This is a genomic window from Rhodococcus maanshanensis NBRC 100610 (genome assembly GCF_001894865.1).
GTDB lineage: Bacteria > Actinomycetota > Actinomycetes > Mycobacteriales > Mycobacteriaceae > Rhodococcus_G > Rhodococcus_G maanshanensis.
The window spans coordinates 1-56,655 of the sequence record NZ_BCXA01000043.1; the positions used below are offsets into that span (position 1 = coordinate 1).

The following is a 56,655-nucleotide window of genomic DNA, read 5'->3' on the forward strand; positions in this document are numbered from 1 at the left end:
GTTTGTTTCATGAACCGGAAGATTGAATCCAAATCTGATTTGGTTTCTGACCAGGTTCCGTGTGAAAATTTCACAGAGTTACGGCGGCCATAGCGGAGGGGAAACGCCCGGCCCCATTCCGAACCCGGAAGCTAAGCCCTCCAGCGCCGATGGTACTGCACTCGACAGGGTGTGGGAGAGTAGGACACCGCCGAACATAAATTGCGAATGCCTCGCATCACAGTCTTGAAAGAGACTGCGATGCGAGGCATTTCGCATTTCCAGGGGACAAACACACCACACCACCACGCACCCGTGAGCTCCGGCCCGACCGCCGAGTGTGCACCTACCGACCTCCCCACCCGGCCGATGCCCCGACAACTGCACACTCGACACCGCCCGCGGGCCGGCCGAGTGTGCACCTACCGACCTCCGCACCCGGCGGATGCCCCGACAACTGCACACTCGACGCCAGGGCAGAGCTCAGCTGGTGGTTCGCTCGGCGAATTCGACCTGCTCATAGTGCTCGACGGTCGGGAAGGGGTCGTAGAAGTCGTGCAGTAGCGAGCGCCACTGCTCGTAGTGCGGTGACTTCCTGAACCCCTCGACGTGGTCTTCCAGGCTGTCCCACTCCACCAGCAGCAGGTACGTGCCGGGGCGTTCGATGCATCGCGACAGCGTGAGCCGCCGAAATCCGGCCATGCTCGAGATGATCGATCTGGCCAGGCCGAAGGCTGCCTCGAACTCGGTACTGCGACCGGACTTCACGTGCAGGACGGCATGTTCGAGGATCATCACAGCATCCTCGCAGGGGAGCTCTCTCAGAGCCCGCCATTGAGGAAGGCCAGGAGCGCCGGTGCCGGATCCGCGGCGGTGGTCGTGTTCGCCACCGCGACGACGAGCACGCCAAGCGACAACAACGCCGAGAGCGCACTGACCGTCCCCAGCACGCGCCTGGTGCTCTTGTCGGACGCCCCCGTTGCCCCGGTCAGTTTCCAGAACACCACACTCAGGCCGATGAGGACGGCGGCCATGACCGCGGCGATCGCGGCCATCGCCACGTGATACCGAGCAAAGTCGCTGACCATCACCTCGAGGGCAGGCGGGGCCTCGCCACCCGCACTCAGTGGGTCGGCCAGGTGCTGCCTGACCTGACCGAGCGTCACCGCGAGCTCTCCATCGGTTTCGCCGACCGGCAGCATCGACATCAGCGAGGAGAACGGCGCGACGGCACCTTGGACGTTGGCCATCACCAGCACCAACGAGAACAGCGCGAGCATCGAGACCACCACGCCTGCCGACGCGAGGGCGGCCTGCTTTCCCGCTTCCAGGCCGCCGGCCCGCAGGAATGCCCTCCAGAGAAGTACGCCGAGCGTGACGAGCACGGTCAGCAGGATCGCGGCGATCACGGCCTTCGCCACGTGATACCGGAACCAGTAGTCGACAACGGCCTCCATGCCGGGGGAGAAGTCCCCGTCGCCCGAACTCCAATACTCGACGAACGCCACGCGGACGGCCTCGACCAGGCTTCCCTGGTCGAAGAGGCCCCCGCCCGGCTTGCTCCCCGCCAGCACGCGCGGAGCGAGGACGAACGCGGCGGCGAGGGCCGCGGTGAGGGCGACGAGGACTGCGAGTGCGCGACCGGAGACACCGGTGGATCGCGATGCGGGGGTGTGTGACGAGGTTCCTTCGGCGTGTGTCGGCGCGGGTGTCATGATCCGCATTCAACCAGCCGGACCGGGCCCGTGCGGGCCGGTCGATCTGGTCTCGCTGATGCTCGCCGGAACAGCCATCGGGTCTACTCGTCGTAGAGGCTGCCGAACTCGTGTGTTTCGAGGAGTCGCTTGGGTGCGGTCAGACACCAGGCCTCGGTGACCAGTTCCAGCAGTTCGTCGGCGTCGATCTTCGCCAGCTGCACCACGACCCACCCGAACTGGCTGGTGGTGAACTGGACCTCGAACACCTCGGGACGCTCGGCCACCAGCGCGATCTGCTCGTCGAGCGTCAGTTTGAGTCCGACGGTCTCCGTCTTCTCCCACACGTAGCCGAAGCCCTTGCCGCGGACCTTGAGCGCTATCCAGCTGTCGCCGCCACCGCGACTCTGCTCGGCCTCGGGCAGCGTCTCCAACATCGTCAGGAACTCGTCGACAGTCACACCCATGTCCCACATGTACCAGAGCTCACCGACAGCTCAGCACACGACGGGGAGCCCGCTATGGCGTCGGCCGGGTTGGGGTCGCCAAGCGGGTGGCGGCATTGCGTCCGCGGAGGATCACGGAGTCGCCGAGTTCCCACAGCCGGGACTCGGCGGTCGCAGCGCGCTGTACGGCGCGATCGGAGGCGACGAGCGCGCCGTCGATCGTCTTGGCCAGCTCGGACAGCCGGGCGGCCTCGTTCACCGGATCCCCGATGACGGTGTACTCGAATCGCTTACGGGCCCCGATGTTCCCGGCGACGGCGGTGCCTGCGGCGACCCCGATCGCGGCGCTGCAGTCCGGCACCTCGACGAGGAGCCGGGCCCGGATGGCGCGGGCCGCGGCGAGCGCGCTGCCCGCGGGGTCCGGGATCTCGGCGGGCGCTCCGAAGATGGCGAGTGCGGCGTCGCCCTCGAACTTGTTGATCAGGCCGTCGTGTCGGTCCACCTCGTCGACCACGACGTCGAAGAAGCGATTGAGCAGGTCGACGACCTCCTTCGGAGGCCGGGATGCGGCGAGCTCGGTTGACCCGATCAGGTCGATGAAGAAGACCGCGATCTCGCGCTCCTCTCCGCCGAGCTCCGGATTGCGCTTGATGGCGGCCTCGGCCACCTCGTGGCCCACGTGCCTGCCGAAGAGCTCCTGGATGCGCTCGCGCTCGCGCAGGCCCTCCGCCATCCGGTTGAAACCACTCTGCAGCTCGCCGAGCTCGGTGCCGTCGTAGACGACCACCCGGGTGTCGAGCTCGCCGTGTTCGACGCGCTTCATGGCAGCCCGGACCGCGCGGATGGGCGCGACGGTGGCTCCCACACCGAGCAGGGTCAGCAGCAGCCCGAAGATCAGGGTGATGGCGCCGAGCGCGAGGATGGAGACCGCCAGTTGATTCACGTCGACGTGGTCGGGGCGGATGAAGCTGAAGACGGCGATCAGCATCAGGCCCGCCACCGGGACCCCGGTGCCCAGGGTCCAGGCCAGCATGTTGCGGCCGGTCACGCCCGCGATGCGCACCCGGCGCGGGTCGCCCGCCTCGAGGGCGCGCGCCGCCGCGGGGCGCAGCGAGAACTCGCTGAGCAGGTAGCTGAACGCGCAGACCGTGACCCCGCCCATGGCGATGGTGAAGGCGACCTTGGGGATGGTCTCGGGGTCGATCAGCCCATAGCTGACCGTGAAGAGGACGAGCCCGAGGGCCCACAGGAGGGCCTGCATCCGGGTCAGGCGCCACGGCATCGCCAGCGCCGCCGCGGCCTCCTCCCTGGTCGGTTCCCGGTTCTCGATGGCCCACCGCAGGTCCTTCGTCGCGCGGAGGGTGCCCCACAGGACCCCGACCGCGACGGCCAGCGCGATGTAGACCGGACCGATCACCGCGTTGACGATCAGGTAGTCGAGGTCGTAGATGTTCGGGCCGGGCACGACGATGGTGATCAACGCGCCGACCACCAGCGCGCCGATCAGGTTGGACAGCACCAGACTTGCGGTCAGCAGCACCTGGACGCGGATCCGGCGGTGGCGCGGGCTCTCGTCCGGCGCGCCGAGTAACCGCGAGCCCAGCGGCGCGATCGAGCGGAACGGGAGCGGCATGGTCGCTTCAGCGTAGTGGGTCGGCCGGCCCGCGACCCGGCGTGGCGTGGCGGGTCTGCGGCCCGCGCCGATGGGTGCTCTAGGGTGTTCCGAGTGCGCCTCGTGATTGCCAGCTGCCATGTCGACTACGTCGGTCGTCTCACCGCACACCTGCCGAAGGCGCGCAGGCTCCTACTGGTCAAGTCGGACGGTTCGGTGAGCATCCATGCGGACGACCGTGCGTACAAGCCGCTGAACTGGATGAGCCCGCCGTGCTGGCTCGTCGAGAACGACGGCGAGGAGGGCACCCAGCTGTGGGTGGTCACCAACAAGGCGGGCGAGGAGCTGCGGATCACGATCCACGAGGTCGAGCACGATTCCTCGCACGAACTGGGCGTCGACCCGGGCCTGATCAAGGACGGGGTCGAGTCGCACCTGCAGGAACTGCTGGCCGAGCATGTCGAAACGCTCGGTCCCGGCTACACCCTGGTTCGGCGTGAATACATGACGGCGATCGGCCCGGTTGACCTGCTCGTCCGCGACGCGGACGGTGCCTCGGTCGCCGTGGAGATCAAGCGTCGCGGTGAGATCGACGGTGTCGAACAGCTGACCCGGTACCTGGAACTGATGAACCGCGATCCGCTGCTCGCGCCCGTGACCGGGGTGTTCGCCGCCCAGCAGATCAAGCCGCAGGCGCGGACCCTCGCCGAGGATCGCGGGATCCGCTGCCTGACACTCGATTACGACGCACTGCGGGGGACCGAGAGCACCGAGTTCCGGCTGTTCTGATCGAAATCTAGGCTGTAGTCATGCCCCGACGGAACCAGCGATACCGCACTGACCGGCCGATGCCTGCCGGCGGCCACGAGTCGCGGATCGATTCGGGGCCTGCGGGATACGACGACGAGCGGTACCTGGTGCGTCCGGTGCCGGGGTCGCGCGCCACCAAGACCTATCGCTGCCCCGGCTGTGATCACGAGATCCGGCCCGGGGTCCCGCACCTGGTGGCCTGGCCTGCGGATGAACTCGGCGGGGCCGAGGACCGCAGGCACTGGCACACCGGGTGCTGGAACGGGCGCGGGTCGCGGGGGATCACCCGACGTTGGTCTTGACCGACTCCTCGGACTTCGCGGAATCCTCGGACTTCTCCGACGCCTCGGGGGCGTCGTCGCCGCTCTCGTCCTCGTCCGGGGTATTGCGTCCGGTCGAGTCGCCCGCCCCGTCGAGCAGTTCGCCCTCGCGGTTGACCGAGGCGAGCATGGCGGGCACCGAGTCGAGCTGTCCACGGATTCCCAGGAGCTGAGCCAGGACCCGGCCGCGGAGCACGCGGAGCTCCTCGGCGAGCTCCTTCGCGTGGGCGATCCGCTTCTCGGCCTGCTCGGTGGCGGTCTGCAGTCGCCTGCGGGCCTCGTTGGTGGCGTCCGTGAGCCTGCGCTCGGCCTCGGCCTTGCTGGTGGCCTCGAGCTCGTTGACCGCGCTGACGACCTTGGTGCGACGCTCGCTCATGGTGATCTCGAAGTCCTGCTGGACCGCGTTGCGCCGGGCCTCGGAGTCCGCCTGGAGCGCGGCGACCTCGGACTGTGCCTTCTCGACGAGGCGAGCGGCCTCGGTGCGGGCGGTCGCCATGGTCTGCGTGTGCTCGACCTCCATGGCATTCCTGCGGTCCTCGAGCTCGGCGAGCAGGCCCTCGTACTTGCCACGCAGCGCGGCGCCGTCCTGCTCGGCGATGGACACCATCTCGGCGGCTTCGGACTGGGCCGTGGCTCGCACCTCCGAGGCCTCGTCGGAGGCGAGGCGGAGCATCCGGGAGATGCGCTCGCTCATGCCCTCCGCGGTGGTCGGCGGAACGGACAGGCGGTCGACGTCCTTGCGCAGGTCGTCGATCTCGTCGCGGGAGTCCTCCAGCTGCTGGGCGAGGTCCCGGGCCTGCGCCGCCGCCGCATCACGATCGGTCGCGGTGACCCGGAGTTCCGCGTCGAAGCGCTCGAAGTAGTTGCGTACCTCGTCGCGGTCGTAGCCCTTCCTCACGATGTTGAAGGGCAGTTGGATCTCGTTGGGCATGGTCATAACTTACCGTCGCTCCGGTGTGATGTGGTCGACGCGCTCGGGCGAACCACTGTGCTGAAAGGGGGTTGGCGCAGTATCAGTGTGCCGGGTTTGCGGCCGGTTCGACGAGCTCGACCAGCACGCCGCCCGCGTCCTTGGGATGCAGGAAGTTGATCCGCGAGTCCGCGGTGCCGCGGCGCGGGGCGTCGTAGAGCAGCCGGACGCCGCCGGCACGCAGGCGCTCGGAGATCGCGTCGAGGTCGCTGACCCGGTAGGCGAGCTGCTGCAGGCCGGGGCCGCTGCGGGCGATGAACTTGGCGATGGTCGAGTCGTCGTTGAGCGGGGCGAGCAGCTGGATCGCGGTGGCGCCCGCCGGGCTACCGGGGACGGACAGCATGGCCTCGCGGACGCCCTGCTCCTCGTTGACCTCTTCGTGCGTGGACACCAGGCCGAGGTGCTCGCCGTACCAGGCGATGGCGGCGTCGAGATCGGGCACCGCGATGCCGACGTGGTCGATGGCCGTCACCAGGTCGGAAGCGAGTACGGCGGCGGCAGCGTTGGGAGCGGAGTTCGTCATGTCGATGACGGTAGCGCTACCGTCTTTGTAGTTCTCTTTGGGATGTGACTTTTGGTCGCTGACCACCCGTGTTGACCGTTGGAGGAAGCCGTGAGCAGTTCAGTCATCGTCGCCGGAGCCCGGACCCCGGTTGGCCGTTTGCTCGGCTCGCTCAAGGACTTCTCGGGATCCGATCTGGGCGGCATCGCGATCAAGGGTGCCCTGGAGAAGGCGGGCGTGGCGCCGGAGCAGGTGCAGTACGTGATCATGGGCCAGGTGCTGACCGCGGGCGCCGGTCAGATGCCTGCCAGGCAGGCCGCCGTGGCGGCCGGCATCCCGATGGACGTGCCCGCGTTGTCGATCAACAAGGTGTGCCTGTCGGGCGTCGACGCGATCGCGCTGGCGGATCAGCTGATCCGGGCCGGGGAGTTCGACGTCGTGGTCGCCGGCGGTCAGGAGTCCATGTCGCGGGCGCCGCACATGCTGGAGAAGAGCCGTGAGGGCTTCAAGTACGGCGACGTGACCCTGCGCGACCACATGGCCTACGACGGCCTGCACGACATCTTCACCGACCAGCCGATGGGCAACCTGACCGAGCAGCGCAACCAGGCCGACGACCAGCGGATCAGTCGTGAGGCGCAGGACGCGTTCGCGGCGGCCTCGCACCAGAACGCGGCGCGGGCCTGGAAGGACGGGCTCTTCGAGGCTGAGGTCGTCCCCGTGTCGATCCCGCAGCGCAGGGGCGAGCCGGTCGTGTTCGCCGAGGACGAGGGCATCCGCGCCGACACCACGGTCGAGTCGCTCGGCAAGCTCCGTCCCGCGTTCAGCAAGGACGGCACCGTCACCGCGGGCTCGGCCTCGCAGATCTCGGACGGCGCCGCCGCGGTGGTCGTGATGAGCAAGACCAAGGCGCAGGAGCTGGGCCTGAGCTGGATCGCCGAGATCGGCGCGCACGGCGTGGTGGCCGGCCCCGACTCGACGCTGCAGTCGCAGCCGGCGCGCGCGATCGCCAAGGCCTGCGCGAAGGAGGGCATCGATCCGAAGGACCTGGACCTGGTGGAGATCAACGAGGCGTTCGCCGCCGTCGGCATCGCTTCGACCACGGAACTGGGCCTCGACGAGTCGAAGGTCAACGTGAACGGTGGGGCGATCGCGATCGGGCATCCGCTGGGGATGTCGGGTGCGCGGATCGCGTTGCACCTGGCGCTCGAACTGGGCCGTCGCGGCGGTGGCGTCGGCGTGGCCGCGCTGTGTGGCGGTGGCGGTCAGGGCGACGCCCTGATCATCCGCGTCCCCGAGCAGTAGGTAGCCGAGGGCGGCGCCCGCGGTCGAGATCGCGGCCTCAACTACGGGGTGTCGTAGTACGTCGGGCACAATGGGGCCCATGGCGAACATCTTCGATCTCAGCACGTGGGCCAAGCGTTTCCGTTTCGTGGCGGTCCTGGAGGCGATCACCTGGCTCGGCCTGCTGATCGGCATGGCCTTCAAGTACCTGCCCGCGGACGGCAACGAGATCGGCGTGAAGATCTTCGGCCCCATCCACGGCGCCGTCTTCGTGCTGTACGTCCTGGTGGCGATCGTCACCGCGAAGAAGCTCTCCTGGTCGCTGGTGACCACCTTCTGGGCGCTGGTCGCGAGCGTCCCGCCGTTCGGCACGATCGTGTTCGAGGCATGGGCCGTGCGCACGGGCCGCCTCGCGGAGCTCTCGGCCGACAACGCCAAGGAACCGGCACCCGCGCTGAGCTGAGCCGTCGATCGTGACAAACTGAACATGTGACTCGACCCGGTTCCCGACCCTCACGTCCATCGGCCGCGGCGGCAGCCGCCATGTCCGGCGCGGTGGACCTGTCCGCCCTCAAGGAACGGGCGCAGGCCGCGCCCGCAGGCCCGCAGGCCGCGAACGGCGTGAGTGCCGCGCCCGCGGCGGTCGTCGCGGTGACCGAGGCCAACTTCGAGGCCGAGGTGCTCGCCCGCTCGACCCAGGTCCCCGTCGTCGTCGAGCTGGTCGCGGCGTCGATGCCTGCCTCCGCGGTGTTCTCCGCGACTCTGGATTCGCTGGCCGCGGCAGGCAATGGGTCGTGGGTGCTGGCCCGGGTGAACGTCGACAGCGATCCCCGGATCGCGCAGGCGTTCGGCGTGCAGGCACTGCCCGCTGTGGTCGCGGTCGCGGCGGGACGCCCGCTGGCGGATTTCGACGGCGACGAGCCGCAGCTCGGACAGTGGATCGACGCCGTGCTGCAGGCGACCGCGGGCAAGCTCTCCGGCCCGCAGCAGTCCGAGGGCGAGGCGGAAGCCGAGGAGCCCGAGGACCCGCGGTTCGTCGCGGCGGAGACCGCGCTGAGCGAGGGTGATCTGGCCGGCGCCGAGGCCGCCTACCAGGTGATCCTCGACGCGGAGCCCGCGAACCCGCAGGCGCTCGGTGCGATCCGGCAGGTCCGCTTCATCGCCCGCGTGCAGGACCTCGACCCCGACGCTGTCGCGCGGGCCGACGCCGAGCCCGCCGACGTGGCCGCCCAGCTCGACGCGGCCGACATGGATCTGTACAGCCAGCAGCCCGAGGCGGCCTTCGCCCGTCTCATCGAGACGATCCGCCGCACCGCGGGCGACGAGCGGAACGCCGCCAGGACCCGACTGCTCGAGCTGTTCGAGCTGTTCGACCCCGCCGATCCGATCGTGATCGCGGCCCGCCGCAAGCTGGCGTCCGCCCTCTACTAGAACCTATCCGTAGCGGTTCTCGCAGGCCTGCTCGCCGCCCAGCACCCCCGAGCGGAAGGCGTCCACCCGGGCGAAGCCGCTCGGCACGGTGTTCCCGTTCACGTCGCTGGCCATCAGCCCGTCGGTCAGCAGCCCGGACACCGCCTCGTCGAGGTCGCCGGGGGAGAGCGTCAGCCCACCGGCCTTGCCCACCGCGGTCGCCGCGGTCCACGCGCCGGACAGGCAGGCCGCCCGCACCGCGGTCTTGGCCTCGGTCAGCGACTTGTCCGCGTGCGCCTGCGCGGCCAGCGTGAAGCGCGAGGCCACCAGGACGTAGGCGCCGAAGTCACCGCGCACGTCGGAGGCGAACTCGTCACCGGACTCGGGGTTGGGGGTACCGCGCTCGATCAGTTCGGGCAGCGAGACGCCGATCGTGTTCGTCGCGGGGCAGTAGGAGACCGGTTCGGTGGTCTCCGCGTCGGGACACCCGGTGTCGGCTCCGGCGAAGTCGACGGACGGCTTTGCCGGCAGGTCGAACAGCGCCTGCAGCGAGTCCACCGTCAGCCGCACGGACTCCTCGGTGACCGGCATCTCGCCGGTGTCGCCCTCGGTGGTGAACTGCTGGGGCAGCTCGGCTTGCCTGGACACCACGTCGGCCTCGTCGATTTTCGTGCAGGACTTGGCGCCGTCCGTGAAGCCGATCTGGAACGCGGTGATCCGCTCGAAGGCCGAGCCGTGCACCGATTCCGGGTCGTTCGGGTCGCTGTCGCGCACCGCGACCATCGCCGCCATCACCGAGTTGAGCCCGTCGGATGTGTTGAGCGTGAAGTGCTTCGAATCGCCCTCCGCGACGTGCCGCATGTAGGCCCCGGCGAAGCAGTCCGCCTGCTGCTCGAGCACCAGTGTCAGGTCGTCATCGCCCGCGAGTCCCGACGCGTACTGGACCGCGTGCCCGTACTCGTGCGCCATGACCATCACCACGGACATCGGGCCGAAGGTCTCGATGAGCGAGGGCAGCAGCACGGTGCGGTCCCAGCCGATGGAGCCGTCGCGGGTGCAGTAGCCGGCGTTGGCGAAGCCGTGGGTGTTGTCGCCGCAGAACGTCGGAGCCTGCGCGCGATCCGCATCCGGGTCCCAGGAGAGCAGGTCGGTGACGGGCCTGAAGTCGCCGCTGAACACCCGGGGGTACTCGGACTGCCAGAAGTCCGCGATGTCGTCCACGGCGTTGGTGGCCAGCACGTCGGCCGCGGAGCCGTCGGCGCCGCGAACCGGGAGCCGGGCGTCGGGCACGCCCTCGCGGGGGCCGCTGGGGCCGGAGGTCGCGGGCAGGCCCGCCACCGTGAACGGATTGTCGTAGATCGACACGGCGCGGCCGTCGATCGCCCCGGAGCAGCCAGCGACGAGCGTCGCGAGTGCGACGAGCGAGGCGAAGGCGAGCACGGGGCGACGGCGCATCAGCCACGCTCCAGGCTCAGCCAGATCGCACCGTTCTGGGGCAGCGCGACCGACGCGGACGCCGGTCGTCCGTGCCAGGGCTGCAGTGTCGCGTCCACGGCTCCGAAATTACCCATCCCGGCGCCGCGATAGGCGTCGGCATCGGTGTTGAGGATCTCGACCCACCGGCCGGGCTCGGGCAGGCCGACCCGGTACTCCGAGTGAGCGGAGCCGGAGAAGTTGAACAGGCACGCCACGATCGACCCGTCGGACCCGTACCGCAGGAAACTGAGCACGTTGTTCTCGGTGTCGTTGGCGTCGATCCAGGAGTACCCGCCTGGGGAGTTGTCCAGCGTCCACAGCGCCGGGTGGCGCCGATAGGTGGCGTTGAGATCGCGGACCAGCGCGAGGATCCCGCGGTGCAGCTCGCCGACGTATCCCTCGTCCAGCTGATGCCAGTCGAGCCCGCGCTCCTCCGACCACTCGGTGCGCTGGCCGTACTCCTGACCCATGAACAGCAGCTGCTTGCCGGGGTGCGACCACATGTACGCCAGCAGGGTGCGCAGGCCTGCGGCCCTGGCGAAGTCGTCGCCGGGCATCCGGGTCCACAGCGTGCCCTTGCCGTGCACCACCTCGTCGTGGCTGATGGGGAGCAGGTAGCACTCGCTCCACGCGTACATCAGCGAGAACGTGATCTCGTGGTGGTGGAAGCTGCGATGCACGGGGTCTCGGCCGAGGTAGCCGAGGGTGTCGTGCATCCAGCCCATGTTCCACTTCATGCTGAATCCGAGGCCCCCGACATTGGTGGTGCGGGTGACGCCCGGCCACGCGGTGGACTCCTCCGCGATGGTGACGACGCCGCGGTGCTGTCGGTGCACGGTCGCGTTCATCTCCTGAAGGAACGCCACGGCCTCCAGGTTCTCCCGCCCACCGTGGATGTTCGGGGTCCAGCCGCCGTCGGGTCGCGAGTAGTCGAGGTAGAGCATCGAGGCGACCGCGTCCACGCGCAGCCCGTCGATGTGGAACTCCTCGATCCAGAACAGCGCGTTGGCGACGAGGAAGTTGCGCACCTCCCGCCGACCGAAGTCGAAGACGTAGGTGCCCCAGTCCAATTGCTCGCCGCGATGGGGATCGGCGTGCTCGTAGAGCGGGGCGCCGTCGAACCGGGCCAGCGCCCAGTCGTCCTTCGGGAAGTGCGCGGGCACCCAGTCGACGATGACACCGATGCCGGCGAGGTGCATCCGGTCCACGAAGGCGCGGAAGTCGTCGGGGGAGCCGAACCGGGCGGTCGGGGCGTAGTAGGACGTGACCTGGTAGCCCCAGGATCCGCCGTACGGGTGCTCGGCCACCGGGAGCAGTTCGACATGGGTGAACCCCTGCTCGACGACATAGGCGGACAGCTGCTCGGCGAGCTCGAGATAGCTCAGGCCGGGACGCCAGGACCCCAGATGCACCTCGTACACGCTCATCGGGGCCAGGTTCGGGTCGGTGCGCGCGCGGACGGCCATCCATTCGGCGTCGGCCCACCGGTGCGTGCTCACGCCGACCACCGAGGCCGTGCGCGGCGGCACCTCGGTGGCGAACGCCATCGGGTCGGCCTTCTCCCGGACGGAGCCGTCGCTGCCGTGCACCAGGAACTTGTACAGCTCGCCGGGGCCGACACCGGGGACGAACACCTCCCAGACGCCGCTGGACCCGAGCATGCGCATCGGCGCGGTGCGCCCGCCCCAGCCGTCGAAGTCGCCGATCACCGCGACGCCCCGCGCCGAGGGCGCCCACACCGCGAAGGAGGTGCCTGCCACCTCGCCGTCCGGGGTGGTGTAGCTGCGTGGGTGCGCGCCGAGGATCTCCCACAGCCGTTCGTGTCTGCCCTCGCCGAACAGGTGCATGTCGAGTTCCCCGAGGGTCGGCAGGAACCGGTAGCCGTCCGCGGTGACGATGGTGTGTCCGCCGGGATACTCGACCACCAGCCGGTAGTCGATGAGGTCCTCGACGGGCACGACCGCGCTGAACAGACCGTCGGAGACCGGCTGCAGGGGGTGGTCGACGCCCCCGATGCGGGCCGACACCTCGTGCGCGTTGGGGCGCAACGCCCGGATCACGGTACCGCCGGGACGCGAGTGTGCACCGAGGACCGAGTGCGGGTTGTGGTGGGTGCCCTCGGCGAGCCTGGCCAGGTCGGTGGGTGCGGGCGCCGCGACCTGCGCGACCCGATCCGCGCTCATGTCGTCGGCGCGCGGTGGGCGAGGGGTATCCGCGCGGGGTAGGGGACGGCGGGCAGCGCGAGGATGTGGGCCACCGCGCGCCAGGGTTCGAGTCGGATGAAATTGGCCTGGCCCCACTGGTACTGCTCGCCGGTGACCTCGTCCAGCACGGTCAGGTGATCCTGCCAGTCGCGCCCGAGAGCAGGCATGTCGAGCCAGATGGTGCCCTGCTCCGCCCCGTAGGGGTTGAGGTTCACGATCGTCAGTACGGCGTCGCCGGTGGTCGGGTCGAACTTGGAGTACGCGATCAGCGCGTCGTTGTCGGTGTGGTGGAACGTGATGTTGCGCAGCTGCTGCAGCGCGGGGTGGGCGCGGCGGATCCGGTTCAGGGTGGCCAGCCAGGGCTCAAGCGACTCACCCCTGGCGCGCGCGCCGTCGAAGTCGCGGGGGCGCAGCTCGTACTTCTCGGAGTCGAGGTACTCCTCGCTGCCCGGGTGCAGCGGAACATGTTCGTACAGTTCGTATCCGGAGTAGACGCCCCAGGTCGGCGACAGCGTCGCGGCCAGTGCGGCGCGCAGCGCGAACATGCCGGGACCGCCCTGCTGCAGGCTCTCGTGCAGGATGTCCGGGGTGTTGACGAACAGGTTCGGCCTGGCCTCGTCGGCCTTGCGCGCGATCTCGAGCCCGAACTCGGTGAGCTCGTGCTTGTTCACCCGCCAGGTGAAGTAGGTGTAGGACTGGGTGAATCCGCGTTTGGCCAGGCCGTACATCCGGGCGGGACGGGTGAAGGCCTCGGAGAGGAACAGCACGTCCGGATCTGACCGCTTCACCTCCGCGATCAGCCACTCCCAGAAGTCCGGTGGCTTGGTGTGCGGGTTGTCGACCCGAAAGATCTTGACGCCGTTCTTGATCCAGAACCGCACCACCCGCAGCACCTCGGCGTAGATGCCCTCGGGGTCGTCGTCGAAGTTGACCGGGTAGATGTCCTGGTACTTCTTCGGCGGGTTCTCGGCGTACGCGATGGTGCCGTCTGGCAGCACCGTGAACCACTCCGGATGCTGCTGTGCCCACGGGTGATCGGGCGCGCACTGCAGGGCCAGGTCGAGCGCGACCTCGAGCCGCAGGCGGCGAGCCCTTGCGACGAAGTTCTTGAAGTCCTTGACGGTGCCCAGGCGGGGGTGCACGGCGTCGTGGCCGCCCTCCTCCGCGCCGATCGCCCACGGCGAACCGACGTCGTCGGGGGCCGGGGTCAGCGAATTGTTCGGCCCCTTGCGGTTCACCCGGCCGATCGGGTGGATCGGCGGCAGGTAGACGACGTCGAAGCCCATCGCGGCGATGCGCGGCAGGTCGTCCGCCGCGGTCGCGAAGGTGCCGTGCCTCGGGGTGCCGTCGGCGTCGCGGCCGCCGGTCGAGCGGGGGAAGAACTCGTACCAGGCGCCGACGAGGGCGCGTTTGCGGTCGACCCAGACCGGGATGCTGCGGCCCTTGGTGACCAGGTCGCGCAGCGGGTACACGCGCAGCAGTTCGGCGATGTCTGCCGCGAAGGCGGGAGCGACCCGGGCAGGCAGCTGCTGATCGCTGCGCAGGGCGGCGGCGACCGCGGCGCACCGCGGTCGGTCCCCTCGCGGCACGGCCCTGGCGGCCCGCTCGAACAGGCGGGCCCCGATCTCGAGGTCGTTGGCCAGCTCGGCGGCGCCCTGGCCGACCGACAGTTTGGCCTCCACGTTGTGCCGCCAGGTGGAGATCGGATCGCTCCAGCCCTCGACCCGGAAGCTCCACGCCCCGACACCGGTGGGCGTGAACACCGCCGCGAACGTGTCAGGTAACGGGCCGGGGGACATCGGGATCCGAATGGTGGCGTTCGACTCCGGCCCGCGCACGGCGAGGGTCGCCGCGACCGCGTCGTGTCCCTCGCGCCACACCGTCGCCGAGACCGGGAAGGTCTCGCCGACGACCGCCTTCGCGGGGTGGCGTCCCCCCGAGATCTCGGGGGCGACGTCATCGATGCCTATCCGCCCGGTCATGGATTAGACCTTACGGGTAGTTGTACGGGGAGCGCTGGCCGAATCTCGCGTCCCGCGCAACACGTCGATGGCTCGGGTCGCTCCGCGGCCGGCGCCCCCAAAAACGCCTGCGATGGGTAGTCTTCGCAGGGTGAAAGCCTTGCGTCGGTTCACCGTCCGTGCCCACCTTCCCGCCAGGCTGGCCGCCCTCGAGCAGCTGTCGACGAACCTGCGCTGGTCCTGGCATCCCGAGACCCAGGATCTGTTCGGCCGGATCGACCCCGCGCTGTGGACGCAGGTCCGCCACGACCCGATCCGGATGCTCGGCGAGGTGTCGCCCGCCCGCCTGGACGAGCTCGCGATCGACGGGGGCTTCGTGGCCGAGCTCGACCGGCTCGAGCGGGACCTGGACACCTATCTCGGCCAACCGCGCTGGTACCAGAACCAGCAGGCGAAGGGCGCCGACCTGGCAGGCGGGATCGCCTACTTCTCAATGGAGTTCGGCGTCAGCGAGGTGCTCCCGAACTACTCCGGCGGGCTCGGGATCCTGGCGGGCGACCACCTCAAGGCCGCCTCGGATCTCGGTGTGCCGCTGATCGGCGTCGGCCTCCTCTACCGGTCCGGGTACTTCCGTCAGTCGCTGACCGCCGATGGCTGGCAGGCGGAGCACTATCCCTCGCTCGACCCGCAGGGCCTGCCGCTGCGGCTGCTCTCCGAGCCCGGCTCTGGGGCGCCGGTGCTGTTGCGGGTGGCGATGCCGGGCAACCGGGTGCTCCGGGCCCGGGTGTGGATCGCCCAGGTGGGGCGGGTGCCGCTGCTGCTGCTCGACTCCGACATCGCCGAGAACGACCCGGAGCTGCGCGGGGTGACCGACCGCCTGTACGGCGGCGACCAGGACCACAGGATCAAGCAGGAGATCCTCGCGGGCATCGGCGGTGTGCGCGCGGTGCGCGCGTACACCCATTCGCTCGGGCTGGCCGACCCCGAGGTCTTCCACATGAACGAGGGCCACGCGGGTTTCCTCGGGGTGGAACGGATTCGGGAGCTGATCACCGGGTCCGGCCTCGACTTCGACTCCGCGCTGGCCGCGGTGCGCGCGGCCACCGTGTTCACCACGCACACCCCGGTGCCCGCGGGCATCGACCGGTTCCCGGTGGATCTCGTGCGGCACTACTTCGGCGGGGTCGGCGGCGAGAACGAGTCCGCCCTGCTGCCGGGGCTGACGGTGGACCGGATCATCGACCTCGGCCGCGAGAACGACCCGTCGGTGTTCAACATGGCGCACATGGGCCTGCGCCTCGGCCAGCGCGCGAACGGTGTCTCGAAGCTGCACGGGATCGTCAGCAGGGAGATGTTCAGCGGCCTGTGGCCGGGATTCGACGCCGCGGAGGTCCCGATCGGCTCGGTGACCAACGGGGTGCACGCGCCGACCTGGGCCGCGCGGGAATGGATGGACCTGGCCCGCCGGGCCGTGGGGCCCGAGCTGGTCGAGGAGGCGCGCGGCTGGGAGCGGCTGCAGGAGATCGCGCCAGCCGACCTGTGGTCGACCCGAAACACGCTGCGCGAACAGCTGGTGCAGGAGGTTCGCAGGCGGGTGCGGGCGTCGTGGCTCGAGCGCGGCGCGACCGAGGCCGAACTCGGTTGGGTTTCGGGTGTTTTCGATCCCGAGGTGCTGACCGTCGGGTTCGCCCGCCGGGTCCCGACCTACAAGCGGCTGACGCTGATGCTGCGCGACCCGGACCGGCTGCGGGCGATGCTGCTCGACCCCGACCGGCCGGTGCAGCTCGTGGTGGCGGGCAAGAGTCACCCGGCCGACGAGGGCGGCAAGGCGCTGATCCAGCAGGTGGTGCGCTTCGCGGACGACCCCGACGTCCGGCACCGGATCGTGTTCCTGCCGGACTACGACATGTCGATGGCCCGGTACCTGTACTGGGGCTGCGACGTCTGGCTGAACAACCCGCTGCGCCCGTTGGAGGCCTGTGGCACGTCGGGGATGAAGTCGGCGCTCAACGGTGGGCTGAACCTGTCCATCCGCGACGGCTGGTGGGACGAGATGTACGACGGCGAGAACGGCTGGGCGATCCCCACCGCGGACGGCGTGACCGACGAGGTGCGCCGGGACGACCTCGAGGCAGGCGCGATGTACGAGCTGCTGGAGCGGTCGGTGCTGCCGAAGTTCTACGACCGCGACTCCGGCGGGGTCCCGGCCCGCTGGGTGCAGATGGTCCGGCACACCCTGCAGCACCTGGGCCCGAAGGTGTTGGCGTCGAGGATGGTTCGCGACTACGCCGTCGAGTACTACGCTCCCGCGGCCCGGTCCGCGCGGGCGGCGGTCGCGGACGGCTTCGCGGCGGCGCGGCAGGTGGCGGAGTACCGCGGCCGCGTCGAGGCGGCCTGGCCCGACGTGCAGGTGGTGCAGGTGGACAGCTCCGGGCTGCCGGACACCCCGGTGATCGGCGCGGACCTGTCGCTGCGCGCGTACCTGCGGCTGGCCGGGCTCGCGGTCGCCGAGGTCACCGTGCAGGCGGTGCTCGGCAGGGTCGGGGCGGACGAGGAACTGACCGACGTGGTCACCGTGCCGATGCGGCACGCAGGTTCGGACGAGCTCGGGGAGCTGTTCGTCGCCGACACCACGGTCCCGCATTCCGGCGCGGTCGGCTACACGGTGCGGGTGCTGCCGCACCACCCGCTGCTGGCCTCCGACGCCGAACTGGGCCTGATGGCGGTGCCGCACCTGTAGACCGGTTGCGGTGGGCCGCGCAGCAATCCGGCCACGGATGGGCGCGAACCCATGTGGAAACGGACTGCGGCGTGGACAATGAAAGCCGTGGCGCCGACAGCGGAATCGGGTGCACGCCCGAGCAGGGACGAGCGCGCGGAGCGAGGTCGCGCCGCGCGCAGGGAGACGCCGTTCGCGGCGCTCGCGGAGCACAACCCCGGAGCCGAGCGTGATCCGATCGGCCTGCTCGAGAAGCAGGCGGCGGCCCGGATCCCGCAGCTCGTCCCGGTTCGCTACGGGCGGATGGCGACCTCGGCCTTCGCCTTCTACCGCGGCGCCGCCCTCGTCATGGCGGACGACCTCTCGCGCACCCCGTCCACGGGCCTGAACACCCACCTGTGCGGGGACGCGCACCTGAGCAATTTCGGGATCTACGCGACCCCGGAACGCAGGCTGGCGTTCGACATCAACGACTTCGACGAGACCTATCCCGGTCCGTTCGAGTGGGACGTCAAGCGGTTGGTCGCGAGCCTCGAGGTCGCGTCGCGGGACACCGGATTCAGCCACAAGCAGCGCGCCAGGATCACCAGGGCGTGCGCCGCCGAGTACCGGGAGACGATGGCACTGCAGGCGGAGCGGGGCACCCTGGCGGTCTGGTACTCCCACATCGAGCCCACCGAGGAGCTGGTGGAGCTGGCCGATCAGCTGGACTCGTCGTCGAGCAAGCGAATGCGCAAGATGCTGGAGAAGTCGTGGAGCCGCGACAGCGTCCAGGCGCTGGGGAAGCTGACCACGGTGGTCGACGGCAGACGGACGATCCTCAGCAATCCGCCCCTTCTGGTCCCGCTCGAGGAGGTCTTCGCCGACGCGGATGCCGTCGAGCTGTATCGCGAACTGCGACACCGGCTGAGCGACTACAGCTCGACGCTGCAGTGGGATCGCCGGGTGCCGCTCCAGCAGTTCGAGTTGGTCCAGGTGGCTCGCAAGGTGGTCGGGGTCGGCAGCGTCGGTACGCGATCTTGGATCATCCTGTTGCGTGGCGTCGACGACGAGGACCCGCTGTTCCTGCAGGCCAAGGAGGCGGTGCCGTCGGTGCTGTCGGAGTACCTCGAGGGGCCCTCGTTCGAGAAGGAGGGCGAGCGGGTGGTCCACGGTCAGCGGCTGATGCAGGCCGCCAGCGACATCTTCCTCGGGTGGCAGCAGGGCGTCGGGGTGGACGGCGTGCGGCGCGACTACTATCTCCGGCAGTTGCGAGATGGTAAGGGATCAGCGGTGATCGAGGCGATGACGCCAACGGGAATGACACTGTACGGGCGCCTGTGCGGCCGCGCGCTGGCCTATGCGCACGCCCGCGCGGGCGACCGGATCGCGATCGCCGAGTACCTCGGGTCGAGCGACGAGTTCGACGAGGCCGTCGTGGCGTTCGCGCAGTCCTACGCCGCGCAGACCGCTCACGATCACGCGGCCTTGCTCAAGGCGATCGCCGATGGGCGGATCGTCGCGCGGTCCGGACTCTGACGTGGCCCGGTCGGTTGACCCGGGCCGGAACCGGCGCTGGTGGGCCAGAGCGGCGTTCGCCGCGGCCGTGTCCGCGGCCGTCGTCCCGATCGTGGCCGCGGGCCTGCTGAGCACGCTGGTGCTGCTGGCCACCGGCATCGGTGGGGTCGCGGTGATGATGGCCGCGCTTTACTGGTTCCTCACCCGCCGCGGGGTGCCGCGGTGGATCTGGCTGGGAGTTGCCGTGCTCGTACCGATCGCGGTGCTGTCCGCGTTCGTGAGCGCGAACCTGCTGTGGGTGGTGGTGGTCTCGTACGCGCTCGTGCTCCTCGCGGCCCTGTGCGCGCGCATCGCGCTGGAGGGCGACCGCGCGGAGTCCGTGGTGGACGAGCGCCCCGTCCCGCCGCCCCGGCACCCCTTCCTGGTGATGAACCCGCACTCGGGTGGCGGCAAGGTGGCCCGGTTCGATCTGCAGCGAAAGGCAGAGGAACTCGGCGCGGAGGTCGCCCTGCTCGAGGGGCCGGGGACCGTTGATGTCGAGGCGCTGGCCCGCGACGCGGTGCGCAGGGGAGCCGACCTGCTCGGGGTGGCGGGCGGGGACGGGACCCAGGCACTGGTCGCCGGGGTCGCGGCCGAACACGACCTGCCGTTCCTGGTGATCTGCGCGGGCACGCGCAATCACTTCGCGCTGGATCTCGGGCTCGATCGCGACGATCCGGCCGCGGGCCTCGATGCGTTGCGGGACGGCGTCGAGGTGCGCGTCGACCTCGGCGAGATCGGCGGGCGCACCTTCGTCAACAACGCCTCCTTCGGGGTGTACGCCGAGGTGGTGCAGAGTCCGGCCTACCGGGAGGACAAGACGGGGACCGTGCTCCGGATGCTGCCGGACCTGCTGGGCGGGAGCGCGGGGGCGCGACTGACCGCCCGCACGGGCGGCCTCACGGTCGAGGGCCCGCAGGCGGTGCTGGTGAGCAACGGCCCCTATCAGACGAGTGACCTCGCCGGCCTCGGCAGGCGGGCGCGCCTCGACCGCGGCGTCCTCGGGGTGGTGACGGTGGCGGTGGACGGCGCGCGCCAGGCCGTCGGCCTGCTCAATCGGGCGCACGAACGTGGCATGACCCAGCACACGGCCCTCGAGGTGACCGTCGATGCCGACGCGCAGGAGATACCGGTCGGCGTCGACGGCGAATCGCTCGTGCTGGCCACTCCGGTGCGGTGCACCGTGAGGCCGGGCGCACTGCGCGTGCGGCTGCCGAGGGACCGCCCCGGGGTGCCACCCTTCAAGGTGGCGGTCGACTGGGTTCGGCTTCGCGCTCTGGCGGGGTGGGCACACCGGCGGGTGTAGGCGACCGGCCGCGGGCTCAGCCTGCCGTCAGCCTCGCGAGCGCCTTGCGCACGACCTCGGGGTCGGAGGTCTCCCAGAAGGGCGGCAGCGAGGCGCGCAGGTAGCCGCCGTAGCGGGCAGTCGCGAGCCGCGAGTCCAGCATCGCGATCACGCCGCGGTCGTCGACGCTGCGCAGCAGCCGGCCAACGCCCTGCGCCAGCAGCAGCGCGGCGTGGTTTCCCGCCACCGAGAGGAAGCCGTTGCCGCCGCGGGACTCGACCGCGCGCTGACGTGCCACCAGCAGCGGATCGTCGGGCCGCGGGAACGGGATCCGGTCCAGGATCACCAGGCTCAGTGACGGGCCCGGCACGTCGACGCCCTGCCACAGCGACAGCGTGCCGAACAGCGAGGTGGCCTCGTCCTCGGCGAACGCGCGGACCAGCTGCCCGGTGGCGTCGTCGCCCTGGCACAGCACCGGGGTGTCGAGGCGCTTGCGCATGACCTCGGCGGCGGCCTTCGCGGCGCGCATCGAGGAGAACAGGCCGAGGGTGCGGCCGCCTGCCGCGGTCACCAGTTCGGCGATCTCGTCGAGGTAGCTCGGTGCCAGCCCGTCCCGGCCGGGGGCCGGTAGGTGCTTGGCGACGTACAGGATGCCGGCCTTGGCGTGGTCGAACGGCGAGCCGACGTCGAGGGAGTTCCACCGGAGGGCGGCCTCGTCCGATGGCGCCTCGGTGCCCGTCGCCATCGCCGGATCGACGCGGGTGCCGGACTCGGCGGGCAGGCCCCAGTTCACCGCGAGCCCGTCGAAGGATCCGCCGACCGTCAGGGTCGCGGAGGTGAGTACCACGGTCGACTCCGCGAACAGCCGCGAGCGCAGCAACCCGCCGACCGACAGGGGCGCCATCCGCACGAGCTTGCCCCTGCGCTCCTCGTCCGCGAGCCAGACCACGTCGCGGCGCTTGGCCGGGTCCGGTTCGTCGAAGGCGGTGAGCACTCGGACGGCGTTGTCGTGGACCTCGTCGACGGCGGCGAGCGCCGCGTTGCGGGCTGCGGCCGCCTCGGGGTCGGTGGCGCTCATCCCCGGCCGCGACGGACCGATCGCGGTGCGCACCGCCCAGGCCGCATCGCGGACGGCGGCCAGTGCGTGGCCCGCGCCGTCGGGCAGTGCCTCCCAGCGGCCGGCGTGCAGTTCCTCGAGCACCGCGTCCCAGCCCTCCGCGGAGGCCTCGAACCGGTCAGCATCCTGCTCCTCCACGAGCTTGACGCATCTGCGCGCTGCGGCGCTGATGGTCGACGGCGCCAGCTCGGCGGTTGCCACCCCCGTCACCCGGTCGACCAGTTCGTGCGCCTCGTCGATCACCACCACGTCGTGCTCCGGCAGCACGGCGATGCCGGTGATCGCGTCGATCGCGAGCATCGCGTGGTTGGTGACCACCACGTCGACCTTCGAGGCCTCGGTCCGCGCCCGCTCCGCGAAGCAGTCCTCGCCGACCGGGCAGCTCGACTTGCCGAGGCACTCGCGCGAGGTGACGCTCACCTGGCGCCAGGACTGATCGCTCACGCCGGGCACCAACTCGTCCCGGTCGCCGGTCTCGGTGTCGGAGGACCACTTGGTCAGCCGCTGCACCTCGCGGCCCAGCCGGGAGATCGCGAACGCGTCGAACAGCTCCGCGTTCTCCGGCTCCTCCGCAGCACCGGTGTGGATCTTGTTCAGGCACAGGTAGTTGTTGCGGCCCTTGAGGATCGCGAACTCCGGCCGCCTGCCGAGCGAGCCCGCGAGGGCATCGGACAGCCGGGGCAGGTCGCGGTCGACGAGCTGGCGCTGCAGCGCGATGGTGGCGGTGGAGATGACCACGGTGCGGCCGCTCTCGACGGCGTGCCGGAGGCTGGGCACCAGGTAGGCGAGCGACTTGCCGGTGCCGGTACCGGCCTGCACGGCGAGATGCTCCCCGGTGTCGATGGCGTGCGCCACCGCCGACGCCATGGTCAGCTGGTTGGTGCGTTCGGCGCCGCCCAACGCCTGCACCGCCACGGAGAGCAGGTCGGGCACGTTGGGGAGTTCAGGCACCGACCAAGGCTACTCGGCGCCACCGTCAGTTAGTCGCAGCGACCTGACCCACCGGCGTGACGCCCGCGCCGCGGAGCCGCTCGAGGACCGACGGCACGGAGTCGGGGGACACCGCGGCCGTGTACCGCAGCAGCACCCTCGTCGCGAAGCCCTCCCGGGCCGCGTCGAGCGCGGTCGCGCGGACGCAGTGGTCGGTGGCGATTCCGACCACGTCGACGGCCGCGATCTCGCGTGCACGCAGCCAGTCCGCGAGGGACCGCCCGGAGGCCGCCGAGCCCTCGAAGCCCGAGTAAGCGGCCGAGTGGGCGCCCTTGGAGAACACCTCCTCGACCGATCGCATGTCGAGCCCGGGATGGAACTCGGCGCCAGGCGTCCCGGCCCGGCAGTGCGGTGGCCAGCTGTCCACGTAGTCGGGTTCGTCGGAGAAGTGCGCGCCGGGATCGACGTGGAAGTCGCGGGTGGCGACGATCGCGTCGTACTCGTCGGCCGCCGCCGAGCCGAGCAGACCGGAGATGTCGGCCGCCACCGCCGCGCCGCCGGCGACGGCCAGCGAGCCGCCCTCGCAGAAGTCGTTCTGCACGTCGACGACGATCAGTGCCCGCTTCGGGGTGCCGGGGGTCGCGGTGGGGTTCATCGCCGCCCCTAGCCCACGAATCGGGTGGGGATCGCGGGATCGCCCTGGGAGAGCTTGAGTCCCTCCCACGGCAGGCTGACGAGCCGCTTGGCCAGCAGGTCACGCCCCTCGTCCAGGGTGGGCAGGCCGGCGACCACCTCGCCGCCGCGCACCATCGGGACCAGCAGGTCGTGCGCGATCAGCCCGCCGCTCTCGGGCGCGGGCGCATCGGCAGGGAACGCGACCTCCTCGACCGCGGTCCCGGTCGGCCGGGCGAAACGGACCACCCGCTTGGTCCCGCCGCGCGACTCCTTGTGGCTGCTGCGCTTCGCCACCGGGATGCCCTCCACCTCCACCAGCTTGTAGACCATTCCCGCCGTGGGCGCGCCCGAGCCGGTGACCAGCGCGGTGCCCACCCCATAAGTGTCCACCGGTTCGGCCCGCAGCGCCGCGATCGCGTACTCGTCCAGGTCGCCGGACACCACGATCTTCGTCTTCGTCGCGCCCAGTTCGTCGAGCTGTGCGCGCACCTGGCGGGCCCACTCCCCGAGATCGCCGGAGTCGATCCGCACGCCGCCGAGCTCGGGGCCTGCGACGGCGATGGCGGTCTTGACGCCCTCGGTGATGTCGTAGGTGTCAACCAGCAGGGTGGTGCCGAGTCCGAGCGCCGCGATCTGACCGCGGAACGCGGCCGCCTCGTCCGGGCCCGCGACGGTGTTGTGCAGCAGCGTGAACGCGTGCGCGCTGGTGCCAGCGCCCGGCACGCCGTAGCGGCGGACGGCCTCCAGATTCGAGGTGGCCGTGAATCCGGCCAGGTATGCCGCGCGCGAGCAGGCCACGGCCGATTCCTCGTGGGCGCGACGCGAGCCCATCTCGATCATCCTCCGGCCCGCGGCGGCGCTGACCATGCGCGCGGCGGCGGACGCGATCGCGCTGTCGTGGTTGAGGATCGACAGCGTCAGCGTCTCCAGGAGCACGCATTCGGCGAAGGTGCCGCGCACCGACAGGATCGGCGAGCCGGGGAAGTACAGCTCGCCCTCCCGGTAGCCGTCGATGTCGCCGGAGAAGCGGTAGTTCCGCAGCCAGTCCACCGTCTGCTCGTTCAGGAACTCGGACACGACGGCCAGTTCGGGCTCGCCGAACCGGAACCGGGGCAGTGCGTCGAGCAACCGGCCGATGCCTGCGACGACGCCGTACCGACGCCCGGCTGGCAGCCTGCGCGCGAAGATCTCGAAGCTGCAGCGCCGGTGGGCCGAACCGTCGCCGAGCGCCGCCGAGAGCATCGTCAGCTCGTACTGGTCGGTGAGCAGTGCGGTGCTCGTCTTCGGCTGGGACCAGTCCGAGGCGTTGTTCGTCACGCGCCCACCATACGAGTCGCGGGCCCGCCGCGGGGAGCGCGACGTCATGCGTTCGGAGGTTTTCTCTTTCCTGAGCACGTCGTACTCTGGACCTATGGCCGAGTGCCCGACAACTATCCCGATGGCGAGGATGCCCGCAGCGTCGCCGCAGGTCACGCCAGCCGAATCCGAGGTCGAGGAGATCCTGGAAGCGGAAGACAAGCCCTGGGTGACCGTCGTCTGGGACGACCCCGTGAACCTCATGCACTACGTGACCTTCATCTTCCAGAAGCTGTTCGGCTACAGCAAGGCGAGGGCCACCGACCTGATGATGCAGGTCCACAAGGAGGGCAAGGCCGTCGTGTCGTCCGGATCCCGCGACAAGATGGAGCACGATGTGAACCGTCTCCACCAGGCCGGGTTGTGGGCGACGATGCAGCGCGACAGCTAGCGGCAATCCCGGACCACCGATCCCGAAAGGACCCGCAGGTACGCAACGTGCGCACATGGAGCCGAAAGAATTCGCTGGGCGGCGTGAAGATTCGCTCCGAGATGGACGCACGAGAGGCCTCGGTCCTGCGATCGCTGGTCTCGTCCGTCCTGTCGCTGCTCGAGGACCGGGCCGCCGCCGCGCCCCAGGACGATCTCGCGGAACTGACCGGTCTGCGCACCGGGAACAGTGACGCCCCAACGGATGCCACGCTGGCCCGCCTGCTGCCGAACTTCTACCGGGCCGAGGCCGATCGCGAGGGCACCGCGGCGCAGGGCGCGAACATGAATGCGGCACTGCGCAGTCTGCACGAGCCGGAGATCATCGACGCCAAGCTGGCGGCGGGTTCGGTGATCCTGCAGACGGTGCCGCCCGAGGGCGGCAAGGTCTCGCTGACCCCGGAACAGGCCGACGCGTGGCTCGCCGGCCTCAACGACGTGCGCCTTGCCCTCGGGACCACCATCGGCATCGACGCCGACACCCCGGACGAACTCGAGCCCGACGACCCGCGGGCGCCGCACCTGGACGTCTACCACTGGCTCACCTGGATGCAGGACTCCCTGGTACAGGTCCTCGTCCCGTGACGGGCGCGGGGGTGCGGACGGGGCCGCGGAACTCGCTCGCCGACGTCAAGGGCCTGCTGGTCGGGCACCACCACGAGCTGGACGGGGACGCGACACTCGGCTCCGGTCGGGCGACGGGCTGCACCGTGGTGCTGGCGCCCGGCGGCGCCACCGCGTCCGTCGATGTGCGCGGCGGCGGACCCGGCACCCGCGAGACCGACCTGCTCGATCCGAGCCACACCGTCCAGCAGGTGGACGCGGTGCTGCTGACCGGGGGCAGCGCCTACGGGCTGGCCGCCGCGGACGGGGTGATGCGCTGGCTCGAGGAGCACGGCCGCGGGATCCCGATGGACGCCGACGGTCACGTCGTGCCGATCGTGCCGGGAGCGGTGATCTTCGATCTGCCGGTGGGGGACTGGTCGGTGCGGCCGACCTCGGACCACGGCTTCCTCGCGGCGGAGGCGGCGGCCGAGTGGTTCGCGGTCGGATCGGTCGGCGCCGGGGTCGGAGCGCGCGCTGGTGTGCTCAAGGGCGGTGTCGGCACCGCCAGCCTCGTGCTCGGTGCCGGGGCGGCCGAGGGCGTCACGGTCGCGGCGCTGATCGTCGCCAATCCCGTTGGCTCCGTGTTCGATCCGGGCACCGGTCTGCCGTGGGGGGTCGGGGTGGCCGAGGCCGCGAGCTGGGGCCTGCGGGTCCCGGATGCCGCCGACCTGGCCGCGGCGATCGAGCTCGGCCAGAAGGGCACCGTCCTGAACACCACCATCGGGGTGGTGGCGACCGACGCCGCGCTGAGCAAGGCCGGCTGCAGGCGCGTCGCGGTCGCGGGCCACGACGGCCTGGCCAGGGCGATCCGGCCCGCCCACTCGCCGCTCGACGGGGACACGTTGTTCGCCCTGGCGACCGGCTCGAGGGCGACCGCGCCCGCCCCGGTGTCGATGCCCGCCGCCTTCCCACCGGACCTGGCGCTGCTCGACGCGGTGTGCGCGGCCGCGGCCGACGCGGTGGCGCGAGCGATCGTCGGGGCGGTCCTCGCGGCAACGCCGGTCGCGGGAATACCGAGCTATCGGGAGCTGTTTCCGTCAGCATTCGACGTCTAAGCTGGGCGAACACATCGGGAGGCGCAGGTGTTGGTGATCAGATCCGACCTCGTCGAGGCCATGGTCGCGCACGCCCGTGCCGACCACCCCGATGAGGCCTGCGGCATCATCGCCGGGCCCGAGGGCAGCGACCGGCCGCTGCGGCACGTCCCGATGATCAACGCCGAGCGCTCACCGACCTTCTACCGGTTCGACTCCGGCGAGCAGTTGCGGCTCTGGCGTGCGATGGAGGCGGCCGACGAGGCGCCGGTGGTGATCTATCACTCGCACACCGCGACCGAGGCCTATCCCAGTCGCACCGACATCTCGTTCGCCTCCGAGCCCGACGCGCACTACGTGCTGATCTCCACCCGCGATCCGGACGCGCACGAGCTGCGCAGCTACCGGATCGTCGACGGCGTGGTCACCGAGGAACCGGTCGACGTGGTGCAGACCTACCCGTACGCACAGAACCCCCACTAGGAGCCCCGATGGCCGTCATCGTTTCCATTCCCACGATCCTCCGCAACCACACCGACGGTGAGAAGCGGGTGCAGGCAACGGGTTCCACCCTGGCCGCGGTGATCGACGATCTCGAGGCCAACCATGCCGGGCTCAAGGACCGGCTGATCAACGACGGCAAGCTGCACCGGTTCGTCAACGTGTACGTCAACGACGAGGACGTGCGTTTCTCGGGCGGGCTGGACACCGAGGTGGCCGACGGGGACTCGGTCACCATCCTGCCCGCCGTCGCCGGAGGCTGATCCGAGGTGGCCCGGTACGACTCGCTGATCGAGACCCTGGGCGACACACCGCTGGTCGGGCTGCCGCACCTGTCGCCGCGATGGACCGGGGAGGCGCCGGTGCGGCTGTGGGCCAAGCTCGAGGACCGCAACCCCACCGGCTCGGTGAAGGATCGGCCCGCGCTGCGGATGATCGAGCAGGCCGAGCGGGACGGGTTGCTCACGCCCGGCGCCACCATCCTGGAGCCGACCAGTGGCAACACCGGCATCTCGCTGGCGATGGCCGCCAAGCTCAAGGGCTATCGGCTGGTCTGCGTGATGCCGGAGAACACCTCGATCGAGCGCAGGCAGCTGCTGACGATGTTCGGCGCCGAGATCATCGACTCGCCCGCGCGCGGCGGATCCAACGAGGCGGTTGCGCGGGCGAAGGCGATCGCCGCGGAGCACCCCGAGTGGGTGATGCTCTACCAGTACGGGAACCCGGCGAACCCGGCCGCGCACTACGAGGGCACCGGACCGGAGCTGCTGCGCGACCTACCGGAGATCACACACTTCGTCGCCGGACTCGGCACCACCGGCACCCTGATGGGCACGGGACGCTTTCTGCGCGAACACGTCCCGGGGATCGAGATCGTCGCCGCCGAGCCGCGCTACGGCGAACTGGTCTACGGCCTGCGCAACATCGACGAGGGCTTCATCCCCGAGCTGTACGACGAGTCGGTGCTCACCTCGAGGTTCTCGGTCGGGCCGTTCGACGCGGTGCGGCGAACGAGGGAACTGATCGAGCGGGAGGGCATCTTCGCGGGCGTCTCGACCGGGGCCGTTCTGCACGCGGCCCTCGGGGTCGCGGCCAAGGTCGTCAAGGCGGGAGACCGCGCCGACATCGCCTTCATCGTGGCCGACGGCGGCTGGAAGTATCTGTCCACCGGTGCGTACGCCGGTACCCTCGAGGATGCGGAGGCGGCCCTGGAAGGGCAGCTGTGGGCGTGACGGAAAGAGGTTCGGATGAGCACCCCGGGTGACCCGTTCAAGTACACCAACCCCGCCCTGTCGACGCCGTCGACTCCGCCCGCGACCAGGCCGGCGGCCGAGCGCCCGATGTGGCAGCAGGCGGCCGCGGTCATCGGCGGCTTCGTGGTCGGGCTGTACGTCCTCGAGTTCATCGACATGCTCGTCAAGGGCAGCCTCGACAACGGCGGCATCCAGCCGCGGACGGTCGACGGTCTGTGGGGGATCGTCTTCGCGCCGGTGCTGCACGGCGGGTGGGCGCACCTGGTCGCGAACACCATCCCGTTGCTGGTCCTCGGATTCCTGGTGATGTTGTCGGGCATCGGGCGCGGTCTCGCGGCCACCGGCATCATCTGGGTGATCGGTGGTGTCGGGGTGTGGCTGTTCGGCTCGGTGAACAACCATCTCGGCGCCTCGGTGCTGGTGTTCGGCTGGCTGACCTACCTGATCACCCGCGGCATCTTCGCCCGGCATTTCGGGCAGATGGCCCTCGGGTTGGTGGTTCTGGTGATCTACGGCGGGGCGTTGTGGGGCGTGCTCCCCGGCCAGCCCGGGATCTCCTGGGAAGGGCACCTGTTCGGCGCGATCGGCGGAGTCGTCGCCGCCTGGGTGCTGGCCTCCGATGTCCGCAAGGCGCGCGAGGCGAAGGCGTTGAACCGGTAGCGAAGGCGCAGGTGTGACGCCCGGCGCAGCGGGCGGCGGCGCCGCGTTTGGTCTCGATTCCACCCGAAGCTTTTTCCGGATCAGGTGGTCGTGGCAGCATGGGAAACATGCGCATCACCGTCCTGGGTTGTTCGGGCAGCGTCGGGGGCCCCGACTCGCCCGCCTCGGGCTATCTGTTGACCGCTCCGGACACCCCGCCCGCGGTTCTCGACTTCGGCCCCGGCGTGCTCGGAGCGCTGCAGCGTTATGCCGACCCCGGTCAGGTATCGATCTTCCTGACCCACCTGCACGCGGATCACTGCCTCGACCTGCCGGGGCTGCTGGTGTGGCGCCGGTACCACCCCAATCCGCCGGTCGGCCGGGCCGTCGTCTGCGGACCGACGGACACCGCCTGCCGGATCGGGGCCGCCTCCTCGGAGTGCGGCGGCGAGTTCGACGACATCTCCGACACGATCGACCTGCGCGCCTTCACCGACGGCGGATCGATGAGCCACGGCGCCCTGACCGTCACCTCGCGCCGGGTGTTCCATCCGCCGGAGGCGTACGGGCTGCGGATCAGCGATCCTGCGGGCCGGACCCTCGTCTACACCGGCGACACCGGGATGTGTGACGAGGTGGTCGAGCTGTCGCGCGGCGCGAATGTGCTTCTGGCCGAGGCCTCCTGGACACATCACCCCGACCGGCCGAAGGGCATCCACCTCTCCGGAACCGAGGCCGGACAGGTCGCGGCCAGGGCCGGGGTCGGCGAGCTGCTGCTCACGCACATCCCGCCGTGGACCTCCCGCGAGGACGTCATCGCCGAGGCCAAGGCCGAGTTCTCCGGACCCGTCCACGCCGTATCGCCCGGGGACGTCTTCGAGATCTGAGTCGCGGGACGTCTAGGCTTGCGACCGTGAGCAGACGACTGGATGGCAGGGCGGACGACGAACTCCGCGAGGTACGGATCACCCGGGGCTTCACGAGCCATCCGGCCGGCTCGGTTCTCGTCGAATTCGGTGGCACCCGCGTGATGTGCACCGCGAGCGTCGAGGAGGGCGTGCCGCGCTGGCGCAAGGGCTCGGGCCTCGGCTGGCTGACCGCCGAGTACGCGATGCTGCCCGCCGCGACCCACACCCGCAGCGGCCGCGAGTCCGTCAAGGGCAAGGTCGGCGGACGCACCCAGGAGATCAGCAGGCTCGTCGGCCGCTCGCTGCGCGCCTGCATCGACCTCGCCGCGATCGGCGAGAACACCATCGCCATCGACTGCGACGTGCTGCAGGCCGACGGCGGCACCCGCACGGCCGCGATCACCGGCGCCTATGTCGCGCTGGCGGACGCTGTCACCTACCTGCGCGCGGCCGGCCGGCTGGCCGATCCGCAGCCGCTCTCCTGCGCGATCGCCGCGGTCAGCGTCGGCGTCGTCGACGGCCGGGTGCGGCTGGACCTTCCCTACGAGGAGGATTCGCGCGCGGAGGTCGACATGAACGTCGTCGCCACCGACACCGGCACCCTCGTCGAGGTGCAGGGCACCGGAGAGGGCGCGACCTTCCCGCGCACCACGCTGGACAAGCTGCTCGATTCCGCACTGGCCGGCTGCGAGCAGCTGTTCGAGGTGCAGAAGCAGGCGCTCGCGCTGCCGTACCCGGGCGAGCTGCCCGAGCCGAAGGAGCCTGAGGCGGCGAAGAAGAAGTTCGGTGCCTGACGCCGTCCGGCTCCTCGTCGCCAGTCGAAATGCCAAGAAGCTCAAGGAGCTTCGGCGAGTGCTCGAGGCGGCAGGGGTGAGCGGCATCGACCTCGTCGGCCTCGACGAGGTGCCGCCGTTCCCGGAGGCGCCGGAGACCGCGGCGACCTTCGAGGGCAACGCGCTGGCCAAGGCCCGCGACGGCGCTGCGGCCACCGGGCTGCCGTGCGTCGCGGACGATTCGGGCCTCGAGGTGGACGCGTTGAACGCGATGCCGGGGGTGCTGTCCGCGCGGTGGTCGGGCGGTCACGGCGATGACGCGGCGAACACCGCGCTGGTGCTCGCGCAGCTGTCCGACGTGCCGGACGAGCGCAGGGGAGCGGCCTTCGTCTCCGCGTGTGCCCTCGTGGTGCCCGGCGGCGAGGAGTCGGTGGTGCGCGGCACCTGGCCCGGCGCCATCGCAAGGGAGCCCCGCGGCGACGGTGGATTCGGCTACGACCCGGTGTTCGTGCCGGTGGGGGAGTCGCGCTCGGCGGCGCAGCTGACCCCCGAGGAGAAGGACGCGGCCTCGCACCGCGGCCGGGCGCTGGCGCAGCTGGTGCCCGCGATCGCCGCGCTGGCAGGCAGCTAGGCCCGCCCGCCCGTCGAGTGTGCAGTTCCGGGCGTTCCCTTACGGGCGACGCGTCGGAAGGTGCACACTCGACGGGTCAGCGGGGCGGCCCGTGATCCTGGGCGGCGGCGGGTCCTAGGGCTGGATCAGACGCCGAAGTCGCGCTTGACCTGCTGGGTGCGCCAGTGCTCGACGAAGAACGACAGGAACGGGACGGTGCCTGCGAGCAGGGTGCCGATGGTGCGGCCCACGGGCCAGCGCACCTTCACCGCGAGGTCCATCGTCAGGATCAGGTAGGCGAAGTAGACCCAGCCGTGCACGATCGCGATCCAGCTCGGGAGGTTGTCCACCTTGAACACGTACTTCGCGACCATCTCCGCGGTGAGCACGAGCAGCCAGATGCCGGTGGCGTAGGCGAGGACGCGGTAGCGCAGCAGCGCCGAGGCGATCTTCTTGGTGTCGCGGACTTCGGTCGCGGTGACGGTCTCGTCGGGGGCCGTGCTCACGTGCTGCTCCTATCGGCCTCGCCCGCTCTGAGCTGCGCGAGGTAGTTGTTGTACGCCTGGTGGGCTTCGTCGTCCGGGTTGTCCGCGTCCAGTCGCTGGTCGCCCGACCGGGTACGCGTGGGCAGCACGTCCGCGGGGATCTCGCGGACCTCGGGTGTGGAGGGCGCGTCCTCGGACGGGTCGCGGTCCTCGAGCTGCACGAACCGCCGGTACGCGTACACCACGAACGCCGCGAACAGCGGCCACTGGAAGGCGTAGCCCAGGTTCTGTCCGGTTCCGCCGACGGCCTCGAAACGGGTCCACTGCCACCAGCCGAGCGCGAGACACCCGGCCGCAGCGATGACGACGAACAGAATCAGCGCTGGTCTGCGACGGGAGGGTGAACTGGCCACACAACGACGGTACCCGAGCCTGCGGAGCCGCCGGTACGGAGCCTGGGAGGCGTGGATCACCCTCGTCGGGCCCGCGATCGCCGGGGCCTTGATATGCAAGTGATGACTTGCATATGGTTGGGTCGTGGTCACGGTCTACCGCGCCCTCGATGACGAGACGAGGCGGGTCATCCTCGACGAACTGGCGGCGAGCGACGGCCAGACGTTGTTCGAGATCTGCTCCCTGCTCGCGGTGCGACATGGTCTCGGCCTGACGCGTCAGGCGATCTCTCAGCACCTCGGCGTGCTCGAGTCGGCGGGGCTGGTCGTGACGGAGCGGCGCGGACGATCCAAGTTCCACTACTTCAATTCCGAGCCACTCGCCGAGATCGCCAGCCGATGGCCTGTCCGAGAGAGAGACGATCGATGAGAATCAATCTGACGAGTTTGTTCGTCGACGACCAGCGAGCGGCGCTCGCCTTCTACACCGAAGTACTCGGCTTCACGAAGCATCACGACATTCCCCTCGGCGACGACTCGTGGCTCACCGTCGTCTCGCCCGAAGCGCCCGACGGCCCGCAGCTCCTGCTGGAGCCGGCGCACCATCCGGCGGTGAAGCCGTACCGGGATGCGCTCGCCGAGGACGGCATTCCGCTCGCGCAGTTCGCCGTCGACGACGTCGAGGCCGAGCATGCCCGGCTGACCGCGAGGGGTGTGGTGTTCACGCAACCGCCGACCGACATCGGTACCGCGGTCGTGGCGGTCTTCGACGACACGTGCGGCAACCTCATCCAGATCATCGCGGAGAAGTCGACGTGATGCCCCGATCCAGGACAGTCGCGGTGATCTCCCGAGACAGGAGCCTGAGGTGACCGATGCGACGGTGGCCGAGGTGATGGCCGAGCTGGCCGCGCTCGAGGACCCGAAGGCGCGCAAGGTGAACGAGAAGCACGGTGACGATCACGGTGTGAACCTCGGCGAGCTGCGCGCGATCGCGAAGCGGCTGAAGACGCAGCAGGAACTCGCGCGCCTGCTCTGGGCGACGGACGACTCGGCGGCGAGACTGCTGGCGATCCTGATCTGCCGCCCGAAGGCGTTCGGCCGCGACGAGGTGGACGTCATGGTGCGGGAGGCGCGCACCCCCAAGGTGCACGACTGGCTCGTGAACTATGTGGTGAAGAAGAACCCGCACTCCGAAGAGCTGCGCCTGGCCTGGTTCGCCGATCCGGATCCGGTGGTCGCGAGTGCCGGCTGGGCGCTGACCACCGAACGGGTGGCGAAGACACCCGAGGGCCTCGACCTCGCCGGACTGCTCGACATCATCGAGGCGGAGATGAAGGACGCCCCGGACCGCCTGCAGTGGGCGATGAACCACTGCCTGGCCCAGATCGGGATCGAGCACGCCGAGCACCGTGCCCGGGCCATCGACATCGGTGAGCGCCTCGAGGTGCTCAAGGACTACCCGACACCGCCGAACTGCACGTCGCCGTTCGCGCCCATCTGGATTGCCGAGATGGTGCGCCGGCAGCACGCGCGGTGACTTCCGTCGGGGTGCGGATCGATCCACCACTTCGTCCAGCGGTCACCATGTGATCCGACCCCGCCGACGAAACGAGGTCACGAACCCAGCCGGGTTCGTGACCTCGTCCTTTTCCGCGGCTCTTTCCATAGGGACGCCACCGGCTTTCCAGGGCGTGATGCTGCCGGCTCGCCGGTGGATCTGGGCTGTGCCTGCCCATTGACATGACCCCTCCGCGACGCTAAAAAGAGACAGATCTGTCTCGATAGAGGAAATCGAAGGGGTGAGTGCAAGATGGTCGATCAAGCAATCTCGGTAAACAGCGCGATCCAGGTGGTCGAGAGGTTGGCGCACGCAAAGAGTCGGCAGGACGCGGTGGCAGCGATGGCGATCTACCATCCGGAAGCCGTGCTCGAATCACCCCCGCTGGGGACCCGGTCTGTAGGGCCTGAGGTCAGGGGGGCGATCGAGGGGTGGTTCGCGTTCGCCCCCGACTACGAGGTGCGCGTGGACGGCCACGGCATGGATGGTGAAACGTTGTGCTGTTGGGGCGAGATCTCTCTCACGCCCGCGTTCACGTGGACCGGGGCCGTGCCGAACGGCAGGCGGGCGACGGTTCCAGTTTTCATGCTTTTCCGTTTCGAGGGCGGCCGCGTGAGCTACGAGAGCTTCCATTTCGACGTCGCCGGGGTGGCCCGTCAATGTGGCGTCGATGCGTCTGCCCTGGTCGGGGCGTCATGATCGTCGGAGCGCGCGGGACCAGTCGCGCCACGATGCGCGCCGCGCGGCACGCACAGTGGGGCGCGGCACTCGAGGTCGTCGATGTTCCCCGACCTGAACCCGCAGCCGGTGAGGTGCGGATCGCGGTCAAGGGGACCAGCGTGAACCCGATCGACATGTACACCGGACTCAACGCCGGCTACGAGCAGTCCATGCACCTACCGTTCATTCCCGGCTGGGATGTCGCGGGCGTGGTGGATGCGCTCGGGTATGGCGTGACTCGCCACGCTGTCGGGGACCGACTCTTCGGACTGGCGTGGTTTCCCTACCCTGCGGGAACGTATGCGGAGTACATGACGGTCCCGGCCCACCATCTGGCGCCGATGCCTGCCTCGATTTCGTTCACCGAGGCGGCCTGCCTGCCGATGGCGGTGCTCACGGCGTGGCAGATGCTCGACGCCACCGGAGTGAGCGCCGGACACCGCGTCCTGGTCAGCGGCGCCTCCGGCGGGGTCGGGCACCTGGCCGTGCAGTTGGCGGTCGCGCGCGGCGCCACCGTCGTTGCCCTGGCACGTGCCGGTGATCACGCGCCCTTGTACGAGCTCGGCGCGGGGTCGTGCGTGGACTATGCCGATCCCACAGCGGTCGCGGCGATCGGAAGCGTGGATGCTGCGATCGATCTCGTGGGTGGCGACTTCGGCAGGTCGCTCTTCGGTCTGGTCGCGGCCGGGGGTGCGATTGCATTGGCGACCGCATGGTCGATACCGGAATACGCTGCAGCAGCGGCGGAATGCGGTATCCGGTCGGTCTCGTGCCTCGTCGAACCGGACCCCGTAGCATTGCGGGCGATCACCACCCTGATCGACGCGGGACTGATTCGGGTTGTCGTCGGTGCCGAGTTCGACCTGCATCGCGCCGCCGAGGCCCAGCAATGGGTGCACGCCCGCAGCGGTTTCGGCAAGGCCGCGATCGTGATGGGCAGCTAGGAAGGAAAGTGCCCGCGAGATGTCCAAGCAGGTGCGCGGCCCGGCGCTGCGCGAGAAGCTGATCGATATCGCGGCGGATCTCTTCTATGCCAACGGTGTTCGCGCCGTCGGGGTGGACGAGGTCGTCCGTCGGGCCGGGGTGGCGAAAGCGAGCCTGTATAGATGGTTCCCGGCCAAGGATGACCTCGTCCTCGCGGTCTTGCAACGTCGCGATGACATCTTTTGGGCACAGTGGGACGAAACCGCAGCGCGGCACACGGACCCTCGGGGCCAACTCGACGCGCAGCTGACCTGGCTGCAGGAGCTCGCGACACAGCAGGCCTATCGCGGTTGCGCATTCGTCAACACTGCAGCGGAATTCGACGGCGAGGAAGCGGAAAACATCAGGGAACGCTGTCTTCGACACGAGGAGGAGCTCCGGCGCCGCCTCCGGTCACTGACCGTCGGACTCGGCGTTGCTGACAGCGATCGCCTGGCTGACCGACTGCACATCGCGATCGTGGGTGCGCTGGCGGTGGGCGGTCTCTATCCGATGAGCGGACCCGCCGCTGAACTACGCACGCTTGCCGCCGATCTCATTGCGGCGACAGCTGCCTCCGCCCACTGACGGGGCAGGAAGCCGGCCGGTCGCCGCGGGTGTCCCGCGTTCGGCCAATCCAACGCAAACGAGGTCACGAACTCTTGTGGGGTTCGTGACCTCGTTCGTCGCAGTTCATGAAACTGCTCGTGGTGCGCGAGGGGGGACTTGAACCCCCACGTCCTGAGACACCAGGACCTAAACCTGGCGCGTCTGCCAATTCCGCCACTCGCGCGTGCCGAAACAGCCTACTTCACGGCGTCACCGGTGGGCGCGAGCAGCGTCATGAGCATGTCCAGTTGCTGTTCGCGTGAGGCGACGCCGAGCGTGTGACCGACCATCCGCTCCTGTGAGGCGCGCATGAAGCAGCCGCTCACCAGCGTGTAGGCGACCGTCTCCGGATCGACGTCGGCGCGCACGACACCCAGGCGCTGCTGCTGTGCGAGGTAGCCGCCCATCATCGTGATCCCGCGATGCGGGCCGAGGTCGTTGTCGCGCATGTGCGCGCCGAGCGCCTCGCGTAGGTCGGCATCGGACTGCGCCGCGGTGAGCACGTCCATCGCCGGGTCCAGGAACGCCTCGACCGCCGCCATGAACCCGGCCAGGGTGCTGCGCAGGTCGGCCCCGGCGAACCCCCGCTGGTTGAGGTCGGCCAGCGGGCGCAGCCCCCTCTCGAACACCGCCAGCAGCAGGCCGAAACGGTCCGTGAAGTGGTAATAGATGCTGCCCTCGGACACCCCGGCCCGCTTCGCGACCTCCCGGGTGGTCAGCTTCGCGACGCCGCGTTCGCGCAGCACGGCCAGGGTCGCGGACAGGATCTCCTCGCGGCCGCCGGAGGGCGGCCTGCCGCGGCGTGGGGCGGGTGCGGTGGTCATGGTGAGCCGAGCCTACCGGTCGCGAAAAGATTATTGAGCCAACGCTCAGAAATGATGTTATTTTTGAGTACACACTCAGGAAAGGGGTGGGTCATGGCTCGGAAATGGTGGACCCTGATTGCCGTATGCACAGGGGTGTTCATGCTCTTGCTCGACGTGACGATCGTGAATGTCGCGCTGCCCGACATCCAGCGCGAGTTCGGTGCCTCGCTCACCGATCTGCAGTGGGTGATCGACGCCTACGCGCTCACCCTCGCGGCCTTCCTGCTCACCGCGGGAACGATCGCCGACAAGTACGGGAGGCGGCTGGTCTTCGCGGTCGGTCTCGTCGTGTTCACCGTCGGTTCGCTGCTCTGCGGGGTGGCCGACTCGCTGGTGCTGCTGTCCGCCTCGCGGGCGATTCAGGGTGTGGGCGGCGCGATCATGTTCGCGACCTCCCTCGCGTTGCTGGCGGGCGCGTTCGCGCCGCGCGAGCGAGGCGTCGCCTTCGGTGTGTTCGGCGCCGTCACCGGTGTCGCGGTGGCGGTGGGGCCGGTCCTCGGCGGGGCCCTCACGAGCGGGTTGTCCTGGCGGTGGATCTTCTTCGTCAACCTCCCCATCGGGATCGCGGCCCTGGCGGTGACGCTGTTGCGGGTCGACGAGTCGCGGGCACCGACCGCGCACCGGGTGGACTGGGCGGGCTGTGTGGCGTTCAGCGCCGCGCTCGGTGCGCTGGTGTTCGGGCTGATCCGCAGCCACGTCGACGGCTGGGGGTCGGTCACGGTGGCGGGCTCGCTGGTGGCCTCCGTGGTGCTACTCGTGGCCTTCGTTGTCATCGAAAAGACCTCGGCCGCACCGATGTTGGACCTCAGCCTGCTGCGTGTACCGACCTTCGGCGGCGGGTTGATCGCCGCCTGGGCCATCTCCGCCTCGCTGTTCTCGCTGCTGACCTATCTGGTGATCTTCCTCCAGGGCATCCAGGGCTACTCGGCCGTCGAGACCGGGCTGCGGTTCCTGCCGCTGACCCTCGCGATCTTCGTGACCGCCGGGGTGGCGGGCCGGCTGAGCGACGTGGTCCCGGTGCGCTGGCTGATCGCCCCCGGGTTCGTCCTGGTCGCGGCCGGGCTCTGGCTGATGCGCGGCGTCGACCCGGCGGGCAGCTGGACCCAGTTCGTCCCCGGCTTCCTCGTCGCGGGCGCAGGCGCCGGGCTGATCAACCCGCCGCTCGCCTCGACCGCGGTCGGGGTCGTCGAGCAGGACCGCGCGGGCATGGCCTCGGGCATCAACTCGACATTCCGGCAGGTCGGCATCGCGACCGGCGTCGCCGCCCTCGGCAGTCTGCTTGCCTCGCGGATGGACGACTCGGTACGAGCGGCCCTGTCGGACGGTCCGCTCGCGGGCCGGGCGGGGGAGTTCGCGGACGCGGTCAGCAGCGGCAGCACCGCGTCGGCGATCGGCTCGCTGCCGCCCGAACTCCGTGGGCTCGCGGCGCGGGCCGCCGGCACCGGATATGCCGAGGCGCTCGACGGCATCCTGCTGATCGGTTCGGCGACCGCGGCGCTGGCGGCGGTCGCGACGCTGCTGCTCATCCGGTCCCGCGACTTCGTCGAGGCGCCGGGGGAACCGGCGTCGAGCGAGGCGGCGGCCGCGGTTCGAGTGTGAGGGTCGCCGTCACGGAGTGCGGTCCCGGCCGTGTCGCGCGGCCGGGACCGTCGCCCGATTTGGTAGAGCTGACTGCATGGGAACACTCACGGTCACCGGCAGCACCCTTCGCCTCACCCTGTCGACCTGGGAGAAGGTCGGTGCCCTCCATGGCGACGTCGAGGTCCCGTTGAGTTCGATCCGTGCCGTCGAGGTCTGTCCCGACGGGCCGTCGGCGCCGCGCGGCATCCGTGCGCCGGGATTGGGCGTGCCCGGCGGCCGCAAACTCGGCACCTGGCGCTCACGAGGGCGGCGCGAGTTCGTCGACGTGCGCAGGGGGCAGCCCGCGTTGCGGATCGAGCTCTCGGGTCAGCCGTTCGCCGCGCTGGTGGTCGGGGTGGACGATCCGGAGGCCCTCGCGCGGCGCCTCGGGTAGCCGGAACCGTGCGCGCTTTTCGCCCCCATGGGGGTGCAACTCGCGCACGGTCGGCGGAGCCGCTGATAACGAGTTGGTAACGATCAATATGAGGGGTTCCTCAGGTTTCGCGCGGGGTCGTTTTCGGTCCGGCCAGCACGTTCTCTCCCTACCCGCGAGTCACTTGTGAAGCCGATTTGTGACCTGCGTCACGCCTACTACCTGGTAGAACGCTTGTCCAGGTCGCAAACGTGAGGAAATCCTCACGATTCTGTGCGAGCCTGATCGCGTCCCCGAAGATCCGTCCGCGGCCTGCCGATGTGCCGCGTGTGGCCCGAGATCTCGGTGGGCATCGACCAGGAGAGGACAGTCAATCGTGACGATCGACGAGAGCACGCCGGTGGGTAAGGGAAGCGGCACCGGAGGGTCGCGGATCTCTGCGCGCGCCGGGTCTCCGAAATCCGCGCTGCGCGATCGGCTCGTTGCCGGTGAGCCGTATGCCCTCGCGTTCGGCGGCCAGGGCGCGGCGTGGCTGGCCCCCCTCGAGGAGCTGATCCGCGACAACGGCCTCGAGCCCGACATGACCGACCTCGTCAACGAGGCGGCCGCCCTCCTCGCGCCCGTCGCGCAGGACCTGCTGGTGGTCCGGCCCGCGGGCTTCGATCCCATCGGCTGGATCCTCGAGCAGGACGTCGTGGACGAGGACGTCACCCCGGCAGGCCCCTCCGCCGCGGCCCTCACCTCCGCGTCGGTCTCGCTGCCCGGTGTCTTCCTCGCGCAGCTCGCCGCCCTGCGGTCGCTGCGCCTGCAGGGTCTCGACCCCGCCCAGAACGCGCCGGTCGCCGTGATCGGGCACTCGCAGGGGATGCTCGGCGTGCAGGCCGTCGCCGACGGCGGCGACACCGACGGCGCTCTCCTGGCCATCGCGCAGCTGATCGGTGCGGCAGCGGTCCTGGTCGGCCGCCGTCGCGGCGTCATCGGCGGCGCCGAGCGCGCCCCCATGCTCGCCATCTCCGATGTGGACCCGGAGCGCATCCAGGCCATCGTGGACGAGGTCGCCGCCGGCGTCGACGCCGAGCGCGCCGCCGTGATGGCCATCCGCAACGCCCGCCGCCGCGTCGTGGTCTCCGGCACCCCGGCGCAGCTGGCCCGCGTCCAGCAGCGGGCCGAGCAGATCGCCGAGGACGAGGCGCGTGAGCGCGATGCCAAGAAGCGCGGCGGCGCCGTGTTCTCGCCGGTCTTCGAGCCGCTCGCGGTGGAGATCGGCTTCCACCACCCGGCGCTCGCCGATGCCGTCGACACGGTCGGCGCCTGGGCCGTGCGTTGCGGGCTCGACCCCGAGCTCGCCAGCGAGCTGGCCCGCCTCTGCCTGGTCGACCCCGTCGACTGGGTCGCCGCCGTGGACTCCGTGGTCGACGCCGGCGCGGCCTGGGTCCTCGACCTCGGCCCCGGCGACCTGCTCACCCGCATGACGGCCGGTTCGCTGCGCGGGCGCGGCGTCGGCATCGTCGCGGCGTCCACGCGTCTGGGCCAGCGTCACCTCATCACCCCGGGCGCGGCGCCCGAGGTGGCGAAGGCGTGGAGCGAGTTCAAGCCGACCCTGGTGTCGCTGCCCGACGGCAAGGTCGGCGTCGAGACCGCGTTCACCCGGCTGACCGGTCGCTCACCGATCCTGCTCGCAGGCATGACCCCGACCACCGTCGACGCGAAGATCGTCGCCGCGGCGGCCAACGCCGGCCACTGGGCCGAGCTCGCCGGCGGCGGCCAGGTCACCGAGAAGATCTTCACCGACCGGGTCGCCGAGCTGCAGACCCTGCTCGAGCCGGGCCGCGCGGTCCAGTTCAACTCGCTGTTCCTGGACCCCTACCTGTGGAAGCTCCAGCTCGGCGGCAAGCGGCTGGTGCAGCGGGCGCGCTCCGCGGGCGCCCCGATCGACGGCGTCATCGTCACGGCGGGCATCCCCGAGCTGGACGAGGCCGTCGCGCTGATCGAGGAGCTGTCCGAGGTCGGCATCGGCCACGTCGCGTTCAAGCCCGGCACGGTCGCCCAGATCCGCTCGGTCATCCGAATCGCCAACGAGGTCCCCGACTTCCCGGTGATCGTGCACATCGAGGGCGGCAAGGCCGGCGGTCACCACTCCTGGGAGGACCTCGACGACCTGCTCGTCACCACCTACGCCGAGCTGCGCGCCCGGCCGAACCTGGTGATCTGCGTCGGCGGCGGCATCGGCACCCCTGAGCGGGCCGCCGATTACCTCACCGGACGCTGGTCCACCGAGGCCGGCTACCCGGCGATGCCGGTGGACGGCATCCTCGTCGGCACCGCCGCCATGGCGACGCTCGAGGCCACCACCGCCCCCGACGTGAAGCAGCTGCTGGTGGACACCCCCGGCACCCCCGACTGGGTCGGGGCCGGCACCGCGACCGGCGGCATGGCCTCGGGCCGCAGCCAGCTCGGCGCCGACATCCACGAGATCGACAACGCCGCCTCGCGCACCGGCCGCCTGCTCGACGAGGTCGCCGGTGACGCCGACGCCGTCGCGCAGCGCCGCGACGAGATCATCGCCGCGCTCGACGTCACGGCCAAGCCCTACTTCGGCGACGTCGCCACCATGACCTACGAGCGCTGGCTGCGCCGCTACCTGGAGCTGGCCGTCGGGATCGACTCGGCCAAGACGTTCGACTGCGGCACCGACTGGGCGGAGGCGTACGCCGACGCGACCGAGTCGGTCTGGCTCGACGGCACCTGGCGCGACCGCTTCGCCGAGATGCTGCGCCGCGCCGAGGCCCGGCTGCACCGCAACGACCGCGGCCCGATCCGGACCCTGTTCAACGACGAGCTGGTCCTCGAGCGCCCCGAGGCCGCGCTGTGCGCCCTTAAGGCCGCCTACCCGGACGCCGGCGCCGTCGTGCTGCACCCCGCCGACGTGCCGTTCTTCACCGCGCTGTGCAAGACCCCCGGCAAGCCGGTCAACTTCGTGCCGGTCATCGACAAGGACGTCCGCCGCTGGTGGCGTTCCGATTCCCTGTGGCAGGCACACGATCCGCGCTACACCGCCGACCAGGTGTGCATCATCCCGGGCACCGTCGCCGTCGCGGGCATCACCGAGGTGGACGAGCCGGTCGGTGACCTGCTCGACCGTTTCGAGCGCGCCACCACCGAGGAGCTGCTGGCCGAGGGCGCCGCGCCGACCGCCGTCGCGAGCCGCAGGCACGCGGCCACCGCCCGCGGTCTGCTCGGTGTCGTGCTGTCCGCGCCCGACGTGCTGTGGGCCTCGCGCCTGACCCGCAACCCCGTGCACCGGCTCGGCGACCTCGCCGACTGGACGGTCGCCGGGGACGGCGACAGCGCCACCCACGCCAGGACCGGCGCCACCCTGCACGCGGTGGACGCCGAGCACGCCGAGCTGACCGTTCCGCTGGTCGCCGACCGCGCCGTGCGGATCCGGATCACCGTGCCCGCCTCGACCCGTGACGGCGGCGCCCCGGTGGTGACCGCGGCGGACGCCGAGGCCGCCATGTCCGCGCTGCTCGGCGTCGCGGCAGGCCAGGACCTGCCCGCCGTCAAGAACGGTGTGGCGCGCGTCAACCTCGCCTGGGTGCCCGACCGGGTCGCCGACCACGCGGGCGTCACCGGCGCCGGGTTGCCCGAGTCGCTCGCCATCGGCACCAGTGCGGTGCCGGACGTCGTCGTCGGTGCCTGCTGGCCCGCCGTGTTCGCGGTGCTCGGCGCAGCCACCACGGCCGAGGGTGCGCACGTCATCGAGGGCATGCTCGACCTGGTCCACCTCGACCACGCCGTGGACCTGGTCGGGGCGATCCCGACCGAGACCAGCGTGCTCACCGTGAAGGCCGAGTCCGTCTCCGTCGTCGACACCGACATGGGGCGCGTCGTCGAGGTGCACGTCGAGGTGGGGGCCATGCGCGAGCACGGCACCGCCGCGCCGACCTTCGCAAAGCTGGTGGAGCGCTTCGCGATCCGCGGCCGCACCGGTGCGGGCGAGCTGGCCGACCCGGCCCGCGCAGGCGGCTCGCTGACCGACGCGGCCACCGACACCCCGCGCCGCCGTCGCCGCCAGGCCACCATCGTCGCGCCGCGGCACATGGGCGCCTTCGCGGGCGTCTCGGGCGACCACAACCCGATCCACACCTCCGACGCGGCCGCGCTGCTCGCCGGGCTCGGCAGCCCGATCGTGCACGGCATGTGGCTCTCGGCCGCCGCCCAGCAGGTCGTCACCGCCATCGACCCGTCGGCGGTCGTGCCGCCGCGCAGGCTGACCGCGTGGACCGCCCGCTTCCTCGGCATGGTCCGCCCCGGCGCCGAGATCGACGTCCGCGTCGACCGCGTCGCCTACGACGGCGGCGCCGAGGTCATCGAGGTCGGCTGCCGGGTGGACGGCGACCTGGTGATGGTCGCCTCCGGCCGCACCGCCGCGCCGAAGACCGTGTACGCCTTCCCCGGCCAGGGCATCCAGCGCCCCGGCATGGGCCTCGACGCCCGCGCCCGGTCCAAGGCCGCCCGGGAGATCTGGGACCGCGCCGACAAGCACACCCGCGGTGCCCTCGGCTTCTCGATCCTGGCCGTGGTCCGCGACAACCCGACCGTCCTCAAGGCACGTGGGGTCACCCACAAGCACCCCGACGGCGTCCTGCACCTGACCCAGTTCACCCAGGTCGCCATGGCCGTGCTGGGCGTCGCCCAGGTGGCGGAGCTGCGCGAGGCCGGCGCCTTCGTGGAGGACTCACTGCTGGCCGGCCACTCGGTCGGCGAGTACAACGCGCTTGCGGCCGTCGCCGGGGTGCTGCCGCTCGAGGCCGTCCTCGAGGTGGTCTTCCAGCGCGGCTCCGCGATGCACGCTCTGGTGCCTCGCGACGCGGCGGGCCGCTCCAACTACCGCCTCGCCGCGATCCGGCCGTCGCAGATCGGCGTTGCCGACGAGGACCTCGCGGAGTTCGTGGGAGGAGTCGCCGAGGAGACCGGCGAGTTCCTGGAGATCGTGAACCTGAACCTGCGCGGCTCGCAGTACGCCATCGCAGGCACCGTCGCGGGACTCGATGCGCTCGAGAAGGAGATCGACCGCAAGCGCGCCGAGACCGGCGGCAAGCGGGCGTACATCCAGATCCCGGGCATCGACGTGCCGTTCCACTCGACCGTGCTGCGCGGCGGCGTTGACGATTTCCGCGGTCGCCTGCTCGACCTGCTTCCGCAGGACATCGACCCGGCCATCCTGATCGGGCGCTACATCCCGAACCTGGTGCCCAAGCCGTTCTCGCTCGAGCGCGAGTTCATCCAGGAGATCGCCGATCTGGTGCCCTCCGAGCCGCTGGCCGCGGTGCTCGCGGACTTCGACGGGCACGCCGCCGATCCGGCGAGCCTGACCCGCATCGTGCTGTCGGAGCTGCTGGCCTGGCAGTTCGCCAGCCCGGTGCGCTGGATCGAGACGCAGGACCTGCTGTTCGCCGACGAGGTCGACGGTGGCCTCGGCGTGGAGCGTTTCGTCGAGATCGGCCTCGGCGCGGTGCCCACCGTGGCGAACCTGGCCTCGCAGACCCTGAAGCTGCCCGGTCGTTTCGGCAACCCGGTCGAGGTGCTCAACATCGAGCGCGAGGCGGGCATCGTCTTCTCGACCGACACCGACCCGGCGCCCGTCGAGGACGACGAGCCGGTGGCGGAAGCGGTCGCGGAGGCACCCGCCGCCGCGGCGGTGCCCGCACCCGTCGCCGCCCCGGCGGCGGCCACCGGCGGCCCGCGTCCCGACGACATCGCGTTCTCTGCATCGGACGCCACCGCCGTGCTCATCGGGCTGTGGACCAAGCTGCGCCCCGACCAGATCGGCCCCGTCGACACCATCGAGGCGCTCTGCGACGGCGTGTCCTCGCGTCGTAACCAGCTGCTCGTCGACCTCGGCGCGGAGCTGTCCCTCGGCGCCATCGACGGCGCGGCGGATGCCGACATGGGCTCGCTCGCGGTCACCGTCAACAAGCTGGCCCGCACCTACAAGCCGTTCGGCCCGGTGCTCACCGACTCGGTGAACGACCACCTGCGCAAGGTCTTCGGGCCGTCGGGCAAGCGCCCCGCCGCCATCGCGGAGCGGGTCGCCAAGGTGTGGGAGCTCGGATCCGGTTGGGCCAGCCACGTCACCGCCGAGGTGGCGCTCGGCACCCGCGACGGATCGAGCGTTCGAGGCGGGGCGCTCGGCGGCCTGCACGAGGGCGCCCTCTCCGACGGCGCCGCAGTGGACGCGGTGATCGACGCCGCGGTCCAGTCCGTCGCTTCCCGTCGGGGCGTCGCCGTGTCGCTGCCCGCCACCGGTGGCGGGGCAGGCGGCACCGTGGACGCCGCCGCGCTCGGCGAGTTCACCGAGCACATCACCGGCCGCAACGGCGTGCTCGCCTCCGCGGCCCGGCTGGTGCTCGAGCAGCTCGGACTGTCGGACGAGCCCACGGTGGAGGTCGCGGCCGACACCGAACTGGCCGACCTGGTGTCCGCCGAGCTCGGTGCTGACTGGCCGCGTCTGGTCGCCCCTGCCTTCGACGACCGCAAGGCCGTCCTGATCGACGACAGGTGGGCGACCGCCCGCGAGGACCTGGCCCGGCTGTGGATCGGCGACCACGCGACCGTGGTCTCGGTGACCGAGGCCGACTTCACCGGCGCGGGCAGTGCCGTGGCCGCGCATGCGGACTGGTGGCGTCAGCGCGCCGAGGCCGAGGGCCGTGAGGAACTCGTGCAGGCATACGCCGACATCGCCGCGGCCGCCGCCGTCACCGACGACGAGCCCGGCGTCTGGGCCGACCAGGTTGCGGTCGTGACCGGCGCCAGCAAGGGTTCCATCGCGGCCTCGGTCGCGGGTGGCCTGCTGCGCGGCGGTGCGACGGTCTTCGTGACCACCTCGCGCCTGGACTCCGAGCGGCTCGGCTTCTACCGGAAGCTGTACCGCGCCAACGCCCGTGCCGGCGCATCCCTCTGGGTGGTGCCCGCCAACATGGCGTCCTACGCCGATGTCGACGCGCTGATCTCCTGGATCGGCGAGGAGCAGACGGAGACCGCGGGCGGAGCGAAGAAGCTGGTCAAGGAGGCCGTCACCCCGACGATGCTCTTCCCGTTCGCCGCGCCCCGGGTCGGCGGTGAGCTCTCCGACGCGGGCGCCCGCGCCGAGATGGAGATGCGGGTCCTGCTGTGGTCGGTCGAGCGGCTGATCGGTGGGCTGTCGAAGATCGGCTACGACCGCGACGTCGACACCCACCTGCACGTGGTGCTGCCGGGCTCCCCGAACCGGGGCCTGTTCGGCGGCGACGGTGCCTACGGTGAGTCGAAGGCCGCGCTCGACGCGGTGGTCATGCGCTGGAACGCGGAGCGCACCTGGGCCGAGCGCGTCACCCTCGTGCACGCCCTGATCGGCTGGGTGCGCGGCACCGGGCTGATGGGCGGCAACGACCCGATGGTCGAGGCCGTCGAGGCCAAGGGCGTGCGCACCTGGTCCACCGACGAGATGGCCGAGCAGCTGCTGGCCGCCTGCACCCGGGAGACCGTCACCGCGGCCGCCGCCGCGCCGGTCCAGCTGGACCTGACCGGTGGCCTGGCGGAGGTCGACCTCGACCTGGTGGCCCTGTCCCGCGAGGCGGCCGACGCCGAGAAGGCGGCGGCGGTCGAGCCCGAGGACGACGCGACCGACACCGTCGACGCGCTGCCGGCGCCGCCGCGGATCGGGGACGCCCCGGCCGCGCCGTCGTGGCCCGAGTTGGACGTCAACCCGTCCGACCTGGTGGTCATCGTCGGTGCCGGTGAGCTCGGACCCTACGGCTCGTCCCGTACCCGCTTCGAGATGGAGGTCGACGAGAAGCTCTCGGCGGCAGGCGTTCTCGAGCTGGCCTGGAATACCGGTCTGGTCACGTGGGAGAGCGACCCGGTTGCGGGCTGGTACGACACCGAGACCGGTGAACTGGTGCCGGAGGCGGAGATCGCGGACCGCTACCACGACACCGTCGTCGAGAGGTGCGGCATCCGCACCTACGGGGACGAGGGCGCCATGGTGGACAACACGGCCCCGCTGCTCACCTCCGTGTTCCTCGACAACGACCTCACGTTCGTGGTCGGCAGCGAGGCGGAGGCCAGGGCCTTCGTCGACTCGGATCCGGAGCACACCGTCGCGTCGGTGGTCCCGGACAGCGGCGACTGGCAGGTCACCCGCCGGGCGGGCACCGAGATCCGGGTGCCCCGCAAGGCGAAGCTGACCCGCACCGTCGGCGGCCAGATCCCCACCGGTTTCGACGTCACCAAGTGGGGCATCCCCGCGGACATGGCCGGCTCGGTGGACCGGGTTGGCCTGTGGAACCTGGTCACCACGGTGGACGCGTTCCTCACCGGCGGCTTCACCCCCTCGGAGCTGCTGCGCTGGGTGCACCCCTCCGCGGTGGCGAACACCCAGGGCACCGGCATGGGCGGCATGACCTCGATGCGCTCGCTCTACATCGACACCCTGCTGGGTGAGTCGCGGGCGAACGACATCCTGCAGGAGGCGCTGCCGAACGTCATTGCGGCGCACGTGGTCCAGTCCTACGTCGGCGGCTACGGCGCGATGGTGCACCCGGTCGCGGCCTGCGCAACGGCGGCGGTCTCGGTCGAGGAGGGCGTCGACAAGATCCGACTCGGCAAGGCGCAGCTGGTGGTCGCAGGCGGATTCGACGACCTCGGCATCGAGGGCATCGTCGGCTTCGGCGACATGTCCGCGACGGCGAAGTCGGAGGACATGCTGGCCAAGGGGATCGACGAGCGTCGGTTCTCCCGCGCCAACGATCGTCGGCGCGGCGGGTTCGTCGAGTCGGCAGGCGGCGGCACCATCCTGCTGGCCAGGGGAGACCTGGCGCTGGAGATGGGACTGCCGGTGCTCGGTGTGGTCGCATGGGCGGGCTCGTTCGCCGACGGCGTGCACACCTCGATCCCGGCCCCGGGAATCGGCGCGCTCGGTGCCGGACGCGGCGGCCAGGACTCGCAGCTGGCGCTCTCGCTCAACGCGCTTGGTGTCACCGCCGACGACATCTCCGTGGTGTCCAAGCACGACACCTCCACGGCGGCAAACGATCCGAACGAGGCCGAGCTGCACGAGCGGCTCGGGGCGGCGCTGGGTCGCAGCGCCGGGGCCCCGCTGTTCGTGGTCTCGCAGAAGAGCCTGACCGGGCACGCGAAGGGCGGCGCGGCCGCGTTCCAGCTGATCGGCCTGTGCCAGGTGCTCGCCCAGGGCGTCATCCCGCCGAACCGCAGCCTGGACTGCGTGGACGAGAAGATGACCGAGTTCTCGCACCTGGTCTGGCCGCGCGAACCGCTTCGCTTCGGCGAGCGGCTCCCGCTCCGGGCGGGCCTGCTGACCAGCCTCGGCTTCGGTCACGTGTCCGGTCTGATCGCGGTGGTGCACCCGCAGGCGTTCGTCGAGTCGATCCCGGCGGCCGCGCGTGCGGACTACCTGGCCAAGGCGCAGGAGCGGACGATCGCCGGGCAGCGTCGACTCGCGTCGGCGATGTGCGGGGGCGCGGACCTGTACGAGCGGCCTGCGGACCGTCGCTTCGGTGGGGATGCGGTGCCCGCGAAGGCGGCTCGTCAGCTCGAGGCGGACATGCTGCTGCACGAGCAGGCCCGGCTCGGCGCCGACGATGTCTACCGATCCGGTCTGCCGGGGTGCCAGTGATGGCCATCCTGGGAATCGGATACGACCTGGTCACCGTCACCGAGTTCGCGGAGCAGATGAAGCGGCCGGGAACGGCCATGCTGTCCAGCTTCCGGCCGGGGGAGCGCCGCTACGCGGAGTCCAAGAGCACCGACCCGGCCCGCCACTACGCGGTGCGCTGGGCGGCGAAGGAGGCGGTGATCAAGGCGTGGGCGTCGTCCCGGTTTGCCCGGCCGCCGTCAGTGGGTGACAACGCCTACGCGCAGATCGAGGTGGTCAACGACGCCTGGGGCCGTCCGAGCATCAAGCTGCACGACGAGGCCGCCGAGTTCCTGCCCGGCGCCATCATCCACCTGTCGCTGACCCACGACGGCGACATGGCGGGCGCCATGGTCGTCATCGAGGAGCCCGACCTGGTGGTGCCGGTCGCCGACTAGGCGAACGCACGAGGTGTTGACGGGGCCGGCCCGCGGAGCGATCCGCGGGCCGGCCTCGTTTCTGTTCGATGGCCTTGCACCTGACGCGACGTGAGGTCCTAGCGTGGCGGCATGAGCGCAGACGAGAACGACGAGATGCTGACGGAACGGGACGTGATCGCCGCGGCGACGCGGTTGCCGGGGGTGGTCGTGGTGACCGCCGACGAGGCGAGCGGTGCACCCGAAGCCGCCTGGGGTGACTCGTTCGTCTATCTCGACCCGGACCGGAAGTTCCCGTTCGCGACGATCGTCACCCAGGACGTGCCCGGCTGGGACACCTACTCGGCGCTGGATCGTGACGGTGCGTTTCGCGTCAACTTCGGCGTCGGTCGGGCCGGGTTCGAGGAGCTGCTCGGGTACCCGCCTGCCGCGCACGCCGCGCACGCGGACGGGATCGACTTCACCGTCGGCGACCGGCTGCTGCCGCACCCGACGTACGCCGCGCAGTCCTGGGTGTCGATCGTGTGTCCCACGCGGGCGAGCCTCCCGCTGGTGCTGGACCTGCTCGGCCGGGCCCACGCGCACGCCGCGCGTCGCCACCGGACCGGGTGACGGTGGGCGATGATCGGAGCATGGACGACGGGTACACGGTCGGGGACCTCGCGGGGCTGTCCGGCGTCTCGGTGCGGACCCTGCACCACTACGACGCCATCGGGCTGCTGACGCCGCATGGGCGCAGCGCCGCCAACCACCGGCGGTACACGGACGTCGACGTCGCGCGGCTGCGGCAGATCCTGTTCTACCGGGAGCTCGAGTTCGGTCTGGACGAGATCGCGGAGATCCTGGCCGATCCCGCGGTACCCCCGGACGCCCACCTTCGTCGGCAGCACCGGCTGCTGCGCGAGCGCCGGGCCCGCATCGACGGCCTGCTCGACGCCGTCGAACACGAACTGCGGGTGCGCGGCTCGGGCATTGCGCTGACCGCCGCCGAGCAGCTCGAGATCTTCGACACCGACCGCTTCGGCGCCGCGCTCGCAGAGGTCGAGGACCAGTGGGGGGTCGACGCCCACACGGCGGCCTACACGAGGGAGGACTGGGTGGCGATCAAGGCGGAGGCCGACGCCGACATCGCGGCCTTCGCGGCGGCGTTGGCCGCGGGCGAGCCTGCCGACGGCGAGGCCGCGATGCGGGCCGCGGAGGACCACCGGGCGCACCTGGCGCGCTGGTTCTTCCCGTGCAGCCACCGGAAACACCGAAAGGTGGCCGCGCACTACGTGTCCGACCCCGCGACCGTCGCACAGTGGGACGAGATCGCACCGGGCTTCGCGTGGTACGTGCACGACGCGATCGTGGCGAACGCCGACCGCGCCCGTTCGTGACGGCCGGCTCAGGTGGAGCGGGATTCCTTCTCGGCGACGAGCAGGTACGCGGCCATCAGCCGCTTCAGCTCGTCGACGGCGTCGGCGTGGCTCTGACCGTCCTGGACCGAGAAGTTGAGCATCGAGTACACGACGTGGACGAGGACCTCGGCCATCATCGTGCGGCGATCGCGTTCGGTACGCGGGGTCAGCGGGGCGAGCATCCTGGAGATCTGCTCGGCGAGCTGGCGTTCCTGGATCTTTCCTGTGGCCCGGGTGGAGGGGGTGGACTGCATCGCCAGCCACACCTCGCGCCGCGACGGGTCCGAGGTCCACAGCTTCGCCAGGTGATCGACGAAGTTGTTCAGGAACCGCAGCCAGTCGAGTGACGGCACCTCGCCGTTGAACTGCTCGAGTTCGTCGCGCACCGACGTGAAGTCCTGCCGGTTCAGTTCGCACACGATCACGTACTTGTTGGCGAAGAACTGGTAGAGCGTCCCGATGGGGACATCGGCCCTTGACGCCACCTCCTCGCAGGTGAACGACTCGAACCCGACGTCGGTGAGTAGGTCCCGCGAGGAGGCGAGCAGGGCGTCGAACTTGCGGCGGCTGCGCTCCTGGGTCGGCCGCTTGCGGGGGAGCAGTTCCTCCAGCGCGGCTGGGTCGGCGCCAGCCTCCAGGGCCGGGTCCGCGCGGCGCGAGGTTCGGCTGCTGGTCATGGACTCCACCTGTCCAGGTTATCCGTCTTTGGTGCCGGATCCGATGAACCCCGGGTTCTGGGTGTTTCCCGGGGTACCGGATACCTGGGGAGCTACCGGGTGACGCGGTTGCGGTACAGGACGTTGGCCCAGACGAACCCGACCGCCGCGATCGCCGCGCACCAGGCCACCGCGAGCCAGGCACTCGAACCGATCGGGGTGCCCATCAGCAGGCCGCGGACCGTCTCGATGATCGGGGTGATCGGCTGGTTCTCGGCGAACCAGCGCAGCCAGGACGGCATCGTCTCGGCAGGCACGAAGGCGCTGCTGACGTACGGCAGGAACATGATCACGAAGGTGAACCCGCCGGCCGCCTCCGGGTTCTTGGCCAGCAGTCCGAGGGCCGTCGACAGGTACGACAGGGCGAAGACGAAGGCCGCGATCATCCCGATCACGCCGAGCCACTTCATCGGGTCGCTGGTCGGGCGGAAGCCCATCAGCAGCGCGACCGCGATGACGATCGCTCCGGTGAGCAGGTTGCGGACCACGCTGGCGAGCACGTGCCCGGTCAGGAACGACGACTGCGCGATGGGCAGCGTGCGGAACCGGTCGACGATGCCCTCGGTCATGTCGGACGAGACCCCGACCGCGGTGGTCGAGGCGCCGAACGCCGCGCACAGCAGGATGATTCCGGGCACAACGTAGTTGATGTACGCGGTGCCGGTGTCGATCGCGCCGCCGAAGACGTACACGAACAGCAGCATCAGCATGATCGGCAGTGCGACCGCCATGATCATCGAGTCCGGGCTGCGCAGCAGGTGTTTGAGGCTTCGGCGCAGCATCGCCAGCGAGTCGGCTGCGACGGCGGGGCGGGGCAAGGTCGGTGTGCTCATCGGGCCGCTGCTTTCGTGGTCGGGGCGTCGGCGTCGCGGGGCGAGCCGGTGAGGGCGAAGAAGACGTCGTCGAGGTCGGGCGTGTGCAGGGCGAACTTCTCGACCGAGATGTCGTCGTCGATGCGGTCGAGCAGGGCCCGCAGGGACGCGATGCTGCCGTCGGTCGGCACCTCGACGGTGAGGGTCTCCGGCCGCGCGACGGACCCGGGCAAGGCGCCCGCGGCCCGGGCCAGTTGGGCGGGATCGGTGAACTGCAGCTCCATGTGGCCGCCGTGGACGAGCCGCTTGAGCTCGTCGGCGGTGCCCTCGGCCACGATCCGGCCGCCGTCGATCACGGCGATCCGGTCGGCGAGCTCGTCGGCCTCGTCGAGGTACTGCGTGGTGAGGAAGATCGTCACGCCGCTCGCCACCAGCTCGCGGATGACGGTCCACATGTCGCGGCGACTGCGCGGGTCGAGTCCGGTGGTGGGTTCGTCGAGGAACACCACCTTCGGGTTCGCCACCAGGCTCATCGCCAGGTCGAGGCGCCGCCGCATGCCGCCCGAGTAGGTCTCGGTCCGCTGGTCCGCCACGTCCGTGAGGGCGAAGCGGTCCAGGAGTTCGGCGGCCCGGCGCCGCGACTCGCGCCTGCCGAGGTGATTGAGCTCGCCCATGAGCGCGAGGTTCTCGCGGCCCGTGAGCAGCTTGTCGACCGCCGCGTACTGGCCTGTGACGCTGATGCTGCCCCGGACCGCCTGCGCGGACCCGGGCAGGTCGTGGCCCGCCACGGTGACGGTGCCGGAGTCGAAGGGCAGCAGGGTGGACAGGATCCGGACGGTGGTGGTCTTGCCCGCGCCGTTCGAGCCGAGCAGGGCGAACACCCCGCCCTCGGGCACGAACAGGTCGAGCCCGTCGAGGACGGTGTGCCCGCCGTACGACTTGGTGAGGCCGGCGACGGAGATGGCGCCGGTGGGTTCTCTGTGAGTCATCGATCTTCTCCCGGAATCGGAAACTGTGTATGTCATACACTTCGGTTTATAAGGTACACAGTTTTACGATGAGCGCAAGCGGTGACGACGGGAGCGGTTGACATGGATACGACTGGTGCGGACAACACGGGGGCCGAGGACCTGCCCCGGGCAGTCAAGCTCGCCTGGGGGCTCGCCGAACCGGGCAGTAGGGGGCCGCGCCGGGGGCTGAGCATCGAGAAGATCCTCGACACGGCAATCGAAGTCGCGGATGCGGAGGGCGCCGCATCGCTGTCGATGGCGCGCCTGGCCAAGGAATTGGGCTTCACGACCATGTCGCTGTACCGGTACGTCAAGAGCAAGGACGAGCTGATCGAGCTGATCACCGACCGGGTGGTGGGGCCTGCGCCGCACATCGAGCCGGGCACACCGTGGCGGGAGGCGTTGGCGCAGTGGGCGACCTCCGAGTACGAGGCGCTGATGCGGCACCCGTGGTGGCTGCAGCTGTCCCTTGGGGGCGTGCCGCCGACGGGACCCAACAACATCGCGTGGCTGGAGGCCGGACTCGGCTGCCTGGCCGACACCCCGCTGCCGAAGCCGCTGCGTTTCCAGGTGGTCCTCAACACCTCGCTGTACGTGATCGGACGGGCGCGATTCGCGGCGGACTTCGCGGCCGCCTCGGCCGCTGTGTCGCCCGAGTACGCGGCCGCACTGGACTATTCGGTGCTGCTGCCGCGACTACTCGACCCGGCGAAGTTCCCCCACCTGACCGGGGCGGTCGCGGACGGTGCCTTCGACACCGATCCCGAGGTCGACTGGGACGACGCGGACTTCGCCTTCGCGCTCGGGCTGTTGCTCGACGGTGTGGAGAAGCTGATCGACGCGCACCACTGACGGGTCGGCTTCGGTTCGGGTGAGCGTCCCTCATCCGAACCGGGTGAATTCGTGCGCGGGTGGCGCGTGACCCGGTGCAAATCCGTTGCGTCGGGGGAATAGTGCTAGGGGAAGCCCGCGTCGCGTCGGCGACCCGGTCCGACGTCGATTGGTGGGAACCGATGAGCGTTGACACAGAGGGTTCGACAGGGAGCGCCGAGGGGCGAAGGCGACTCCCAGTAGCGCCCCGGCAGCAGTACATCACCTGGATCGCGCTGGCGATGATGACCACGAGCTCGGTCGCCAGCCTGCGCTCCGCGCCGTCGATGGCGATATACGGCCTCGCGTGTGTGTTCCTGTACCTCGTTCCGGCGATCGTGTTCCTGCTGCCGACCTCGCTGGTGGCGGCCGAGCTCGCCTCGGGCTGGTCCGGCGGGGTGTACCGATGGGTGGGCGAGGGCATCTCCGACAAGGCGGGCTTCCTCGCCGTCTGGTGCCAGTTCGCGATGACGATCTTCTACTACCCGACGTTGTTGGCCTACGTGGCCAGCACGTTCGCCTACGTGATCAATCCGGCGCTGGCATCGAACGGGCTCTACACCGCCATCATCATCGTCACCCTGTTCTGGACCGGGGTCTTCGTCTCCTCGCGAGGGATGAAGGCCGTGGCCGGACTCTCCAGCGCCGGACTCGTTCTCGGCACCCTGATCCCGGGCGTGCTGCTGATCGTCATGGGCGTGGTGTTCCTCGGGCAGGGCAACCCCTCCGCGGCGCCGATGGAGTTCAGTGCGCTGCTCCCCGCGTGGACCGGGATCGCGAGCCTGGTGCTCATCGTCAACAACTTCCTGTCCTACTCGGGGATGGAGATGAACGCCGTCCACGTCTCCAGCCTGCGCAAGCCGGCCACGGAGTTCCCGCGCGCGATGTTCGTCGCGATGGGCCTGGTGCTCGCCATCTTCATCCTGCCCGCCATCGCGATCAGCTGGGTGGTGCCCGCCGAGAAGCTCTCGCTCACCGCGGGCGTGATGCAGGCCTTCGACATCTTCTTCGCGCACTTCGGATTCGGCTGGGCGACACCGATTCTGGCCTTGATGCTCATCGCAGCCTCGCTGGGCGGGATGCTGACCTGGCTGGCCGGGCCGTCCAAGGGTCTGCTCATGATCGGCCGTCAGGACGGGTTCCTGCCGCCGGTCCTGCAGCGGCTGAACAAGCACGGGATCCAGCAGAACATCCTGGTCGCGCAGGGCGTGGTGACCACCTTCATCGCGCTGCTGTACGCGTTCATCCCGGAGGTCTCCAGCGCTTACTGGATCCTGTCGGTGATCACCACCCAGGTCTACCTCGTGGTGTACCTGCTGATGTTCGTGGCGGCGATGCGGCTCCGAAAGAACCGGCCGGACCAGCCGCGGGGCTACCGCGCGCCCGCGCTGTTCCTGCTCTGCTGGGTCGGCATCATCTCGAGCCTCGCGGCGTTCTGCATCGGGTTCGTGCCGCCCTCTCAGTTCGGCGGCGGCAGCGTCTTCGTCTACATCCTCATCGTCGGTGGCGGGTTCGGGATCGTCGGGATCGGGGTCCCGCTCCTGATCCTTGCCCTGCGCAAACCCTCATGGAAGCAGGATGTCTCGGCCGACCCGATGGCGAAGGAGGCGTGATGACCACACCGGAGAAGGGCGAGGTCAACGTGGCCGCCGTCGACGATCTGCACAAGCGGCCGGAGAACACGCACTGGATCCTCTACCTGGCGGCCTTCGCGGTGTTCGTCGGGCTGGCGGCCTGGGGTCTGGTCACCTTCAGCGAGAACAAGCGCTCCACAGAGGCGGACGCCAAGGCCACCGAGCTCGCGCAGCGGTTCGAGGCGGCAGGTCTGGGCGCCCTCGACGTCGAGGCGACCGCGCGGGTGCTGGGATCGGACGGCGGTGCCGCGTGCACCGACCCGGGCAACGCGCTCAAGACCGGTGTGCTCAACCAGCAACTCGTCAGCGGCGCCGCCGGGCCCGGTCAGCGCCCCATTCTCGCGACCCACGACGCGGTGGCGGGGGCGCGATTGGTGATCGAGGTCTACTGCCCGGACCAGTCGGCCCAGTTCGAGGAAACCCTGAACGATCTGAAACTTGTCGACGGCAGCTAGCTGCAGCCGTCGGTGACAGCCCAGGAGGTGGCTATGCCGGACGAGATTCGCTCCAAGGTGAGGGACCTGATGCCCACGGCACGAACGGAGCTCGCCACGCTGGTGGGTTTCAAGTCGGTGGCCGATCCCCGTCAGTTCCCGCCGCAGGGGTGCACGGACGCGGCGAACTGGGTGCGGGACGCGTTCGTCGCCGCCGGGATCGGCCACGTCGAGCTGATCGAGACCCCGGACGGATCGAACGCCGTCGTCGGGCACCAGCCGGGGCCCGAGGGGGCTCCGACCGTCCTCCTCTACTGCCACTACGACGTTCAGCCGCCCGGCAACGAGAAGCTGTGGCACACGCCGCCGTTCGAGCTCACCGAACGCGACGGGCGCTGGTACGGGCGCGGTGCTGCGGACTGCAAGGGCAATATCGTGATGCACCTGCTCGCGCTACGCGCGCTTGGTACGCCGTTCCCGGTCGGCATCCGGGTGGTGGCCGAGGGCTCCGAGGAGATGGGCACCGGCGGTCTCGAGGAGCTGGTGCAACAGCGCCCCGAGCTCTTCCAGGCGGACATGATCCTGGTGGTGGACACGGGCAACGCCGAGGTCGGTGAGCCGACGGCGACGATCACCCTGCGCGGGATGGCGAATGTCGTCGTGCACGTCGAGACGATGGCGGGGGAGGTGCACTCCGGGATGTTCGGCGGGCCCGCGCCCGATGCCCTCGCCGCGCTGGTGCAGATGCTGGCCACGCTCCGCGACGAGGACGGCAACACTGTGGTCGAGGGCCTGGACTCCGGGCAGAGGTGGGACGGCGCCGAGTACGCCGAGGCGCAGTTCCGTACGGATGCCGGGGTGCTCGACGGGGTTGGCCTGCCCGGTTCGGGTTCGGTCGCGGATTCGGTGTGGGCCAGGCCGGCACTGACGATCCTCGGGATGGACTGCCCGCCGGTCGTGGGATCGGCCGCCGCGATCCAGCCGAGGGCGTCGGCGCGCCTGAACCTGCGGGTGCCGCCCGGGATGGATCCGCAGAAGGCGCAGGATGCGCTGATCGCACACCTGGAGGCCGCCGCG

General features: G+C 70.4%; 52 protein-coding genes, 1 tRNA gene and 1 rRNA gene (1 of these 54 only partly in view). 35 read left to right on the forward strand and 19 right to left on the reverse strand.

Going from position 1 to position 56,655, the window contains the following annotated elements:
- Positions 1-79: 79 nt before the first annotated feature.
- Positions 80-196 (forward strand): 5S ribosomal RNA (rrf, locus tag RM1_RS19735).
- Between the two features lie 266 nt (positions 197-462).
- Here the strand turns inward: rrf and RM1_RS19740 are convergent.
- The 4 genes from RM1_RS19740 to RM1_RS19755 form a co-directional block, all read right to left on the reverse strand.
- Positions 463-774, reverse strand: a complete 312-nt coding sequence (locus RM1_RS19740; RefSeq protein WP_072753417.1) for an antibiotic biosynthesis monooxygenase family protein — start codon at positions 772-774, stop codon at positions 463-465.
- 26 nt (positions 775-800) lie between these two features.
- The gene (locus tag RM1_RS19745) at positions 801-1,694 is read right to left on the reverse strand and encodes a hypothetical protein (RefSeq protein ID WP_218019730.1); all 894 of its coding nucleotides are present in this window, start codon (positions 1,692-1,694) and stop codon (positions 801-803) included.
- A gap of 83 nt (positions 1,695-1,777) precedes the next feature.
- On the reverse strand, positions 1,778-2,140 hold the full coding sequence (locus tag RM1_RS19750) for an MmcQ/YjbR family DNA-binding protein (protein WP_072753461.1): 363 nt from the start codon (positions 2,138-2,140) through the stop codon (positions 1,778-1,780).
- 52 nt (positions 2,141-2,192) lie between these two features.
- Positions 2,193-3,752 carry an adenylate/guanylate cyclase domain-containing protein gene (locus RM1_RS19755; RefSeq protein ID WP_072753418.1) on the reverse strand — a complete coding sequence of 520 codons (1,560 nt, stop codon included), beginning with the start codon at positions 3,750-3,752 and terminating at the stop codon, positions 2,193-2,195.
- Between the two features lie 93 nt (positions 3,753-3,845).
- Between RM1_RS19755 and nucS the strand changes: the two genes are divergently transcribed.
- Entirely contained in the window at positions 3,846-4,520 is a 675-nt protein-coding gene (gene nucS, locus RM1_RS19760) for an endonuclease NucS (protein ID WP_027499760.1), read from the forward strand.
- A gap of 20 nt (positions 4,521-4,540) precedes the next feature.
- Complete coding sequence (locus RM1_RS19765; RefSeq protein WP_072753419.1) at positions 4,541-4,843, forward strand: Rv1322 family protein; 303 nt, start codon at positions 4,541-4,543, stop codon at positions 4,841-4,843.
- Here the strand turns inward: RM1_RS19765 and RM1_RS19770 are convergent.
- The gene (locus RM1_RS19770) at positions 4,824-5,792 is read right to left on the reverse strand and encodes a coiled-coil domain-containing protein (RefSeq protein WP_072753462.1); all 969 of its coding nucleotides are present in this window, start codon (positions 5,790-5,792) and stop codon (positions 4,824-4,826) included. The genes RM1_RS19765 and RM1_RS19770 overlap by 20 nt on opposite strands.
- Before the next feature lie 82 nt (positions 5,793-5,874).
- Positions 5,875-6,354 (reverse strand): methylmalonyl-CoA epimerase, encoded by a 480-nt coding sequence (gene mce / locus RM1_RS19775; protein WP_072753420.1) that lies wholly within the window; start codon positions 6,352-6,354, stop codon positions 5,875-5,877.
- Positions 6,355-6,444: 90 nt separating this feature from the next.
- On the opposite strand from mce, the gene RM1_RS19780 reads away from it, so the two are divergent.
- The 3 genes from RM1_RS19780 (at position 6,445) to RM1_RS19790 (ending at position 9,048) form a co-directional block, all read left to right on the forward strand.
- Entirely contained in the window at positions 6,445-7,638 is a 1,194-nt protein-coding gene (locus RM1_RS19780; RefSeq protein WP_072753421.1) for an acetyl-CoA C-acetyltransferase, read from the forward strand.
- 79 nt (positions 7,639-7,717) lie between these two features.
- Complete coding sequence (locus RM1_RS19785) at positions 7,718-8,080, forward strand: DUF3817 domain-containing protein (RefSeq protein ID WP_037175514.1); 363 nt, start codon at positions 7,718-7,720, stop codon at positions 8,078-8,080.
- 80 nt (positions 8,081-8,160) lie between these two features.
- The gene (locus RM1_RS19790) at positions 8,161-9,048 is read left to right on the forward strand and encodes a tetratricopeptide repeat protein (RefSeq protein ID WP_072753422.1); all 888 of its coding nucleotides are present in this window, start codon (positions 8,161-8,163) and stop codon (positions 9,046-9,048) included.
- 3 nt (positions 9,049-9,051) lie between these two features.
- Here RM1_RS19790 and RM1_RS19795 read toward each other — a convergent pair whose 3' ends face one another.
- From RM1_RS19795 to RM1_RS19805, 3 genes are read right to left on the reverse strand one after another with little or no spacing between them, the layout of a single operon-like run.
- Entirely contained in the window at positions 9,052-10,482 is a 1,431-nt protein-coding gene (locus tag RM1_RS19795) for a neutral zinc metallopeptidase (protein WP_072753423.1), read from the reverse strand.
- Positions 10,482-12,686: a 1,4-alpha-glucan branching protein GlgB gene (gene glgB, locus RM1_RS19800; protein ID WP_072753424.1), complete on the reverse strand. Its 2,205-nt coding sequence runs from the start codon at positions 12,684-12,686 to the stop codon at positions 10,482-10,484. The genes RM1_RS19795 and glgB overlap by 1 nt, the downstream gene beginning before the upstream one ends.
- Positions 12,683-14,689: an alpha-1,4-glucan--maltose-1-phosphate maltosyltransferase gene (locus RM1_RS19805; protein WP_072753425.1), complete on the reverse strand. Its 2,007-nt coding sequence runs from the start codon at positions 14,687-14,689 to the stop codon at positions 12,683-12,685. The genes glgB and RM1_RS19805 overlap by 4 nt, the downstream gene beginning before the upstream one ends.
- Positions 14,690-14,819: 130 nt before the next feature.
- On the opposite strand from RM1_RS19805, the gene glgP reads away from it, so the two are divergent.
- The 3 genes from glgP to RM1_RS19820 all read left to right on the forward strand — a co-directional run bounded on the left by glgP (position 14,820) and on the right by RM1_RS19820 (position 20,229).
- Complete coding sequence (gene glgP, locus RM1_RS19810; RefSeq protein ID WP_072753426.1) at positions 14,820-17,408, forward strand: alpha-glucan family phosphorylase; 2,589 nt, start codon at positions 14,820-14,822, stop codon at positions 17,406-17,408.
- A gap of 78 nt (positions 17,409-17,486) precedes the next feature.
- A complete protein-coding gene (locus RM1_RS19815) occupies positions 17,487-18,905 on the forward strand; it encodes a DUF2252 domain-containing protein (RefSeq protein ID WP_072753427.1) in 1,419 nt (472 codons plus the stop codon).
- The gene (locus tag RM1_RS19820) at positions 18,874-20,229 is read left to right on the forward strand and encodes a diacylglycerol/lipid kinase family protein (RefSeq protein WP_072753428.1); all 1,356 of its coding nucleotides are present in this window, start codon (positions 18,874-18,876) and stop codon (positions 20,227-20,229) included. Before RM1_RS19815 ends, RM1_RS19820 begins: the two co-directional genes overlap by 32 nt.
- A gap of 16 nt (positions 20,230-20,245) precedes the next feature.
- On the opposite strand, the gene RM1_RS19825 is transcribed toward RM1_RS19820, so the two are convergent.
- Genes RM1_RS19825 through RM1_RS19835 form a run of 3 tightly spaced genes read right to left on the reverse strand, consistent with a single transcriptional unit; the run spans position 20,246 to position 24,295 of the window.
- Positions 20,246-22,276 (reverse strand): ATP-dependent DNA helicase, encoded by a 2,031-nt coding sequence (locus RM1_RS19825; RefSeq protein ID WP_027499773.1) that lies wholly within the window; start codon positions 22,274-22,276, stop codon positions 20,246-20,248.
- Between the two features lie 25 nt (positions 22,277-22,301).
- Complete coding sequence (locus RM1_RS19830) at positions 22,302-22,910, reverse strand: isochorismatase family protein (protein WP_072753429.1); 609 nt, start codon at positions 22,908-22,910, stop codon at positions 22,302-22,304.
- Between the two features lie 8 nt (positions 22,911-22,918).
- Positions 22,919-24,295, reverse strand: a complete 1,377-nt coding sequence (locus RM1_RS19835; protein WP_083576861.1) for a nicotinate phosphoribosyltransferase — start codon at positions 24,293-24,295, stop codon at positions 22,919-22,921.
- Positions 24,296-24,341: 46 nt separating this feature from the next.
- On the opposite strand from RM1_RS19835, the gene clpS reads away from it, so the two are divergent.
- The 10 genes from clpS to rdgB all read left to right on the forward strand — a co-directional run bounded on the left by clpS (position 24,342) and on the right by rdgB (position 31,060).
- Positions 24,342-24,677: an ATP-dependent Clp protease adapter ClpS gene (gene clpS / locus RM1_RS19840; protein WP_027499776.1), complete on the forward strand. Its 336-nt coding sequence runs from the start codon at positions 24,342-24,344 to the stop codon at positions 24,675-24,677.
- A 47-nt stretch (positions 24,678-24,724) separates the two neighbouring features.
- Entirely contained in the window at positions 24,725-25,300 is a 576-nt protein-coding gene (gene aosR / locus RM1_RS19845) for an oxidative stress transcriptional regulator AosR (RefSeq protein WP_072753431.1), read from the forward strand.
- A complete protein-coding gene (locus RM1_RS19850; protein WP_245816499.1) occupies positions 25,297-26,376 on the forward strand; it encodes a P1 family peptidase in 1,080 nt (359 codons plus the stop codon). The genes aosR and RM1_RS19850 overlap by 4 nt, the downstream gene beginning before the upstream one ends.
- 27 nt (positions 26,377-26,403) lie before the next feature.
- A complete protein-coding gene (locus tag RM1_RS19855) occupies positions 26,404-26,838 on the forward strand; it encodes a M67 family metallopeptidase (protein ID WP_072753432.1) in 435 nt (144 codons plus the stop codon).
- An 8-nt stretch (positions 26,839-26,846) separates the two neighbouring features.
- Entirely contained in the window at positions 26,847-27,119 is a 273-nt protein-coding gene (locus tag RM1_RS19860; protein ID WP_072753433.1) for a MoaD/ThiS family protein, read from the forward strand.
- 6 nt (positions 27,120-27,125) lie between these two features.
- A complete protein-coding gene (locus RM1_RS19865; protein ID WP_072753434.1) occupies positions 27,126-28,088 on the forward strand; it encodes a PLP-dependent cysteine synthase family protein in 963 nt (320 codons plus the stop codon).
- Between the two features lie 15 nt (positions 28,089-28,103).
- Positions 28,104-28,769, forward strand: coding sequence for a rhomboid family intramembrane serine protease (locus RM1_RS19870; RefSeq protein ID WP_072753435.1), 666 nt, complete (start codon positions 28,104-28,106; stop codon positions 28,767-28,769).
- Between the two features lie 107 nt (positions 28,770-28,876).
- The gene (locus RM1_RS19875) at positions 28,877-29,635 is read left to right on the forward strand and encodes a cyclic nucleotide-degrading phosphodiesterase (RefSeq protein WP_072753464.1); all 759 of its coding nucleotides are present in this window, start codon (positions 28,877-28,879) and stop codon (positions 29,633-29,635) included.
- A 26-nt stretch (positions 29,636-29,661) separates the two neighbouring features.
- On the forward strand, positions 29,662-30,450 hold the full coding sequence (gene rph / locus RM1_RS19880; RefSeq protein ID WP_027499784.1) for a ribonuclease PH: 789 nt from the start codon (positions 29,662-29,664) through the stop codon (positions 30,448-30,450).
- The gene (gene rdgB / locus RM1_RS19885) at positions 30,443-31,060 is read left to right on the forward strand and encodes an RdgB/HAM1 family non-canonical purine NTP pyrophosphatase (protein ID WP_072753436.1); all 618 of its coding nucleotides are present in this window, start codon (positions 30,443-30,445) and stop codon (positions 31,058-31,060) included. Before rph ends, rdgB begins: the two co-directional genes overlap by 8 nt.
- Before the next feature lie 125 nt (positions 31,061-31,185).
- Here the strand turns inward: rdgB and RM1_RS19890 are convergent, their stop codons facing one another.
- On the reverse strand, positions 31,186-31,545 hold the full coding sequence (locus RM1_RS19890) for a DUF3817 domain-containing protein (RefSeq protein ID WP_072753437.1): 360 nt from the start codon (positions 31,543-31,545) through the stop codon (positions 31,186-31,188).
- Positions 31,542-31,937, reverse strand: coding sequence for a transcriptional regulator (locus RM1_RS19895; protein ID WP_072753438.1), 396 nt, complete (start codon positions 31,935-31,937; stop codon positions 31,542-31,544). Before RM1_RS19895 ends, RM1_RS19890 begins: the two co-directional genes overlap by 4 nt.
- A 124-nt stretch (positions 31,938-32,061) precedes the next feature.
- Between RM1_RS19895 and RM1_RS19900 the strand changes: the two genes are divergently transcribed.
- The 6 genes from RM1_RS19900 to RM1_RS19925 all read left to right on the forward strand — a co-directional run bounded on the left by RM1_RS19900 (position 32,062) and on the right by RM1_RS19925 (position 35,748).
- Positions 32,062-32,346 (forward strand): ArsR/SmtB family transcription factor, encoded by a 285-nt coding sequence (locus RM1_RS19900; protein ID WP_072753439.1) that lies wholly within the window; start codon positions 32,062-32,064, stop codon positions 32,344-32,346.
- Entirely contained in the window at positions 32,343-32,735 is a 393-nt protein-coding gene (locus RM1_RS19905; protein WP_072753440.1) for a VOC family protein, read from the forward strand. Before RM1_RS19900 ends, RM1_RS19905 begins: the two co-directional genes overlap by 4 nt.
- Positions 32,736-32,811: 76 nt before the next feature.
- Positions 32,812-33,456: a DNA alkylation repair protein gene (locus tag RM1_RS19910; protein ID WP_072753465.1), complete on the forward strand. Its 645-nt coding sequence runs from the start codon at positions 32,812-32,814 to the stop codon at positions 33,454-33,456.
- A gap of 273 nt (positions 33,457-33,729) precedes the next feature.
- Positions 33,730-34,176 (forward strand): nuclear transport factor 2 family protein, encoded by a 447-nt coding sequence (locus RM1_RS19915; RefSeq protein ID WP_072753441.1) that lies wholly within the window; start codon positions 33,730-33,732, stop codon positions 34,174-34,176.
- Entirely contained in the window at positions 34,173-35,141 is a 969-nt protein-coding gene (locus tag RM1_RS19920) for an NADP-dependent oxidoreductase (RefSeq protein WP_072753442.1), read from the forward strand. Before RM1_RS19915 ends, RM1_RS19920 begins: the two co-directional genes overlap by 4 nt.
- A 19-nt stretch (positions 35,142-35,160) precedes the next feature.
- Positions 35,161-35,748 carry a TetR/AcrR family transcriptional regulator gene (locus tag RM1_RS19925; RefSeq protein WP_072753443.1) on the forward strand — a complete coding sequence of 196 codons (588 nt, stop codon included), beginning with the start codon at positions 35,161-35,163 and terminating at the stop codon, positions 35,746-35,748.
- A 120-nt stretch (positions 35,749-35,868) separates the two neighbouring features.
- On the opposite strand, the gene RM1_RS19930 is transcribed toward RM1_RS19925, so the two are convergent.
- Positions 35,869-35,953, reverse strand: a tRNA-Leu gene (locus tag RM1_RS19930).
- 13 nt (positions 35,954-35,966) lie between these two features.
- Positions 35,967-36,593, reverse strand: coding sequence for a TetR/AcrR family transcriptional regulator (locus RM1_RS19935; protein WP_072753444.1), 627 nt, complete (start codon positions 36,591-36,593; stop codon positions 35,967-35,969).
- A gap of 141 nt (positions 36,594-36,734) precedes the next feature.
- Between RM1_RS19935 and RM1_RS19940 the strand changes: the two genes are divergently transcribed.
- The 6 genes from RM1_RS19940 (at position 36,735) to RM1_RS19965 (ending at position 50,081) form a co-directional block, all read left to right on the forward strand.
- Entirely contained in the window at positions 36,735-38,234 is a 1,500-nt protein-coding gene (locus RM1_RS19940) for an MFS transporter (protein ID WP_245816501.1), read from the forward strand.
- Between the two features lie 76 nt (positions 38,235-38,310).
- The gene (locus RM1_RS19945; protein ID WP_072753446.1) at positions 38,311-38,649 is read left to right on the forward strand and encodes a hypothetical protein; all 339 of its coding nucleotides are present in this window, start codon (positions 38,311-38,313) and stop codon (positions 38,647-38,649) included.
- A gap of 355 nt (positions 38,650-39,004) precedes the next feature.
- Entirely contained in the window at positions 39,005-48,307 is a 9,303-nt protein-coding gene (locus tag RM1_RS19950) for a type I polyketide synthase (protein ID WP_072753447.1), read from the forward strand.
- On the forward strand, positions 48,307-48,723 hold the full coding sequence (gene acpS, locus RM1_RS19955) for a holo-ACP synthase AcpS (protein ID WP_072753448.1): 417 nt from the start codon (positions 48,307-48,309) through the stop codon (positions 48,721-48,723). The genes RM1_RS19950 and acpS overlap by 1 nt, the downstream gene beginning before the upstream one ends.
- Positions 48,724-48,834: 111 nt before the next feature.
- Positions 48,835-49,314 carry a DUF6194 family protein gene (locus RM1_RS19960; RefSeq protein ID WP_218019731.1) on the forward strand — a complete coding sequence of 160 codons (480 nt, stop codon included), beginning with the start codon at positions 48,835-48,837 and terminating at the stop codon, positions 49,312-49,314.
- Between the two features lie 20 nt (positions 49,315-49,334).
- Complete coding sequence (locus RM1_RS19965; protein WP_072753449.1) at positions 49,335-50,081, forward strand: MerR family transcriptional regulator; 747 nt, start codon at positions 49,335-49,337, stop codon at positions 50,079-50,081.
- A gap of 8 nt (positions 50,082-50,089) precedes the next feature.
- Here the strand turns inward: RM1_RS19965 and RM1_RS19970 are convergent, their stop codons facing one another.
- From RM1_RS19970 to RM1_RS19980, 3 genes are all read right to left on the reverse strand, one after another.
- Positions 50,090-50,779: a TetR/AcrR family transcriptional regulator gene (locus RM1_RS19970; RefSeq protein WP_245220990.1), complete on the reverse strand. Its 690-nt coding sequence runs from the start codon at positions 50,777-50,779 to the stop codon at positions 50,090-50,092.
- A gap of 92 nt (positions 50,780-50,871) precedes the next feature.
- A complete protein-coding gene (locus RM1_RS19975; RefSeq protein ID WP_072753451.1) occupies positions 50,872-51,651 on the reverse strand; it encodes an ABC transporter permease in 780 nt (259 codons plus the stop codon).
- The gene (locus RM1_RS19980; RefSeq protein WP_072753452.1) at positions 51,648-52,619 is read right to left on the reverse strand and encodes an ATP-binding cassette domain-containing protein; all 972 of its coding nucleotides are present in this window, start codon (positions 52,617-52,619) and stop codon (positions 51,648-51,650) included. The genes RM1_RS19975 and RM1_RS19980 overlap by 4 nt, the downstream gene beginning before the upstream one ends.
- A gap of 102 nt (positions 52,620-52,721) precedes the next feature.
- On the opposite strand from RM1_RS19980, the gene RM1_RS19985 reads away from it, so the two are divergent.
- The 4 genes from RM1_RS19985 to RM1_RS20000 form a co-directional block, all read left to right on the forward strand.
- A complete protein-coding gene (locus tag RM1_RS19985; RefSeq protein ID WP_072753453.1) occupies positions 52,722-53,492 on the forward strand; it encodes a TetR/AcrR family transcriptional regulator in 771 nt (256 codons plus the stop codon).
- A gap of 161 nt (positions 53,493-53,653) precedes the next feature.
- Positions 53,654-55,123 carry a glutamate/gamma-aminobutyrate antiporter GadC gene (gene gadC / locus RM1_RS19990; RefSeq protein WP_072753454.1) on the forward strand — a complete coding sequence of 490 codons (1,470 nt, stop codon included), beginning with the start codon at positions 53,654-53,656 and terminating at the stop codon, positions 55,121-55,123.
- Positions 55,123-55,599 carry a hypothetical protein gene (locus RM1_RS19995; RefSeq protein WP_072753455.1) on the forward strand — a complete coding sequence of 159 codons (477 nt, stop codon included), beginning with the start codon at positions 55,123-55,125 and terminating at the stop codon, positions 55,597-55,599. The genes gadC and RM1_RS19995 overlap by 1 nt, the downstream gene beginning before the upstream one ends.
- A 33-nt stretch (positions 55,600-55,632) precedes the next feature.
- Positions 55,633-56,655: the 5' portion of a dipeptidase gene (locus tag RM1_RS20000; protein WP_072753456.1), read on the forward strand. Its footprint extends 324 nt past the window's final position; the window shows 1,023 of its 1,347 coding nt (coding positions 1-1,023); its start codon is at positions 55,633-55,635; the stop codon falls past the right edge of the window.

Bases quoted from the DNA above. Each gene is read 5' to 3' on its own strand.
- RM1_RS19740 (WP_072753417.1), bottom strand. From the start codon at position 774: ATGATCCTCGAACATGCCGTCCTGCACGTGAAGTCCGGTCGCAGTACC.
- RM1_RS19745 (WP_218019730.1), bottom strand. From the start codon at position 1,694: ATGACACCCGCGCCGACACACGCCGAAGGAACCTCGTCACACACCCCC.
- RM1_RS19750 (WP_072753461.1), bottom strand. From the start codon at position 2,140: ATGGGTGTGACTGTCGACGAGTTCCTGACGATGTTGGAGACGCTGCCC.
- RM1_RS19755 (WP_072753418.1), bottom strand. From the start codon at position 3,752: ATGCCGCTCCCGTTCCGCTCGATCGCGCCGCTGGGCTCGCGGTTACTC.
- RM1_RS19765 (WP_072753419.1), top strand. From the start codon at position 4,541: ATGCCCCGACGGAACCAGCGATACCGCACTGACCGGCCGATGCCTGCC.
- RM1_RS19770 (WP_072753462.1), bottom strand. From the start codon at position 5,792: ATGCCCAACGAGATCCAACTGCCCTTCAACATCGTGAGGAAGGGCTAC.
- mce (WP_072753420.1), bottom strand. From the start codon at position 6,354: ATGACGAACTCCGCTCCCAACGCTGCCGCCGCCGTACTCGCTTCCGAC.
- RM1_RS19785 (WP_037175514.1), top strand. From the start codon at position 7,718: ATGGCGAACATCTTCGATCTCAGCACGTGGGCCAAGCGTTTCCGTTTC.
- RM1_RS19790 (WP_072753422.1), top strand. From the start codon at position 8,161: ATGTCCGGCGCGGTGGACCTGTCCGCCCTCAAGGAACGGGCGCAGGCC.
- RM1_RS19795 (WP_072753423.1), bottom strand. From the start codon at position 10,482: ATGCGCCGTCGCCCCGTGCTCGCCTTCGCCTCGCTCGTCGCACTCGCG.
- glgB (WP_072753424.1), bottom strand. From the start codon at position 12,686: ATGAGCGCGGATCGGGTCGCGCAGGTCGCGGCGCCCGCACCCACCGAC.
- RM1_RS19805 (WP_072753425.1), bottom strand. From the start codon at position 14,689: ATGACCGGGCGGATAGGCATCGATGACGTCGCCCCCGAGATCTCGGGG.
- RM1_RS19815 (WP_072753427.1), top strand. From the start codon at position 17,487: ATGAAAGCCGTGGCGCCGACAGCGGAATCGGGTGCACGCCCGAGCAGG.
- RM1_RS19820 (WP_072753428.1), top strand. From the start codon at position 18,874: ATGGGCGGATCGTCGCGCGGTCCGGACTCTGACGTGGCCCGGTCGGTT.
- RM1_RS19830 (WP_072753429.1), bottom strand. From the start codon at position 22,910: ATGAACCCCACCGCGACCCCCGGCACCCCGAAGCGGGCACTGATCGTC.
- RM1_RS19835 (WP_083576861.1), bottom strand. From the start codon at position 24,295: ATGACGTCGCGCTCCCCGCGGCGGGCCCGCGACTCGTATGGTGGGCGC.
- clpS (WP_027499776.1), top strand. From the start codon at position 24,342: ATGGCCGAGTGCCCGACAACTATCCCGATGGCGAGGATGCCCGCAGCG.
- RM1_RS19860 (WP_072753433.1), top strand. From the start codon at position 26,847: ATGGCCGTCATCGTTTCCATTCCCACGATCCTCCGCAACCACACCGAC.
- RM1_RS19870 (WP_072753435.1), top strand. From the start codon at position 28,104: ATGAGCACCCCGGGTGACCCGTTCAAGTACACCAACCCCGCCCTGTCG.
- RM1_RS19875 (WP_072753464.1), top strand. From the start codon at position 28,877: ATGCGCATCACCGTCCTGGGTTGTTCGGGCAGCGTCGGGGGCCCCGAC.
- RM1_RS19905 (WP_072753440.1), top strand. From the start codon at position 32,343: ATGAGAATCAATCTGACGAGTTTGTTCGTCGACGACCAGCGAGCGGCG.
- RM1_RS19910 (WP_072753465.1), top strand. From the start codon at position 32,812: ATGGCCGAGCTGGCCGCGCTCGAGGACCCGAAGGCGCGCAAGGTGAAC.
- RM1_RS19915 (WP_072753441.1), top strand. From the start codon at position 33,730: ATGGTCGATCAAGCAATCTCGGTAAACAGCGCGATCCAGGTGGTCGAG.
- RM1_RS19920 (WP_072753442.1), top strand. From the start codon at position 34,173: ATGATCGTCGGAGCGCGCGGGACCAGTCGCGCCACGATGCGCGCCGCG.
- RM1_RS19925 (WP_072753443.1), top strand. From the start codon at position 35,161: ATGTCCAAGCAGGTGCGCGGCCCGGCGCTGCGCGAGAAGCTGATCGAT.
- RM1_RS19935 (WP_072753444.1), bottom strand. From the start codon at position 36,593: ATGACCACCGCACCCGCCCCACGCCGCGGCAGGCCGCCCTCCGGCGGC.
- RM1_RS19940 (WP_245816501.1), top strand. From the start codon at position 36,735: ATGCTCTTGCTCGACGTGACGATCGTGAATGTCGCGCTGCCCGACATC.
- RM1_RS19945 (WP_072753446.1), top strand. From the start codon at position 38,311: ATGGGAACACTCACGGTCACCGGCAGCACCCTTCGCCTCACCCTGTCG.
- acpS (WP_072753448.1), top strand. From the start codon at position 48,307: ATGGCCATCCTGGGAATCGGATACGACCTGGTCACCGTCACCGAGTTC.
- RM1_RS19960 (WP_218019731.1), top strand. From the start codon at position 48,835: ATGAGCGCAGACGAGAACGACGAGATGCTGACGGAACGGGACGTGATC.
- RM1_RS19965 (WP_072753449.1), top strand. From the start codon at position 49,335: ATGGACGACGGGTACACGGTCGGGGACCTCGCGGGGCTGTCCGGCGTC.
- RM1_RS19970 (WP_245220990.1), bottom strand. From the start codon at position 50,779: ATGACCAGCAGCCGAACCTCGCGCCGCGCGGACCCGGCCCTGGAGGCT.
- RM1_RS19975 (WP_072753451.1), bottom strand. From the start codon at position 51,651: ATGAGCACACCGACCTTGCCCCGCCCCGCCGTCGCAGCCGACTCGCTG.
- RM1_RS19980 (WP_072753452.1), bottom strand. From the start codon at position 52,619: ATGACTCACAGAGAACCCACCGGCGCCATCTCCGTCGCCGGCCTCACC.
- RM1_RS19985 (WP_072753453.1), top strand. From the start codon at position 52,722: ATGGATACGACTGGTGCGGACAACACGGGGGCCGAGGACCTGCCCCGG.
- gadC (WP_072753454.1), top strand. From the start codon at position 53,654: ATGAGCGTTGACACAGAGGGTTCGACAGGGAGCGCCGAGGGGCGAAGG.
- RM1_RS19995 (WP_072753455.1), top strand. From the start codon at position 55,123: ATGACCACACCGGAGAAGGGCGAGGTCAACGTGGCCGCCGTCGACGAT.